Annotated in this window: 50 protein-coding genes (1 of these 50 running past the window's edge); 23 read left to right on the forward strand and 27 right to left on the reverse strand. The window is 70.9% G+C overall.

The genetic code is table 11. From position 1 onward, the window contains the following. Nucleotides 1-172 precede the first annotated feature (172 nt). From VFF97_RS15840 to VFF97_RS15850, 3 genes are all read right to left on the reverse strand, one after another. The gene (locus VFF97_RS15840) at nt 173-829 is read right to left on the reverse strand and encodes a spermidine/putrescine ABC transporter substrate-binding protein (protein ID WP_325034468.1); all 657 of its coding nucleotides are present in this window, start codon (nt 827-829) and stop codon (nt 173-175) included. Nucleotides 830-897: 68 nt separating this feature from the next. Continuing rightward, nucleotides 898-1,398, reverse strand: a complete 501-nt coding sequence (locus tag VFF97_RS15845) for a hypothetical protein (protein ID WP_325034469.1) — start codon at nt 1,396-1,398, stop codon at nt 898-900. Beyond that, nucleotides 1,398-2,414 (reverse strand): ABC transporter, encoded by a 1,017-nt coding sequence (locus tag VFF97_RS15850; protein WP_325034470.1) that lies wholly within the window; start codon nt 2,412-2,414, stop codon nt 1,398-1,400. Before VFF97_RS15850 ends, VFF97_RS15845 begins: the two co-directional genes overlap by 1 nt. Nucleotides 2,415-2,592: 178 nt before the next feature. Here VFF97_RS15850 and VFF97_RS15855 point away from each other — a divergent pair, with 178 nt between their 5' ends. Beyond that, the gene (locus VFF97_RS15855; RefSeq protein ID WP_325034471.1) at nt 2,593-3,189 is read left to right on the forward strand and encodes a hypothetical protein; all 597 of its coding nucleotides are present in this window, start codon (nt 2,593-2,595) and stop codon (nt 3,187-3,189) included. 6 nt (nt 3,190-3,195) lie between these two features. Here the strand turns inward: VFF97_RS15855 and VFF97_RS15860 are convergent, their stop codons facing one another. Beyond that, entirely contained in the window at nt 3,196-3,804 is a 609-nt protein-coding gene (locus tag VFF97_RS15860) for a hypothetical protein (RefSeq protein ID WP_325034472.1), read from the reverse strand. 228 nt (nt 3,805-4,032) lie between these two features. On the opposite strand from VFF97_RS15860, the gene VFF97_RS15865 reads away from it, so the two are divergent. From VFF97_RS15865 to VFF97_RS15875, 3 genes are read left to right on the forward strand one after another with little or no spacing between them, the layout of a single operon-like run. Continuing rightward, a complete protein-coding gene (locus VFF97_RS15865; RefSeq protein WP_325034473.1) occupies nt 4,033-4,887 on the forward strand; it encodes a hypothetical protein in 855 nt (284 codons plus the stop codon). Beyond that, on the forward strand, nt 4,884-5,303 hold the full coding sequence (locus VFF97_RS15870) for a phage holin family protein (RefSeq protein ID WP_325034474.1): 420 nt from the start codon (nt 4,884-4,886) through the stop codon (nt 5,301-5,303). Before VFF97_RS15865 ends, VFF97_RS15870 begins: the two co-directional genes overlap by 4 nt. Next, on the forward strand, nt 5,300-5,920 hold the full coding sequence (locus tag VFF97_RS15875; RefSeq protein ID WP_325034475.1) for a DUF3618 domain-containing protein: 621 nt from the start codon (nt 5,300-5,302) through the stop codon (nt 5,918-5,920). Before VFF97_RS15870 ends, VFF97_RS15875 begins: the two co-directional genes overlap by 4 nt. 86 nt (nt 5,921-6,006) lie before the next feature. On the opposite strand, the gene rpoC is transcribed toward VFF97_RS15875, so the two are convergent. Both rpoC and VFF97_RS15885 read right to left on the reverse strand, forming a co-directional pair. After that, the gene (gene rpoC, locus VFF97_RS15880; protein WP_325034476.1) at nt 6,007-9,915 is read right to left on the reverse strand and encodes a DNA-directed RNA polymerase subunit beta'; all 3,909 of its coding nucleotides are present in this window, start codon (nt 9,913-9,915) and stop codon (nt 6,007-6,009) included. Between the two features lie 65 nt (nt 9,916-9,980). After that, nucleotides 9,981-13,481, reverse strand: a complete 3,501-nt coding sequence (locus VFF97_RS15885; protein ID WP_325034477.1) for a DNA-directed RNA polymerase subunit beta — start codon at nt 13,479-13,481, stop codon at nt 9,981-9,983. A gap of 352 nt (nt 13,482-13,833) precedes the next feature. On the opposite strand from VFF97_RS15885, the gene VFF97_RS15890 reads away from it, so the two are divergent. Both VFF97_RS15890 and VFF97_RS15895 read left to right on the forward strand, forming a co-directional pair. Then, nucleotides 13,834-16,449 (forward strand): ATP-binding protein, encoded by a 2,616-nt coding sequence (locus VFF97_RS15890; RefSeq protein ID WP_325034478.1) that lies wholly within the window; start codon nt 13,834-13,836, stop codon nt 16,447-16,449. After that, a complete protein-coding gene (locus VFF97_RS15895) occupies nt 16,443-19,073 on the forward strand; it encodes a DUF4062 domain-containing protein (RefSeq protein ID WP_325034479.1) in 2,631 nt (876 codons plus the stop codon). The genes VFF97_RS15890 and VFF97_RS15895 overlap by 7 nt, the downstream gene beginning before the upstream one ends. A 91-nt stretch (nt 19,074-19,164) precedes the next feature. Here VFF97_RS15895 and VFF97_RS15900 read toward each other — a convergent pair whose 3' ends face one another. Genes VFF97_RS15900 through VFF97_RS15910 form a run of 3 tightly spaced genes read right to left on the reverse strand, consistent with a single transcriptional unit; the run spans nt 19,165 to nt 22,279 of the window. Next, complete coding sequence (locus VFF97_RS15900) at nt 19,165-20,736, reverse strand: 5-oxoprolinase/urea amidolyase family protein (RefSeq protein WP_325034480.1); 1,572 nt, start codon at nt 20,734-20,736, stop codon at nt 19,165-19,167. Then, nucleotides 20,730-21,485: a 5-oxoprolinase subunit PxpA gene (gene pxpA / locus VFF97_RS15905; RefSeq protein WP_325034481.1), complete on the reverse strand. Its 756-nt coding sequence runs from the start codon at nt 21,483-21,485 to the stop codon at nt 20,730-20,732. Before pxpA ends, VFF97_RS15900 begins: the two co-directional genes overlap by 7 nt. Further along, on the reverse strand, nt 21,482-22,279 hold the full coding sequence (locus VFF97_RS15910; protein WP_325034482.1) for an alpha/beta hydrolase: 798 nt from the start codon (nt 22,277-22,279) through the stop codon (nt 21,482-21,484). The genes pxpA and VFF97_RS15910 overlap by 4 nt, the downstream gene beginning before the upstream one ends. A gap of 47 nt (nt 22,280-22,326) precedes the next feature. Here VFF97_RS15910 and VFF97_RS15915 point away from each other — a divergent pair, with 47 nt between their 5' ends. The 3 genes from VFF97_RS15915 (at nt 22,327) to VFF97_RS15925 (ending at nt 24,452) form a co-directional block, all read left to right on the forward strand. Beyond that, entirely contained in the window at nt 22,327-23,190 is an 864-nt protein-coding gene (locus tag VFF97_RS15915; protein WP_325034483.1) for a fused MFS/spermidine synthase, read from the forward strand. 197 nt (nt 23,191-23,387) lie between these two features. Beyond that, nucleotides 23,388-23,915, forward strand: a complete 528-nt coding sequence (locus VFF97_RS15920) for a tetratricopeptide repeat protein (RefSeq protein ID WP_325034484.1) — start codon at nt 23,388-23,390, stop codon at nt 23,913-23,915. Nucleotides 23,916-23,963: 48 nt separating this feature from the next. Next, nucleotides 23,964-24,452, forward strand: coding sequence for a SprT-like domain-containing protein (locus tag VFF97_RS15925; protein ID WP_325034485.1), 489 nt, complete (start codon nt 23,964-23,966; stop codon nt 24,450-24,452). On the opposite strand, the gene VFF97_RS15930 is transcribed toward VFF97_RS15925, so the two are convergent. From VFF97_RS15930 to VFF97_RS15950, 5 genes are read right to left on the reverse strand one after another with little or no spacing between them, the layout of a single operon-like run. Beyond that, complete coding sequence (locus tag VFF97_RS15930) at nt 24,412-25,089, reverse strand: 2-phosphosulfolactate phosphatase (protein ID WP_325034486.1); 678 nt, start codon at nt 25,087-25,089, stop codon at nt 24,412-24,414. The two genes, VFF97_RS15925 and VFF97_RS15930, sit on opposite strands and share 41 nt — an antisense overlap. Before the next feature lie 39 nt (nt 25,090-25,128). Continuing rightward, the gene (locus tag VFF97_RS15935; protein WP_325034487.1) at nt 25,129-25,779 is read right to left on the reverse strand and encodes a DUF308 domain-containing protein; all 651 of its coding nucleotides are present in this window, start codon (nt 25,777-25,779) and stop codon (nt 25,129-25,131) included. After that, nucleotides 25,776-28,133 carry an arylsulfatase gene (locus VFF97_RS15940; protein ID WP_325034488.1) on the reverse strand — a complete coding sequence of 786 codons (2,358 nt, stop codon included), beginning with the start codon at nt 28,131-28,133 and terminating at the stop codon, nt 25,776-25,778. The genes VFF97_RS15935 and VFF97_RS15940 overlap by 4 nt, the downstream gene beginning before the upstream one ends. 22 nt (nt 28,134-28,155) lie before the next feature. After that, complete coding sequence (locus VFF97_RS15945) at nt 28,156-28,482, reverse strand: SHOCT domain-containing protein (RefSeq protein ID WP_325034489.1); 327 nt, start codon at nt 28,480-28,482, stop codon at nt 28,156-28,158. Between the two features lie 13 nt (nt 28,483-28,495). Further along, nucleotides 28,496-28,930: a DUF6325 family protein gene (locus tag VFF97_RS15950; protein WP_325034490.1), complete on the reverse strand. Its 435-nt coding sequence runs from the start codon at nt 28,928-28,930 to the stop codon at nt 28,496-28,498. Between the two features lie 184 nt (nt 28,931-29,114). On the opposite strand from VFF97_RS15950, the gene VFF97_RS15955 reads away from it, so the two are divergent. Then, the gene (locus VFF97_RS15955) at nt 29,115-29,435 is read left to right on the forward strand and encodes a carboxymuconolactone decarboxylase family protein (RefSeq protein WP_325034491.1); all 321 of its coding nucleotides are present in this window, start codon (nt 29,115-29,117) and stop codon (nt 29,433-29,435) included. 16 nt (nt 29,436-29,451) lie between these two features. Here VFF97_RS15955 and VFF97_RS15960 read toward each other — a convergent pair whose 3' ends face one another. Next, nucleotides 29,452-31,689, reverse strand: a complete 2,238-nt coding sequence (locus VFF97_RS15960; protein ID WP_325034492.1) for a helix-turn-helix transcriptional regulator — start codon at nt 31,687-31,689, stop codon at nt 29,452-29,454. A gap of 55 nt (nt 31,690-31,744) precedes the next feature. Continuing rightward, nucleotides 31,745-32,839 carry an AI-2E family transporter gene (locus VFF97_RS15965; protein WP_325034493.1) on the reverse strand — a complete coding sequence of 365 codons (1,095 nt, stop codon included), beginning with the start codon at nt 32,837-32,839 and terminating at the stop codon, nt 31,745-31,747. A 61-nt stretch (nt 32,840-32,900) separates the two neighbouring features. On the opposite strand from VFF97_RS15965, the gene VFF97_RS15970 reads away from it, so the two are divergent. Beyond that, on the forward strand, nt 32,901-33,437 hold the full coding sequence (locus VFF97_RS15970) for a hypothetical protein (RefSeq protein WP_325034494.1): 537 nt from the start codon (nt 32,901-32,903) through the stop codon (nt 33,435-33,437). Between the two features lie 47 nt (nt 33,438-33,484). Here VFF97_RS15970 and VFF97_RS15975 read toward each other — a convergent pair whose 3' ends face one another. From VFF97_RS15975 to VFF97_RS15990, 4 genes are all read right to left on the reverse strand, one after another. Continuing rightward, nucleotides 33,485-34,921 carry an ABC transporter permease gene (locus VFF97_RS15975; RefSeq protein ID WP_325034525.1) on the reverse strand — a complete coding sequence of 479 codons (1,437 nt, stop codon included), beginning with the start codon at nt 34,919-34,921 and terminating at the stop codon, nt 33,485-33,487. Between the two features lie 29 nt (nt 34,922-34,950). Then, nucleotides 34,951-35,748, reverse strand: a complete 798-nt coding sequence (locus VFF97_RS15980; RefSeq protein ID WP_325034495.1) for an ABC transporter ATP-binding protein — start codon at nt 35,746-35,748, stop codon at nt 34,951-34,953. Between the two features lie 120 nt (nt 35,749-35,868). After that, nucleotides 35,869-36,522 carry a response regulator transcription factor gene (locus tag VFF97_RS15985; protein ID WP_325034496.1) on the reverse strand — a complete coding sequence of 218 codons (654 nt, stop codon included), beginning with the start codon at nt 36,520-36,522 and terminating at the stop codon, nt 35,869-35,871. Next, nucleotides 36,519-37,694: a sensor histidine kinase gene (locus VFF97_RS15990; RefSeq protein WP_414684279.1), complete on the reverse strand. Its 1,176-nt coding sequence runs from the start codon at nt 37,692-37,694 to the stop codon at nt 36,519-36,521. The genes VFF97_RS15985 and VFF97_RS15990 overlap by 4 nt, the downstream gene beginning before the upstream one ends. 128 nt (nt 37,695-37,822) lie before the next feature. On the opposite strand from VFF97_RS15990, the gene VFF97_RS15995 reads away from it, so the two are divergent. From VFF97_RS15995 to VFF97_RS16030, 8 genes are all read left to right on the forward strand, one after another. Further along, nucleotides 37,823-38,671 (forward strand): nitrilase-related carbon-nitrogen hydrolase, encoded by an 849-nt coding sequence (locus VFF97_RS15995; protein WP_325034498.1) that lies wholly within the window; start codon nt 37,823-37,825, stop codon nt 38,669-38,671. A gap of 194 nt (nt 38,672-38,865) precedes the next feature. Continuing rightward, complete coding sequence (gene hydA / locus VFF97_RS16000; protein WP_325034499.1) at nt 38,866-40,302, forward strand: dihydropyrimidinase; 1,437 nt, start codon at nt 38,866-38,868, stop codon at nt 40,300-40,302. A 40-nt stretch (nt 40,303-40,342) separates the two neighbouring features. Further along, nucleotides 40,343-41,377, forward strand: coding sequence for a TIGR03842 family LLM class F420-dependent oxidoreductase (locus tag VFF97_RS16005; protein WP_325034500.1), 1,035 nt, complete (start codon nt 40,343-40,345; stop codon nt 41,375-41,377). Nucleotides 41,378-41,446: 69 nt separating this feature from the next. Further along, entirely contained in the window at nt 41,447-42,781 is a 1,335-nt protein-coding gene (locus tag VFF97_RS16010) for an aspartate aminotransferase family protein (protein ID WP_325034501.1), read from the forward strand. A gap of 33 nt (nt 42,782-42,814) precedes the next feature. Further along, the gene (locus tag VFF97_RS16015; RefSeq protein ID WP_325034502.1) at nt 42,815-44,347 is read left to right on the forward strand and encodes a CoA-acylating methylmalonate-semialdehyde dehydrogenase; all 1,533 of its coding nucleotides are present in this window, start codon (nt 42,815-42,817) and stop codon (nt 44,345-44,347) included. A 132-nt stretch (nt 44,348-44,479) separates the two neighbouring features. After that, complete coding sequence (locus VFF97_RS16020) at nt 44,480-44,944, forward strand: DUF6069 family protein (protein WP_325034503.1); 465 nt, start codon at nt 44,480-44,482, stop codon at nt 44,942-44,944. Beyond that, nucleotides 44,941-46,059 carry a sensor histidine kinase gene (locus VFF97_RS16025; protein ID WP_325034504.1) on the forward strand — a complete coding sequence of 373 codons (1,119 nt, stop codon included), beginning with the start codon at nt 44,941-44,943 and terminating at the stop codon, nt 46,057-46,059. The genes VFF97_RS16020 and VFF97_RS16025 overlap by 4 nt, the downstream gene beginning before the upstream one ends. Next, entirely contained in the window at nt 46,056-46,658 is a 603-nt protein-coding gene (locus tag VFF97_RS16030; RefSeq protein ID WP_325034505.1) for a response regulator transcription factor, read from the forward strand. Before VFF97_RS16025 ends, VFF97_RS16030 begins: the two co-directional genes overlap by 4 nt. Before the next feature lie 65 nt (nt 46,659-46,723). On the opposite strand, the gene VFF97_RS16035 is transcribed toward VFF97_RS16030, so the two are convergent. Together VFF97_RS16035 and VFF97_RS16040 are read right to left on the reverse strand one after the other, a co-directional pair. Beyond that, on the reverse strand, nt 46,724-47,710 hold the full coding sequence (locus tag VFF97_RS16035) for a diacylglycerol/lipid kinase family protein (protein ID WP_325034506.1): 987 nt from the start codon (nt 47,708-47,710) through the stop codon (nt 46,724-46,726). A gap of 20 nt (nt 47,711-47,730) precedes the next feature. After that, the gene (locus VFF97_RS16040; RefSeq protein ID WP_325034507.1) at nt 47,731-48,177 is read right to left on the reverse strand and encodes an Lrp/AsnC family transcriptional regulator; all 447 of its coding nucleotides are present in this window, start codon (nt 48,175-48,177) and stop codon (nt 47,731-47,733) included. Nucleotides 48,178-48,254: 77 nt separating this feature from the next. On the opposite strand from VFF97_RS16040, the gene VFF97_RS16045 reads away from it, so the two are divergent. Both VFF97_RS16045 and VFF97_RS16050 read left to right on the forward strand, forming a co-directional pair. Next, complete coding sequence (locus VFF97_RS16045; RefSeq protein ID WP_325034508.1) at nt 48,255-49,673, forward strand: DUF6421 family protein; 1,419 nt, start codon at nt 48,255-48,257, stop codon at nt 49,671-49,673. Further along, entirely contained in the window at nt 49,666-50,337 is a 672-nt protein-coding gene (locus VFF97_RS16050; RefSeq protein WP_325034509.1) for an SDR family oxidoreductase, read from the forward strand. The genes VFF97_RS16045 and VFF97_RS16050 overlap by 8 nt, the downstream gene beginning before the upstream one ends. 12 nt (nt 50,338-50,349) lie before the next feature. On the opposite strand, the gene VFF97_RS16055 is transcribed toward VFF97_RS16050, so the two are convergent. Both VFF97_RS16055 and VFF97_RS16060 read right to left on the reverse strand, forming a co-directional pair. Continuing rightward, nucleotides 50,350-51,468, reverse strand: coding sequence for a kelch repeat-containing protein (locus tag VFF97_RS16055; RefSeq protein ID WP_325034510.1), 1,119 nt, complete (start codon nt 51,466-51,468; stop codon nt 50,350-50,352). 9 nt (nt 51,469-51,477) lie between these two features. After that, on the reverse strand, nt 51,478-53,046 hold the full coding sequence (locus VFF97_RS16060; protein WP_414684280.1) for an MFS transporter: 1,569 nt from the start codon (nt 53,044-53,046) through the stop codon (nt 51,478-51,480). Nucleotides 53,047-53,115: 69 nt separating this feature from the next. Between VFF97_RS16060 and VFF97_RS16065 the strand changes: the two genes are divergently transcribed. After that, nucleotides 53,116-54,189, forward strand: a complete 1,074-nt coding sequence (locus VFF97_RS16065) for a low specificity L-threonine aldolase (RefSeq protein WP_325034511.1) — start codon at nt 53,116-53,118, stop codon at nt 54,187-54,189. Nucleotides 54,190-54,257: 68 nt separating this feature from the next. On the opposite strand, the gene VFF97_RS16070 is transcribed toward VFF97_RS16065, so the two are convergent. Together VFF97_RS16070 and VFF97_RS16075 are read right to left on the reverse strand one after the other, a co-directional pair. Continuing rightward, nucleotides 54,258-55,973: a DivIVA domain-containing protein gene (locus VFF97_RS16070; RefSeq protein ID WP_325034512.1), complete on the reverse strand. Its 1,716-nt coding sequence runs from the start codon at nt 55,971-55,973 to the stop codon at nt 54,258-54,260. 271 nt (nt 55,974-56,244) lie between these two features. After that, entirely contained in the window at nt 56,245-56,832 is a 588-nt protein-coding gene (locus VFF97_RS16075) for an NUDIX hydrolase family protein (RefSeq protein ID WP_325034513.1), read from the reverse strand. Between the two features lie 82 nt (nt 56,833-56,914). Here VFF97_RS16075 and VFF97_RS16080 point away from each other — a divergent pair, with 82 nt between their 5' ends. Beyond that, the gene (locus VFF97_RS16080; RefSeq protein ID WP_325034514.1) at nt 56,915-57,607 is read left to right on the forward strand and encodes an alpha/beta hydrolase; all 693 of its coding nucleotides are present in this window, start codon (nt 56,915-56,917) and stop codon (nt 57,605-57,607) included. 2 nt (nt 57,608-57,609) lie between these two features. On the opposite strand, the gene VFF97_RS16085 is transcribed toward VFF97_RS16080, so the two are convergent. Next, nucleotides 57,610-57,671, reverse strand: the end of a protein-coding gene (locus VFF97_RS16085; protein WP_325034515.1) for a 1-phosphofructokinase family hexose kinase. It continues 892 nt past the right edge of the window; the window shows 62 of its 954 coding nt (coding positions 893-954); the start codon falls outside the window, past its right edge; it ends in the stop codon at nt 57,610-57,612.

Consider the following 57,671-nt stretch of genomic DNA (forward strand, 5'->3'; position numbering starts at 1 on the left):
GCGGCGCTGAGGGGAGTCTGGTCGCCACGATCCTCCCTGCTGGACGGAGCCGAGGGTCCCCAACGCCCCTCGTTCGCGCATCCGCTTCGGCCCCGTCATGCTAACAAAGGCCCATGAGAGAGCCGCCTTTATCCACAGCCCTCCCCCGGTCCGGATGCGGCTTCGTCGGGTTCTAGTCCTGCGACCCGTCGAGCGGGTCGAACGGCACGTCGAGCGACTGGGTCAGCTCCTGCAGCATCGCCTCGATCTGCGGCTCGACGTACTGGGCGATCGCGGCTTGGATCCGCAGGCGGTGATGCAGCAGGATCGCGCACACCTCGCGGCCGATCATGTTCGCGTAGTCGTCGGCGAGCCCGACCTCCTGGCGCATGGCGGCCTTGGCCTCTTCGCTGAGCGGCGGCAGGGCCGGCACGTCGGCATCCGCCTCTTCGGCGAGTCCCGCGATCGTGAAGAGGAACGGCGCCCCGGGAACAGGGTCGGGGTCGAGCGGCAGCCCCTCGAACTCGGGGTCGAGACCCTCCGTGGGACGGTAGCTGCGGGCGCGGTTGCGCGCGGCCTGCTGGTCGAGCTCTGCCTGGAGCATCGGGAGGTTGCGTGCCGTGTACTCGGCGACCGCCTGATCGACGATCGTCTTGATGCGCGTCGAGAGCCCGTGCTGCACGCCGTGCGGCACATCGGTGCCGAGCCCGGCGGCCGACAGCACGGGAGACCCGAAGCAGCGCCGACACGGCGCCACGCGACCGCGGTGCGTCGCGGGCTCCCAGCGCGGCAGCCACTTGAGCCAGGCGTCGACAGCCTGGCTCACGCGGGTCTCGAGCGACCGCTCCATCCTCCTACGGTAGCCCGACCGCGCCGGATCGCGCGCACGAAGATTCCGAGGTCACTCGGCGTTTCCCCTCATTCGCCCTCGTCGTCCTCCCACGGCCAGCGCGGTCGGTGCGCGCGGGTGCGCGTGAGGGCGACGCCGCCCCACGCCGAGACCGCCGCGGCAGCGAGCACGACGACGCCGAACCAGCTCGTGGCGATGCGCCCGGCGACCGACCCCGCGACCGCGAGGTCTGCGCCCGCGAACAGGCAGCCGAACCACGCGCCCGCGACGTAGGCCAGCGCCGTCGCGAGCGCGATCCACGCGGCGCTCCAGTACGACGGAGGAACGGCGCGCAGGGCGAGGGCGAGCCCGGCGGCGAAGACGATCGTCGCGAGCCCGGTGCTCGCGATGGCCGGCCACGGGCCGAGACCGGATGCCGCGACCACGTCCTCATCGAGGATGAGCGTCGCGATGCCGAGGCCCGCGATCTCGAGCGCGATGAACGCGACCGTCGCGAACGCGAGCGCGTACGGCTTGCGAACGGGGCCGCCCTGCGGCGGAGGCTGCGGCGGGCCCTGTTCGCCGTCCATCACTGACGGACGATCGTCGGACCCGCCTCCAGCGTGCGCTCGTACTCGTACATCGCGGCGTCGTTGAGCTCCGTCACGCGCTTGCCGCGCGCGGCGGCCCACGCGCCGAACCAGATCGTGAGCTCACGGCCGAAGACGAAGGCGGCGATCGCGAGCGGCGCGAGCAGCTGACCCTCGACGAGCTGGGCCCCTTCGGTCGCCGTCAGCATCCAGAACGGCGCCTGGAAGAGCTGCCCGAGCAGGTGCCCGCCGTAGGCCGCGAAGCCCACGAGGATGCCCCAGATGACCCAGGCACCCCAACGTCCGCGGTTGATGATCGCCCCGAGCAGCCAGAACGCGATGAAGAACACGACGACGGGCACCCACATCGCCCACGTGCCGAGCGCCTCGAGCGCGGTCTCGCCCACGTTCTCGATCGTCACGTCGCCCGCGAGGGCGCCGAACCCGAGCCACGCCGCGAGGTACAGCACGGCGAACGCGAGCGCGGCGAGCAGGCCGATCGCGCCGGCGGCGGCGCGGTTTCCGCGCGCGCGCGGCGGCTCGGGCGCCTGCACGAAGATCGGCTGCGGCGACACAGCCGCGGCACCGGCGGCGGCACCGGTCGTCTCGACGGGCTCGCTCGAGGTCACGACGGGAGAGTCCGCCGAGCGCGTGTACTCGTCGTAGGCGGTGGTGGGGGCATCGTGCATCGTGGTGTCTCCGGCATCGGCGGTCGTCGTGTCGTAGGCAGTCGTGGCGTCCGCATCCGCGGCGGCCGACCCGGTCACCGGCTCCTGCTCGACGACCACGGGCTCCTGCTCGACCACCACCGGCTCCTGCTCCACGACGGCGGGCTCGTGCTCGGCCACCACGGGCTCGGCGTCCGTCGTCGAAGGCTCAGCGGGCGTGGGCTCCCCCACCGCGTCGCGTCCGGCGGCGTCGGCCTCGGCCAGGCTCTCGTTCGCGCTGCCGACGACGCCATCGACGTCACGCGGCTCCTCGGCGGGCTCGCCGGGGCGGTTCGTGGGGTCACTCATGCGGGATCGACTCCTCACGCGGGGCGGTTCCCCGCAGGGCGAGGGTAGCGCCCCGCATCCGCGCGACCACGGAGGCGTGCCGAGAACACGCGGCGTTTCGCGGCCGACTGCTCGCGCCGTTCGCGGATCGCCCGGGCGGCGCGCGTTCCCCGGTCGATGCCGCGGCTATCGTGACCGCATGTCGCATCGACGTGGCCCGGCGGCGGTGGCCGCGGCATCCGTCCTCCTCGCCCTCGTGCTGGCCGGCTGCGTGCCCGACGACGCGGCCGGACCGACCCCATCCGCCGACGGAAGCGAGACGTCGTCGCCGTCGGCCACCGGGTCCCCCGAGCCGACACCCACCTCGACTGCGGACGCGATCCCCGAGATCCCCGACGACTGCCGCGCCGTCCTGAGCTCCTCTGTGCTCGATCAGCTCGAGGGCGTGCCGCTCAACGACGAGGCGTTCGGGCCGTCGGGACCGCAGCCGGACGGAAGCCTCACCTGCGTGTGGGGCGACCCCGGTGCCGACACGACGCGTCTCGTCACGACGATCCGGTACATGTCGCGCGGACCCGCGCTCGATCTGCTCAACGAACTCGCCGACGACGAGGACTTCACGTGCTACACGCCCGACCTCGGCACGCGCTGCGAGAAGACGTGGCAGAACGAGCAGTACCCCGTGACCGACGGCCGCACGCTGTTCTGGCGAGACGACATCCTCATCGACACGCGGTACTCGAACCTCGCCCCGTCCGGCTACACCGACTCGATCATCGCCGCGCTCTGGGGCTGACGCGGATCACTCCCACACGTGCGCGGCCAGCCGGTCGGCGAACCCGGGCGGATGCCACCCGCGTTCGGCGATCGACAACCACACTCCGTCGCGCAGCACCTGCTGCACGAGGTCGTCGCCCGACGGCTGCCTGCAGATGAGGGTGCCACCCACGACGGTGCGGCACAGAAACCCCTCGGCGCGCAGCGCCGCCTCGGCGACGGGCGCCGTCTCGTCCGGAACGCGCGCAAGCGACGCGACGAGCTGGCGTCCGTCGTCACCGCGCCACACGCACGTCACGAGCACCGTCGGGGTGAGCGCCTCGACGAGCGTCGGCGGCATCGTGTCGGGGACGGCGATCGACTGCGCGAGGAGCGCGTCACGAGACCACACGAGCTCGATCCACAGGTCGTCCGGAAACAGATCGCGGCAGTCGGGGCGCTCCGCCATCGCGATGGGCGGCGGCGCTTCGCCCGGGTCCTTCGGCGTCGTCGCGGCCCGCAGCACTTCGCCCGCCCACGCGACGCTCACCGGGACCATCGGCATCGCGAAGTAGGCGAGCGCGACGACGACCGCGGCACACAGCAACCCAGCCGGCACCGCGATCCACAGATTCCGACCGCCGGTCCGTGCCATGGATCCCTCCGAGACCTCCACGGTAAGGCGCGATGACGGATGCCGCGGCACGGCGCGCAGGAGTCGCCCGGGCTCGCCCGGCCGGGCCGCAGGATACCTTGCGGCTCGCGCAGAAGCGACCCCCTCTTCACCATCGGCTCCCGTGGGAGACGGTTGTCGGCCACGGCGGAGCCGACGGAGCCGACCTGCTCCCGGGACCCCCATCCGCCGAAGAGAGTGGAGGACCAGATGTCTGCATACGAAGCGGGCTCATCGACCGGAGCGGATTCCAGGAAGGAAGAGCTCAAGGAGCGGGCCGCCCAAGCCGTCGGAGAGGTCGACGCGGGCGCGAAGCACGTCGCCGGTGTCGCGGGAGACGAGCTCGGCAACGTCGCACACAAAGCCACCTCGGCCGCGCGGGGCTTCTTCGACGAGACGCGGCACCAGCTCACCGAGCAGGCGTCCCACCAGCAGCGGCGCGCCGCGGGCTCGCTGCGCACGACAGGCGACCAGCTCGTCGGAATGGCGCAGTCCGCCGAGGCGGACGGCGTCGCGACGGGCATCGTCCGCACCGTCGGACAGAAGACGCGCGACGCGGCGTCGTGGCTGGACCGGCGCGAGCCGGCCGACCTCGTCCACGAGGTGCGCGGCTTCGCGCGACGCCACACCGGCGCGTTCCTGCTCATCGCCGTGGGCGTGGGCGTCGTCGCCGGGCGGCTCACGCGCGCGCTCATGTCGAACGGCAACGGGTCGACGGACGGCTCGTCTCGGCGGTCCACGGGCGCCGGGGGCGGCGGATCGGCCGGCTATCCCATGGCGACGGGCGCGGCCGGAGGCGCGGCCGGCGCAGGCTCGACCGGGGCGGCCGGTCGCGTCGGCACGAGCGAGGCGGGCTGGTCCGCGGGGCCGTCGGGCGCGGTGGCCGTCGGCGCGACCACGCCGGACACGACGGACTCGAACGGCGAGACGCCGATCGCCGATGCTCTCGCAGCCGAGACCGACGTGGCGCCGATGACCGACGCGGGCGCGCAGCCGCAGGGACTCATGACCGAAGGCGAGTCCACTCAGGACGCGTGGTCGCCGAGCGGTGAGGCGCGACGATGACCGACATGCCCACGCCATCCCAGGAGAAGGCGGCGAACACGTCGCTCGGAGAGCTCGTCGGCGAGGTCACGCGCGACATGTCCGTGCTGATGCGCCAGGAGCTCGAGCTCGCAAAGGCCGAGCTCGCCGAATCGGCGAAACGCGCGGGAATCGGCTCCGGCCTCATGGCGGCGGCAGCCTACGGAGCGGCGATGACGCTCCTGTTCCTGTCGCTCGCGCTGTGGGCGGCGCTGGCCGAAGTGATCGACGACGGGTGGGCGGCCGTCATCGTCGCCGTCATCTGGGCGGCGATCGCCGCCGTGCTGTACGCGGTCGGCATGAGCCGGCTGCGCTCGGTGCGCGGCGCCCCGCGCACCGTCGAGACGGTCAAAGAGATCCCGGACGCGCTCAAGAGGAACGAGGAGAACAGATCATGAGCACCCCCAGCACTTCCACCAACCCCGACCAGCTCCGCGCCGACATCGAGGTGACCCGAGAAGAACTCGGACGCGACGTCGACGCCTTGGCGGACAAGGTCATGCCGGGCAAGATCGTCGAACGCCAGAAGTCGCGCATGCGGCGCGCGTTCGAAGACGTCAAGCACCGCGTCATGGGCGTGGCCGAGGACGTCGGCCAGGCGACATCCGATGCCGCAGGAAGCGCGGCGGAGGGCGTGCGCGAACTGCCCAAGCGCGCCGCCGGCGCGGCGCAGGGGGCGCCCATCGCGGTGGGCCTCGTCGCGCTCGGCCTCGGCTGGCTCGCGGCGTCGCTCGCTCCGCCGTCCGACGCGGAGCGCCGCATGGCCCGCTCGCTGCGCGAATCCGCACAGCCGATCGTCGACTCGGCGACGGATGCCGCGAAGCAGGTCGCATCGGAGCTCAAGGAGCCTGCGCGCGACGCCTTCGAGCAGGTGAGATCCGAAGCCGTCGACGCCGCCGAGCATGTCAAGGAGGAGGCGCGCGACACGACCGAACAGGTCAAGGAGAACGTCGCCCCGTCCGCCGGAGAGCACGACCAGGGCGGTGGGTACGCCGAGAACCAGCAGCGGTTCTGAGGCCGCGGCCGCGGCATCCGTGCCGTGGAAAAGAGGAAGGCCCCCGGCATCGCGCCGGGGGCCTTCCTCTGTCAGACGTTCGCGGGTCAGTTGTAGTTGCCCGAGAAGTCGTCCGTCGAGAAGCTGTCGAAGTCGACGTAGCTCAGGTCGGCGTCGCTGAACGCGCCGTCCGAGGCGAAGATGCGGTTGGGGTACCGCTCGCTCTTGGCCTCCTCCGTCGCCTCCACGATGACGTTGCGATACTTCGCAAGTCCCGTGCCGGCGGGGATGAGCTTTCCGATGATGACGTTCTCCTTGAGGCCGACGAGCGGGTCGCTCTTGCCCTCCATGGCCGCCTGCGTGAGGACGCGGGTGGTCTCCTGGAAGGACGCGGCCGACAGCCACGACTCCGTCGCGAGCGACGCCTTCGTGATGCCCATCAGCTCCGGACGACCCGACGCGGGGCGCTTGCCCTCCGCCACGGCCTCGCGGTTGATCTGCTGGTAGCGCTTGAAGTCCACCAGCTCACCGGGAAGCAGGCTCGTGTCGCCGTGGTCGACGACCGTGACCTTGCGCAGCATCTGGCGCACGATGACCTCGATGTGCTTGTCGTGGATCGGCACGCCCTGCGAGCGGTACACGCCCTGCACGCCGTTCACGAGGTACTTCTGCACCTCGCGGGCGCCCTGCACGCGCATGACCTCCTTGGGGTCGAGCGTGCCGACCTGCAGCGGCTGGCCGACCGTGACGTGCTGGCCGTCCTCGACCAGCAGCGTCGCGCGCTTGAGCACCGGGTAGACGTGCGGCTCGTCGCCGTTGTCGGGCGTCAGGATGACCTTCTTCGAGCGGTCCGTCTCCTCGATCGTGATGCGGCCGTCGGCCTCGGCGATCGGGGACGCACCCTTCGGGGTGCGGGCCTCGAAGAGCTCCTGCACACGCGGCAGACCCTGCGTGATGTCGTCCGCCGACGCCGAACCACCGGTGTGGAACGTACGCATCGTCAGCTGCGTGCCGGGCTCGCCGATCGACTGGGCCGCGATGATGCCCACGGCCTCGCCGATGTCGACCATCTTGCCGGTCGCGAGCGAACGGCCGTAGCAGCGGGCGCAGACGCCGACAGCCGAGTCGCAGGTCAGCACCGAACGGACCTTGATGGTCTCGATGCCGGCCTCGACGAGGCGGTCGATGAGCTGGTCGCCGACGTCCTGGCCGGCCTCCGCGAGCACCGTGCCCTGGGCGTCGACCACGTCGGCGGCGAGCGTGCGCGCGAACACCGAGTTCTCGACGTTCGGGTCCTTCACGAGCGTGCCGTCGAACGACGGAGCGGCGATCGGCAGCTCGAGGCCCTTGGTCGTGCCGCAGTCGTCCTCGCGAATGATGACATCCTGCGAGACGTCGACCAGACGACGCGTGAGGTAACCCGAGTCGGCCGTACGGAGGGCCGTGTCGGCCAGACCCTTACGGGCACCGTGCGTCGCGATGAAGTACTCCGCCACCGACAGACCCTCGCGGTACGAGGAGATGATCGGACGCGGGATGATCTCACCCTTCGGGTTGTTCACGAGACCGCGCATACCCGCGATGTTGCGGATCTGCAGCCAGTTGCCTCGAGCACCCGACGACACCATGCGGTTGATGGTGTTGTCGGCCGGGAAGTTCTCGCGCATCGCCTTCTGGACCTCGTCGGTCGCCTCGGTCCAGATCTTGATGAGCTCCTGACGACGCTCGGCGTCGGTCGTGAGACCCTTCTCGAACTGAGCCTGGACCTTCGCAGCCTGCTTCTCGTACTGCGCGACGATCTCCTGCTTGTTCGGCGGCGTGAGGATGTCGCTGAGCGCGACCGTCACACCCGAACGCGTGGCCCAGTAGAAGCCGGCGTCCTTGATGCGGTCGAGCGTCGCGGCGACCTCCACCTTCGGGTACTCCTCGGCGAGCTTGTTCACGATCTGCGACAGCTTGCCCTTGTCGGCCTGCTCGCGCACGAACGGGTAGCCCTTGGGGAGCGTGTCGTTGAAGATCGCCTGACCGAGGGACGCGTCCACGAGCCCGTGCCCCTTCTTCACGACGGTCCCGTCACCGTCCAGGACGTCCCCGTAACCCTCGGGGGCCTCGCCCTCGAGGAACGTGAGACCCGGGATGCGGATGCGGACCTTGGCCTGCAGGTCGAGGGTGCCCTCGTCGCGAGCCAGGATCGCCTCGGCGACCGAGCCGAACACGCGGCCCTCGCCGACAGCGCCCTCCTTGATCGTCGTCAGGTGGTGCAGACCGATGATCATGTCCTGCGAGGGCAGGGTCACGGGGCGACCGTCCGACGGCTTGAGGATGTTGTTCGACGCCAGCATCAGGATGCGGGCCTCGGCCTGCGCCTCGACCGACAGCGGCAGGTGCACGGCCATCTGGTCACCGTCGAAGTCCGCGTTGAACGCGGCGCACACGAGCGGGTGCAACTGGATGGCCTTGCCCTCGACGAGCTGCGGCTCGAAGGCCTGGATGCCGAGGCGGTGCAGCGTGGGCGCACGGTTGAGGAGCACGGGGCGCTCGCGGATGATCTCCTCGAGCACGTCCCACACCTCGGGGCGCGTGCGCTCGACGGCGCGCTTGGCCGCCTTGATGTTCTGCGAGTGACCGAGGTCGATCAGGCGCTTGATGACGAACGGCTTGAACAGCTCGAGCGCCATCTGCTTCGGCAGACCGCACTGGTGCAGCTTGAGCTGCGGACCCACGACGATGACCGAACGGCCCGAGTAGTCCACGCGCTTGCCGAGCAGGTTCTGACGGAACCGGCCCTGCTTGCCCTTGAGCATGTCGGACAGCGACTTGAGCGCGCGGTTGCCGGTGCCCGTGACGGGGCGCCCGCGGCGGCCGTTGTCGAACAGCGCGTCGACCGCCTCCTGCAGCATCCGCTTCTCGTTGTTGACGATGATCTCGGGCGCACCGAGGTCGATCAGGCGACGGAGGCGGTTGTTGCGGTTGATCACGCGGCGGTACAGGTCGTTCAGGTCGCTCGTGGCGAAGCGGCCACCGTCGAGCTGGACCATCGGACGCAGCTCCGGCGGGATCACCGGCACGACGTCGAGGACCATCGCGGCCGGGCTCATGCCCGTCGCGAGGAACGAGTTGACGACCTTGAGGCGCTTGATCGCGCGGATCTTGCGCTGGCCCTTGCCCTCGGCGATCTGCTGGTGCAGGCTCTCGGCCTCGCCCTGCAGGTCGAACGACTCGAGGCGGCGCTTGATCGCCTCGGCGCCCATGTACGCCTCGAAGTACTGGCCGAAGCGGTCCTGCAGCTCGTGGAAGATCTCGTCCTCGCCCTTGAGCTGGCCGACCTCGAGCGTGCGGAAGTCCTCCCACACGCGCTCGAGCTTGGCGATCTGCTCGTCCGCGCTCTTGCGGTACTGCGCCATGTCCTTCTCGGCGGCGTCCTTGGCCTTCTTCTTCTGATCGGCCTTGGCGCCCTCCTCCTCGAGCGCGGCGAGCTCCTCCTCCAGCTTCTGGAGGCGGTTCGCGATCTTGGCGTCACGGCGGTCGCCGAGCGTCTTGATCTCGAGGCGGATGTTGCTCTCCTGCGTCGCGAGGTCGCGGTGGCGCGCCTCCTCGTCGACGGAGATCACCATGTAGGCGGCGAAGTAGATGACCTTCTCGAGGTCCTTCGGCGCCATGTCGAGCAGGTACCCGAGGCGCGACGGGACGCCCTTGAAGTACCAGATGTGGGTGACGGGCGCGGCGAGCTCGATGTGGCCCATGCGCTCGCGGCGGACGGAGGACTTGGTGACCTCCACGCCGCAGCGCTCGCACACGATGCCCTTGAAGCGGACGCGCTTGTACTTGCCGCACGCACACTCCCAGTCACGGGAGGGTCCGAAGATCTGCTCGCCGAAGAGGCCGTCCTTCTCCGGCTTGAGCGTGCGGTAGTTGATGGTCTCGGGCTTCTTGACCTCACCATACGACCAGCGACGGATGTCGTCGGCGGTGGCCAGGCCGATGCGAAGCTCATCGAAAGTTGTTGCGTCGAGCACTGATTCTCCTGTGTCGGAATTCTTGGGACTCGGTCCCTGAGCTAGTCGAAGGGTCCTGGCCTGGTTCAGATCTCGTCGATCGACGAGGACTCGAACCGGGTGGAGATGTTGATGCCGAGCTCTTCGGCCGCACGGAAGGCGTCGTCGTCGGTGTCGCGGAGGTTGACCGCCGTACCGTCGGCCGAGAGGACCTCGACGTTCAGGCAGAGCGACTGCATCTCCTTCATGAGCACCTTGAACGACTCGGGGATGCCGGGCTCCTGGATGTTCTCGCCCTTGACGATGGCCTCGTACACCTTGACGCGGCCGAGGATGTCGTCGGACTTGATCGTGAGGAGCTCCTGCAGCGCGTATGCCGCGCCGTACGCCTCGAGGGCCCACACCTCCATCTCACCGAAGCGCTGACCGCCGAACTGCGCCTTACCACCCAGCGGCTGCTGCGTGATCATCGAGTACGGGCCGGTCGAACGCGCGTGGATCTTGTCGTCCACGAGGTGGTGCAGCTTCAGGATGTACATGTAGCCGACCGAGATCGGAGCCGGGAACGGTTCGCCCGAGCGACCGTCGAACAGGACCGTCTTGCCGGACGAGTCGATGAGGCGCTCGCCGTCGCGGGTCGGGTTCGTCGAGTCGAGCAGACCGACGATCTCGTCCTCGGACGCGCCGTCGAACACCGGGGTCGCGACCTTCGTGCCGGGGGCGGCCTCGCGGGCGGCCTCGGGCAGACGCATGGCCCACTCGGGCTCGCCCTCGATCTTCCAGCCCTGCTTCGCGATCCACCCGAGGTGGGTCTCGAGCACCTGGCCGAAGTTCATGCGGCCCGGGATGCCCAGCGGGTTCAGGATCACGTCGACCGGCGTGCCGTCCGCGAGGAACGGCATGTCCTCGACGGGGAGGATCTTCGCGATGACGCCCTTGTTGCCGTGGCGGCCCGCGAGCTTGTCGCCCTCGGTGATCTTGCGCTTCTGGGCGATGTAGACCACGACGCGGCGGTTGACGCCCGAGCCGAGCTCGTCGTCGCCCTCCTCGGCGTTGAACTCCTTGACCGCGATGATCGTGCCGGCCTCACCGTGCGGGACCTTCAGCGACGTGTCGCGCACCTCGCGGCTCTTCTCGTTGAAGATCGCACGGAGCAGGCGCTCCTCGGCCGAGAGCTCGGTCTCGCCCTTCGGCGTGACCTTGCCGACGAGGATGTCGCCGGGGCGCACCTCGGCGCCGATGCGGATGATGCCGCGCTCGTCGAGGTCCTTCAGCAGGTCGGGGCTCACGTTCGGCAGGTCGCGCGTGATCTCCTCCTTGCCGAGCTTCGTGTCGCGGGCGTCCACCTCGTACTCCTCGATGTGGATCGAGGAGAGGGTGTCGTCCTTCACGAGGTTCTGGCTGAGGATGATCGCGTCCTCGAAGTTGTGGCCCTCCCACGTCATGAACGCGACGAGGAGGTTCTTGCCGAGCGCGAGCTCGCCGTTCTCCGTCGCCGGGCCGTCGGCGATGACCTCGCCGGCCTCGACGCGGTCGCCCGCCGAGACGACGACGCGCTGGTTGTACGACGTGCCCTGGTTGGAGCGGTCGAACTTGCGCAGGTAGTAGTCCTGCGTGCCGCCCTCGTCGAGCTGGACCGTCACGACGTCGGCCGAGACCTCGACCACGACGCCCGGACGCTCCGCGATGACGACGTCACCCGCGTCGATGGCGGCGTAGCCCTCCATGCCGGTGCCCACGAGCGGGGCCTCCGAGCGCAGGAGCGGCACGGCCTGACGCTGCATGTTCGCGCCCATGAGCGCGCGGTTCGCGTCGTCGTGCTCGAGGAACGGGATGAGCGAGGTCGCCACCGACACCATCTGGCGCGGCGAGACGTCCATGTAGCCGATCTCCTCGGCCGGGAACAGGTCGACCTCGCCGCCCTTCTTGCGGGCGAGCACGCGGTCGTCGGCGAAGTGACCGTCCGCCTTCAGGCGCGCGTTGGCCTGGGCGACGATGTAGTCGTCCTCCTCCGACGCGGTGAGGTAGTCGATCTGGTCGGTGACCTTGCCGCCCACGACCTTGCGGTACGGCGTCTCGATGAAGCCGAACGCGTTGATTCGCGCGAACGACGCGAGCGAGCCGATGAGGCCGATGTTCGGGCCTTCCGGCGTCTCGATCGGGCACATGCGGCCGTAGTGCGACGGGTGGACGTCGCGGACCTCGACGCCGGCGCGCTCACGCGACAGACCGCCGGGACCCAGCGCCGACAGGCGGCGCTTGTGGGTCAGGCCCGCGAGCGGGTTGTTCTGGTCCATGAACTGCGACAGCTGCGACGTGCCGAAGAACTCCTTGATCGCGGCCACGACGGGGCGCACGTTGATCAGGGTCTGCGGCGTGATCGCCTCGATGTCCTGCGTGGTCATGCGCTCGCGGACGACGCGCTCCATGCGCGACAGACCCGTGCGGACCTGGTTCTGGATGAGCTCGCCGACCGCGCGGATGCGGCGGTTGCCGAAGTTGTCGATGTCGTCGACGTCGAGGCGGATCTCGGTGAGCTTGCCGTTGCGGTAGCCCTCGAAGGTCTCGTCGCCGCGGTGCAGGCGGACGAGGTACTTGATGGTCGCGACGATGTCCTCGACCGTCAGCACCGACTCCGTCAGGTCGGCGCTCAGGCCGAGCTTCTGGTTGATCTTGTAGCGACCCACCTTGGCGAGGTCGTAGCGCTTCGGGTTGAAGTAGAAATTGTCCAGCAGCGCACGCGCGGCCTCGGCGGCGACCTGCTCGCCCGGACGCAGCTTGCGGTAGATGTCGCGAAGCGCGTCCTCCTTGGTGAGGATCGTGTCCTTGGAGAGCGTCTCCTCGATCGACTCGAAGCCCGCGAACTCCTCCAGGATCTGCTCGCTGGAAAGGCCCAGCGCCTTGAGGAAGACGGTCACGGACTGCTTGCGCTTGCGGTCGATGCGGACGCCGACCTGGTCGCGCTTGTCGACCTCGAACTCGAGCCACGCGCCGCGGCTCGGGATGATGCGCGCCGAGACGATGTCCTTGTCGGACGTCTTGTCTGGCGTCTTGTCGAAGTACACGCCCGGCGAGCGCACGAGCTGCGAGACGACGACGCGCTCGGTGCCGTTGATGATGAAGGTGCCCTTGTCGGTCTGGAGCGGGAAGTCGCCCATGAAGACCGTCTGGGTCTTGATCTCACCGGTCTGGTGGTTCATGAACTCGGCCTCGACGTACAGGGGCGCGGCGTAGGTCTTGCCACGCTCCTTGCACTCCTCGATGGAGTACTTCTCGGGCTCGAGGTAGGGGTTGGTGAACGAGAGCTGCATCGTCTCGCTCAGGTCTTCGATCGGCGAGATCTCCTCGAAGATCTCCTCGAGACCGGAGACCTCGGGCACGTCGGTGCGACCGGCGGCCTTGGCCTCGGCGACGCGCGCCTTCCATGCCTCGTTGCCGACGAGCCAGTCGAAGGACTCGGTCTGCAGGGCGAGCAGGTCAGGGACCGTCAGCGTGTCGGAGATCTTGGCGAACGAGAGGCGGGATGCTCCGCGGCCGTTCTTGGGGGTGGTGGTGGTGGGGTTGGATGCGTTGCGCGCAGCAGCCAAGGGGATTACCTCCGTGGGCCCGGACGAGGGCTCGTTTCCTTGTCGTGAGTGGAGTGCTCCGGTCCCCGAAGCCCGCGCGCCGCACTCCTGCGCGGGAACAGCGTTCACGCAGGGGGCGCACAGGCACAGCCGACCACCATATGAGGGCAGGGGGAATCCAAGAGCGCAACTACCCACTATACGCGGCTCCGCGCGTCGTGTCCACTCACATTCTTGAAAAGTTCCGGATGCTGCGGTATAAGCGGCGGGACGGCATCCGCATTCCCATCGATCGGCATCCGCGTGCCCGGGAAACGGCGACGCATTCGCGCGAATGATGGCGCCGCGGGCCCGTCGGGGGGATGATGTGCACATGACTGGGGTGGAGCACCCCGTGATCCGCACGCCCGATCAGCGGATCCGGGTGTTCGTTAGTTCTACGTTGCGTGAGCTCGCGGAGGAGCGACGCGCAGTGCGCGAGGCGGTCGAGCGGATGCGCCTGGCGCCGGTGATGTTCGAGCTGGGGGCGCGGCCGCATCCGCCGCGCAGTCTGTACCGCTCGTATCTCGAGCAGAGCGACGTGTTCGTCGGGATCTACGGGGCGAGCTACGGCTGGGTGGCGCCGGGAGAAGAGGTGTCGGGGCTCGAGGACGAGTACAACCTCGCGCCGCGCTCGATGCCGAAGCTCATCTACGTCAAGGACGTGCCGGACCGGGACGAGAAGCTCGCGGAACTCATCGCGCGCATCCAGGCCGACGACACCGCCGCGTACCTGCACTTCGAGACGGCGGAGGAGCTCGGCGAGCGGGTCGCGGCGGACCTCGCGACGCTCCTCGCCGAACGGTTCGACGAGTCGAGGGCGGATGCCGCGGCATCCGCCGAACCGGATCTCGCCGCGCGCGTGCCCGCGCCCTACACGACGACGATCGGGCGCGACGGCGAGCTCGCCGAGCTGCGGGCCCTCCTCGCCGGCGGTGAGCACCGCGTGGTGAGCCTCATCGGTCCCGGCGGCATCGGCAAGAGCCGGCTCGCGATCGTGGCGGCGCACGCGAATGCCGACCTCTTCCCCGACGGCGTCTACTTCGTGCCGCTGGAGGGGGTGCTCGAACCGGGACTCCTGCTGCCCACGATCGCGTACGTGCTCGGCATCCGCGACACCGGCGCCGACTCGCTCGAAGAGCGCATCGCGCAGTCCCTCGACGACCGCCGCGTGCTCATCGTGCTCGACAACTTCGAGCAGATCGTCGACGAGGCACCCGTGCTCGTGCGGCTCTACACGCTCGCGCCGAACGCGTGCTTCCTCGTGACGAGCCGCACGATCCTGCGCATCCGCGGTGAGCGCGTCTTCGACGTCGACACGCTGGGGCTCCCACCGGCGGATGCGCCGGCCACGCTCGCACAGGCGCGGTCGTCGGCCGCGTGCGTGCTGTTCGCCGAGCGCGCGGCGGCGGTGAAGCCGGATTTCGAGCTCACCGAGGCCAACGCGTCGGACGTCATCGAGATCTGCCGGCGACTGGACGGGCTGCCGCTGGCGATCGAGCTCGCCGCCGCGAAGGTGCGGCTGTTGCCGCCCGCCGACATCGCGACGCGCCTCGGGCGCGCGCTCCCCCTCCTGTCGGCGCCCGTGCGCGACCTGCCCGACCGGCACCGCACGATGCGCGCCACGATCGACTGGAGCGTCGGGCTGCTCGCCGAGGACCAGCGCGAGATGCTCGAGGACCTCGGGGTGTTCGGCGCGCGCTTCACGCTCGACGCGGTCGAGGCCGTCGGAGCATCCAGGCCGTGGGGCGACCACGCGATCGAGACGCTCGCCGCGCTCATCGACGCGAGCCTCGTGCGCCAGATGGACCAGGACGGCCGATCCGTGTTCTCCCTCCTGGCGATCGTGCGCGAGTACGCGCTGGAGGCGCTCGAGAAGCGGGGCGACGCCGACGAGCTGAAGATCGCGCACGCCGAGCACTACCTCGGCCTCGTGAAGCGCGTCGCGCCGAGGCTGCGCGGCCCGGGGCAGGTCGACGCGGTCACCGAACTCGGCCTCGAGGTGCCGAACCTCCGCGCGGCGGCGCGACACCTCGTGCAGACCGGACGCCTCGAGGAGGCGGCCGACTTCGCGTGGTCGCTCATCGTCTACTGGTGGATCTCGGGCTACTTCGCCGACGTGCGGGTGTGGATGCTGGAGCTCCTTGCATCAGGACGGCCGATGTCGGATCGGGCGCGCGCGATCGCGGCCTTCTTCACGACGTGGGCCGAGATGTGGCAGCAGCCGTCCGTCGAGGTCGTCTCGACGCTCGGCGAGAGCGCGCGGCTGTTCGCCGAGAGCGGCGACGACCACGCGGCCGCGATGGTGCAGACCGCCCGCGCGACGACGCGACTGCAGTTCCCCGATCTGGATCCGGAGGTCGCGCGCGCCGAGCTCGACGACGCCGTCGTGCGGCTGCAGAGGTTCGGCGACCGCTGGTCGGAGTCGCTCGCCGAAGTCGCGCTCGGCCAGCTCGGCGTCGTGTGCCAGGACATCGCTGCGGCGACCGGGCACTTCGACCGCGCGGTGCAGATCGCCGACGAAGCGGATGACGCGTTCACGCGCATCGTCGCCGGGAACAACCGCGCCCGGTTCCGCTTCCTCATCGGGATGCGCGATGAGTGCGAGGAGGAGTTCCTCCTCACGTTGCGGCTGTCGATCCTGCTGCGCTTCGTCGACGGCGCGACGTACGGCATCGAGGGCATGTGCGCGCTCGCGGCGGCGCGAGGAGAGGCCTGGCGCGCGGGAGCGCTCGCGGGGGCCGCCGCGACGATCCGCCAGACGACCGGCATCTTCGACATCGAGGAGTTCGCGGTGCACCGTCAGCCGCTCGCGGCCATCCGCGCCGCCGACCCGGACGCGGTCGCGGCCGGCGAGCGCGCGGGGCGCGACATGAGCCTCGCCGAGGCGATCGCGCTCGCGCTCCCCGACGCCGATGCCGAGACCCGGCGATCGGCGGCCGCGTGGTGACCGGCGCGCGCGAGCATCCGCGCATCCGCACGCCCGATCAGAAGATCCGGGTCTTCGTGAGCTCGACGCTGCGCGAGCTCGCCGACGAGCGACGCGCGGCGCGCGCGGCGATCGAACGGATGCGGCTCGCGCCGGTCATGTTCGAGCTCGGGGCGCGGCCGCATCCGCCTCGCAGCCTGTACCGCTCCTATCTCGCACAGAGCGACATCTTCATCGGCATCTACGGCGACAGCTACGGCTGGGTCGCACCCGAGGAGACGGTGTCGGGGCTCGAGGACGAGTACAACCTCGCCCCGAAGAACATGCCGAAGCTCATCTATGTGCGTGCGTCGGAGGGCCGCGACGCGCGGCTCGAAGGGCTGATCGCCCGCATCCGCGAGGACGACACGGCCGCGTACCTGCCGTTCCGCAACGCCGCGGAACTCGAGGACCAGATCGCGAACGACCTCGCGACCCTCCTCGCCGAGCGCTTCGACGAGTCCCGCGCCGAGCCGGAGCATCCGGCGCCGGATGCCTCGTCGCTCGCGTCGCGCGTGCCGGTGCCGTACACGACGACGATCGGGCGCGAGCGCGACATCGCCGAGGTGAGGGAGCTGGTCGCGCGCGGCACCGACCGCGTCGTGAGCCTCATCGGTCCGGGCGGCATCGGCAAGAGCCGGCTCGCGATCGAGGTCGCCCGCGCGACCGAGGACCTCTTCCCCGACGGCACGTACTTCGTGCCGCTGGAGGGGGTGCTCGAGTCGGCGCTGCTGCTGCCGACGATCGGGTACATCCTCGGCATCCGCGACAACGGCGAGGCGTCGCTCGAGGAGCGCATCTCGCGCGCGCTCGACGGCCGCAAGGTGCTGCTCGTGCTCGACAACTTCGAGCAGATCATCGACGCCGCGCCCGTGCTCGTGCGGCTGTTCACGGTCGCGCCGCTCGCGAGCTTCCTCGTGACGAGCCGCACGATCCTGCGCATCCGCGGCGAGCGCGTGTACGAGGTGCAGGGTCTGCGCACGCCCGACGAGGGGCGGTCGGCGAGCCTCGATCCGTCGACCCGCACGAGCGCGGTGTCGCTGTTCGTGGACCGCGCGCAGGCCGTGAAGCCCGGGTTCGAGATCACGCCGGACAACGCGGCGGACGTCGCCGACATCTGCCGGCGCCTCGAAGGGCTGCCGCTGGCGATCGAGCTCGCGGCGGCGAAGATGCGCCTGCTGACGCCGCACGGCATCGCGGAGCGCCTGGAACAGCGACTCCCCCTCCTCACGGCGGGCGTGAGGGACATGCCCGAGCGGCACCAGACGATGCGCGCGACGATCGAGTGGAGCGTGAGCCTGCTGCCCGACCGCGACCGGGAGCTGCTCGAGGACCTCGGCGTCTTCGCGCGGGTGTTCTCGCTCGAGGCGGTCGAGGCGCTCGGCGCGGGACGGTCATGGGACGGCGATGCGATCGACGGCATCGCGTCGCTCGTCGACGCATCGCTCGTGAAGCAGACCGAGGTCGGCGGGCGGTCTGCGCTGTCGTTGCTCGCGATCGTGCGGGAGTACGCGATCGGACGCCTCAAGGAACGCGGCGAGGCCGGCCGCATGCGCGCGGCACACGCGGACTACTACAGCGCGTTCGTCAAGCGCGTCGCGCCGGGACTGCGCGGCGCAGGGCAGGCGGATGCCGTCTCCCGCCTCGGGCTCGAGCTTCCGAACCTGCGCGCGGCGGTGCGCCACCTCGTCTACACCGACCGGCTCGACGACGCCGGCGACTTCGCGTGGTGCCTGCTCATCTACTGGTGGATCGCCGGGTTCTTCGGCGAGGTGCGCGTGTGGATGCTCGAGCTCCTCGACAAGCCGCAGCCCATCTCGCAGCACACGCGGGCCGTCGCGTGGTTCTTCGCCCTGTGGGGCGAGATGTGGCAGCGCCCGAGCGAGCAGGTCGTGGCGGGGCTCGGCGAATGCGTGCGCCTTTTCACCGAGGCGGGCGACGCGGATGCCGCGGCCATGGCCCTCGCGGCGCGCGGCACAGCACGCGTGCAGCTGTCCGACATCGACGTCGAGCGGGCCGAGGCCGAGCTGCTCGAGGCGGTGCAGCGGCTGCATGAGCTCGGCAACGGCTGGGCGGAGGCGATCTCCGAGGTCTCGCTCGGGCGTCTGTGCTGGAGGCGCGGCGCGATCGACGAAGCACTCGCGCACTTCGATCGCGCGAGCGAGGTCGCGCGTGCGGGCGGCGACCTGTTCACGACGTCGGTCGCGGGCAACCTGCGCGCGCGGCTGAACTTCGTGCGGGGCGAGATCGACCTCGCCGAGCCGGAGTTCCTCGAGACGCTCCTGCTGTCGCTGCGGCTGCACTACGACGAGGGCGTCGCGTACGGGCTCGAGGGCGTGTGCGCGGTCGCGGCCGCGCGCGGCGACGCGTGGCGCGCGGCGGCCCTCGCGGTGGCGGCGAGCTCGGTGCGGCACCGGATCGGCGTGTTCGACGTGGAGGCGTTCACGGTGCACACGCCGCACCTCGAGATCCTGCGGGGCCGCGATCCGGATGCGGTCGCGCGCGGCGAGGCTGCGGGCGAGGAGATGTCGCTCGCCGAGGCGGTGCTGCTCGCGCTCCCCGACGAGGAGCACCACGAGGTCGACGAGATCCTGCGCCACTGGTGAACTCGGCGCGACTGCCGCCGAGATTGCGGGAATCACCGGCGGATGCCGCGGAGCGCCGCCGTTCGTGCGATCTCGACCCCGGTCGGCGGGCTCAGGCGGGCGGCCTCGCGTGGCGGAAGCGCAGCCGCGTGCCGGGCCTCGCCTGCGCGAGGAGGTCGAGCGCGGCATCCGTCGCGACCGCGATCACCGGGTAGCCGCCGGTGACCGGACCGTCCGCGAGGAGGATCGTCGGGCGGCCGCTCGGCGGCACCTGGAGCGCGCCGGGCACCATGCCCTCGCTCGGCAGTTCGCCGTCGCGCCTTCTCGGCAGTTCGGGGCCGTCGAGCCGCATGCCGACCCGGTCGGCGGCGTTCGTCACGGTCCAGGTCTCGTCGAACAGCAGACGGAGGGCGGACGGCGCGAACCAGTCGGCGCGGGGTCCGGGCGCGAGCTCGATCTCGAGCTCGTCGTCGTGCGGAGCTCCCCACGGCGCCGGCGGCGCGACGGGGATCCGCCCCGCGACGTCGTCGCCCACGGCGATCGTCGACCCGGCGGCGAGCGGCGCCGGGCCGATGCCCGCGAGGCGATCGGTCGCGCGGGCGCCGAGCATGACCGGCACGTCCACTCCCCCGCGCACCGCGATGTAGCCCCGTGCGCCGTGCGCGAACCAGTCGAGCTGAAGCTCCTCGCCCGCGCGCCACGCGTGCGCCGTGTACGGGTCGACCGCGTGGCCGCCGAGCCGCACGGGCCCCCACGCGCCGGTGACGGCGACCCACACATCGCGCTCCGCGACGGCGCGGAACCCGCCCATCGTCACCTCGACGCCCGCCGCGTCGTCGCGGTTGCCCACGAGCCGGTTCGCGACGCCGAGCGCCGTGCGGTCGAGCGCGCCCGACCGGGAGACGCCGAGCGACGCGGCCCCCTCGCGTCCGCGGTCCTGGATCGTCGCGAGCAGGCCCGGTTCGATGACGCGGATGCCGCCGCCCGCGTCATCCGTCGAGACCGGCGCAGCCGACGACGCCGCCGCCGCGGACACCCGCTCGACCGGACGGAACCGCACGTGTGCACCCGGCGGCAGCAGCGCGGGAGATGCGGCATCCGGGGCCCACAGCGGCGCGGACGTCGTGCCGATGAGCCGCCAGCCGCCGGGTGTCTCTCGCGGATACGCGCCCGAGAACGCCCCCGCGAGGCCCACCGCTCCGGCCGGCACGCGCGTGCGGGGCGAGGCGAGGCGAGGGACGTCGAACGTCCAGTCGCGGCTCACGAGGTAGGCGAAACCGGGCGCGAAGCCCGTGAACGCGACGGTCCATTCGGCCGCGGTGTGCCGGCGCACGAGCTCGTCGGCGCTCACGCCGAGCAGGTGCGCCGTCTCGGCGAGGTCCTCGCCGTCGTACGCGACGTCGAGCTCGACGAGCGATCCGGATGCCGCGACCGGGGCTGCGGCATCCGTCTTCGCGCCCGCGACCCACGCCTGCGCCGCACCCAGCGTCAGCACCGCCGGGTCGACGCGCACGAGCACCGTACGAGCACCGGGCACGAGGTCGACGACGCCGTCGGGCCGCGACGCCTCGAGCCGGTCGCGCAGCTCGAGCACCTCGTCGAGCGAGCCCACCTCGACAAGGAGCGCGCGGTCGCCCATCGGCAGGATCCGCACGCCGGATGCCTCGCGGTCGAGTGTCACCACGGTGCACGCACCTCGACTCCGGCTCCGTCGAGCGCAGCCCGCACCGCGCGCGCCATCGCGACCGAGCCGGGCGAATCGCCGTGCACGCAGAGAGACGCCGCGCCGACCGCGACGACCGCCCCGTCCACGGACTCCACGATCTGCTCACGGGCGAGGAGCACCGCGCGCTCGGCGACGGCCTCGGGATCGGTGAGCAGCGCCCCGGGCTCGCTGCGCGGCACGAGGGTGCCGTCTGCGCGGTAGCCGCGGTCGAGGAACGCCTCCTGCACGAACGGCAGCCCGCGCTCGGCCGCCGTCGCCGCGCCCGCGCCCGCGAGCCCGAGGAGCGGAATCGCCCGCCCGAGCCGCTCCGACAGAGCCGCCACCGCGTCGGCGACCGCCTCCGCCTGCTCACGGTCGGCGACGATGCGGTTGTAGAGCGCGCCGTGCGGCTTGACGTACCGGATGTCGGCTCCCGCCGCTCGAAGCGCCTCGAGCTGGTCCGCGATCGCGAGGGTGAGCGCTTCGCGCCCGATGTCGATGCCCATACGCCCGAAGCCCGCACGATCGGGGTACGAGGGGTGCGCGCCCACCGCGACGCCGAGCCGCACCGCGCGGGCGGCCGAGACGCGCATCGTCTCCTCGTCGCCCGCATGCCCGCCGCACGCGATGCTCGCGCTCGAGATGACCGCGAACATGGCCTCGTCGTCGGCGGTCGGAATACCGCCGACCGTCTCGCCGAGGTCGGCGTTGAGGTCGATCGACGTCACTCCTCCACGGTATCGCCGCGCGGCGTGCCGGCGTCCGGCGGGCGCCCGCTCGTGCCCGCCGCGTGCGCGGCGATGAGCGAGGCTGCCGGCTGCGCGGTGCGGATCATCGCCTCGTGACCGCGGTCGGGCACCTCGCGCAGCACACCCCGGGGAACGAGCCGCGCCACCTCGCGGGCCCACTCGCGCGGGCTCACCTTGTCGACCTCACCCCGGATCACGAGCGTGTCGGCGTCGAGCTGCGGCAGCACGTCCTCGATGCGGTGGTCGACCATGCGGCGAAGCGTCTTCGCGTACCAGACCGGTCCTGCCTTCACATAGTGGATCGCACCGAGCGCGAGCACCTTCGGGCTCTCGATCGCGATGTCCTGCAGCAGCCGCAGACCCTGGAGGAGCGCACTCCGCTCGGCCGGATTGACCGTCGGCGAGACGAGCACGGCGCGACCGCGAAGATGCGGATGCCGCACGAGCGTCTCCGCCACGACCTGCGCTCCCATGGAATGACCGACGAGCACCCCGTCGCGTACGCCGAGATCGTCGAGCAGAGCGGCGACGAGACCTCCGCACGCGGGCATGTCGAGCGGCCGGCGAGGCTTCGGCGAGTCGCCGAAGCCCGGGAGGTCGAGCGCGACGACCTCGCCTTCACGACTGAGCTCCTCGACGAGGTCGCCGAACACACCACGGCCCATCCCGATGCCATGCACGAGCACGAACACCGGCCCACCGGAACGGCCGGAGCGCGTGTAGACGACGACGTCGTCGCCTCGCTCGAATGTGTGCACGGGAAGGTCGGCCATCCCAGCACGCTAGACCAGGCGCCGGAGCCCCCGGGTAGCGTTGACATATGGCGCGGGCTCGGGTCGAGGCATCCGGACCATCGGCGCGCCTGTCGGACGGATCGATCGCGAGCATCGTCCGATCGGGCTTCACGAACGGGTGGGAGCTGGAGGTCGCCGGCACACCGCAGTCCCACGTCGACCTCGACGATCCGACGCATCTGCACTTCGAGTACGTCGCGCGCATGGGCGCGGTGATCGACAGGCTGCGGATGCCCGGACAGCCGCTCACCGCCGTCCACCTGGGCGCCGGCGCCCTCACGATCCCGCGATACATCGAGGCGACGCGCCCGGGCTCGCGGCAGCAGGTCATCGAGCTCGAGCCCGAGCTCGTGAACCTCGTGCGCGAGCACCTGCCGTTCCCGCGCGGCGCCTCGATCCGCGTGCGCATCGGCGACGCGCGCGAGGGCCTCTCGCGGCTTCCCGCGGGCCTCGTCGGCAACGTCGACCTGCTCGTGTCGGACGTCTACTCGGGATCGCAGACACCCGCGCACCTCACGACGATCGAGTTCTACACGGCCGCGATGCGGCTGCTCGCGCCGGACGGCGTGCTGCTCGTCAATGTCGCCGACGGCAAGGGCCTCGCCTTCGCGCGACGACAGGTCGCGACCGTGCGCGCGGTCCTGCCCGAGGTCATCGTCCTGGCCGAGGTGCAGACGCTCAAGGGGCGCCGGTTCGGCAATCTCGTGATCGCCGCGTCGCCCGTGCCGCTCCCGACCGAGTGGCTCCCGCGGCTCATGGCCGCGGGTCCCCACCCGGCCAAGGTCGCGCAGGGTGCCGAGCTCGACGAGTTCGTGCGCGGAGCGCGGGTCGCGACGGATGCCGACGCGACGCCGTCGCCGCGGCCCGCGGCATCCGTCTTCGAACGCTGAAACCACGCCCGACGCTCCCGGCGCTTCGTGGCGATTCGCCAGAAAGTCGCCCGCCCGAGCGACCTTTTCGGCGACTCGCCAAGAAGCGAGACCTCGACGAAGGCGAAGGAACTCCTCGGCACGGCGTGGCACGCCGCCGACCCCGCTGGACGCGGGGCACACTGGAGTGGCGAACGACGAGCGGAAGGGAGTCGACGGTGAGCTACATCCACGGGTACGACCCCGACACGCTGCGCGAGAAGATCGATCCGCACCAGTGCAAGGAGCGACTGGAGGAGATCGGCGAGCAGCGCAGCCTGCCGGCACTGCTCGAGCGGGTGTGGCTGCTGAAGGTGCTCGGCCGGCTCGAGGACGCCCTGGTCATCTCGGAGCAGTCGGTGCGCGTCGCGCGCATGGCCGGCACGCGCAAGGACCTGCTGCGCGCCCGGATCCTCCACGCGAGCGTGCAGCAGTACCGCGGCGCGTTCGCCGCCGCCGAGCAGGAGCTCACGACGTGCGCCGAAGAAGCCGAGGGCCAGGGCTGGTCGGCGATCGCGGCGTTCGCGTACCAGCATCGCGGCAAGACGCATTACGACGCCGGCGACTTCGACCAGGCGCGCGACGACTTCAAGCGCGCACTGTTCCTGCGCCAGGAGTCCGGCGCCCCCGACGACCAGCTCGAATCCACGCTTCTCGCCATCGACGCGGCCGACCGGCGTCGCGCCGACGCGGCGCTCGCGGGATGACGCCGCGGTACACGGCGAGTGTCGTAGGTACGTTCTAATCTCGCCGCCATGTCGGAACTCCATCGAGTGCGCCACTGGGCCGAGGCGCTCATCGCCCTGCACCTCGACGACACGTGGTCGTTCGCGTTCGACAACGCCAAGCGCCGGGCGGGGCTGTGCGACTACACACGCAAGCGCATCAGCGTCTCGCGCTACCTCGCGGCGCGCTACGACGACGACGCGAACCACCAGACGCTCCTTCACGAGATCGCGCACGCGCTCGCGGGTCCGACCGCGGGGCACGGCCCAACCTGGAAGCGCATCGCACGCGAGATCGGCTACGTGGGCGGAACGACCCACCACGGCGAGACGGCGACCGAGCTCGCCCCGTGGGTGGGGGTGTGCCCCGCCGGCCACATCGCCCACCGCCACCGCCGCCCGACGCGGGCGACCTCATGCGCGCAGTGCGCCCCGCGCTACGACGAGCGCTTCGCGTTCACGTGGACGCGGCGCGAGATCACGCCTGCCGCGCGGCTCGCGGCGCTGACTCCGCGCTGACGTCCCACGCTCGGAACACCCCGTCGACGAGCACCGGCGCCGTCGCATCCGCATCGATCTCCGCCGCGGCGAGCACCTCGTCGCGTGCATCGCGCTCGAGCAGCTCCTGACCCGAGCCGCTCGCGGTGAGAAGGTGACGCACGGCGCCGCGGAGTCCGCGGAACGCCTCGCACGCGGCGGCCGCCTCGGACGACGTGTGATCGATGCCGAGCGCCGCGAGCGCGTCGACGACGGCTCCCGCCCCCAGCTGATCCTCGACCGCGAAGCGCACCGGCGCACCCCGCTCGCGGCCGGTCAGCTCCCCCGCCGCGATGACCGCGACGCTCGTGCGGGCGGCCCGTGCGGTCTGTTCGGCGAACACGGCGGATGCCACGGCCGACGCATCGCGCAGGCATCCGAGCATGACCGTCGCGCCGGCCTCGGCAGCCGCGGCCGCGATCGCGGCGCCGTTGATCGACACCGCGTGCGCGGATGCGTCGAGCGGCACCGACCGGCCGGCGGCGACCTCGCGCGAGACGGTCGACGAGAAACGCAGCACGTCGACCACCACGACGATGTCGGAGTGCGCCAGACGGCGCACTCCGTCGACGCCCCACTCGAGGCGCACCTGATAGCGGGACTGGTCGAACGGGGGCACCCACTCAGCCTACGGGCCGACGACCGTGCCCCTCGCCGGTCACACGAGGATCGGGAAGGTCACGAGGATCACCACCCCGGCCGCGGCGACGACGATCCCGAGACCCAGCAGGAACCACCCGCTCCAGTGCATCCGCGTGCGCTCCGACACCGCCACGAAGAACAGCACGAGCGCGAACAGCACCGTGAGCAGCGCGTAGTCGTCGCCCCGCTGGTTGCTCTCGAGAGCCTTGGCGAACAGGGCGTCGGCGCGATCCGACGCCTCCTCGGCCTCGGCCCTCCCTTCGGGCACGTACGACGGCTCGGCGAACGGCGACCGCGGCGACTCGCCGCCCGCCTGCCAGTCCTCGAACGCGACGGCGAACTCGGGCGTGAACCGCGCCTCGACGTACTCGGCGAACGCGGTGTCGCCGGTCGCCCGCGCCTGGACCCACAGCTCGTAGATCGACAGATCGACGGCCTGGTTGTCGCGGGCGGTGCTCGCCGCGTCGGCTGCCGCGATACGGGCGGCGGATGCCTGGCTGAACTCGATCGACATCATGCCGCCCCACTTCGAGGCCTCGAAGCCGCACCACGCGGTGAGGATCGCGGTGACCGACAGCACGACGACGGCGAGCACCTCGCGCACCCTCTCCGAACGCTCCCGCCCGTCGCGTGCGGACGGGGCGTCGTCGGAGGGTTCGTCGGTCACTTCGAGTCGGGCTCCGGTGGCGCGGCGTACGCGACGTGCACGCGATCGATGCGTCCGTCGAACGCGAAGGGCATGCGGTCGGCGTACGCACGCGAGACGGCACCGCCGTACGCGCGCCCGATGTCGAGGCAGTCGTTCGCCGAGAACAGCAGCGGCGCGCTCACGGGCACCTGGCCCGAGGCGACCTCGGCGCCGTCGACCCGCAGCACGACGTGCAGCGGACCGCCGGGGCGAGGCTCGACGTAATCCGTCTCGATCTCGATCGTGCGGTCACCGGCGGCGAGCGGTTCCGGGGACGCGATGAGCGTGCGCTGGACGAGGAAGAGGTTGTACTCGTACGTGAGCACACCGTCCATCACGAAGCACGTCAGCCCGCCGCCGGCGCCCCCGAGCTTGTAGAGCACGCCGTTGGCGCGATCGCCGACGTTCGCCTCGATCGTGACGAGGTTCGGCCGGTTGCCGAGCGCCGGGGCGCAGAACTCGGGCACGCGGGTGGTGTCGCCCGACATCTGCCACTCGTGGTACGGCGGCGAGATGCGGAACTCGGGGTGGTACACCGGCACCCACAGTCCCGCGCCGACCGGCAGCACCTTGTTCTTGGCCGCCTCGATCGCGAACAGCTCCTTGAGGGCGGCGAGCTTCCCGGGATGCTGGTCGGCGACGTCGCGCGCCTGGCTCCAGTCCTCGTCGAGGTTGTACAGCTCCCAGCGGTCCTCGTCGGGGGTCCACGTCTTGATCCCCGGGGGCGCGCCGGGCACCCACGGCAGGCGCGGACCGGTGGTGGACGCCATCCAGCCGTCCTCGTAGATGGCGCGACTCGCCATGACTTCGAAGTACTGCACGCGGTGCCGACCCTCGGCGGCCTTGTCGTCGATCGAGTACGCGAAGCTCGTGCCGTCGATGGGGTCCTGGTGGATGCCGTTGACCTCTTCGGGCGCCGAGATGCCGAGGATCTCGTACAGCGTCGGGGCGACGTCGATGACGTGGTGGAACTGGGTGCGAGGCGCGGGATCGTGATCGATGCGTCCGGGCCACCGGATGAACATCGGGTTGCGCGTGCCGCCGAGGTGCGACGCCATGAGCTTCATGCCCTGGTACGGCGCCGAACCCGCCCACGCCCATGCGGCGTGGTACTGGTTGTCGGTGGCCGGCGTGCCCAGCGCATCCAGACCGCCCAGCTCGTCGAGCGCCGCGATGTGCTGGTCGATCGTGGTGGGGATCATGTTCTGCGCGAGCAGCTCGCTGATCGTGCCGTTCTGCCCCTCGCCCGACGACCCGTTGTCTCCCCAGATGTAGATGACGATCGTGTTGTCGCGGTAGCCGAGGCGCTCCAGCTCGTCGACGACGCGTCCGGCCTGCACGTCGGCGTGCTCGCCGAATCCCGCGCACACCTCCATGAGCCGCGCCTGGAACGGCTTCTGGTGGTCGGGGATGTCGTCCCAGCCCTGCAGCGACTCCGGCCGCGGTGTCAACTCGGCGTCCTCCGGCACCCATCCGGCGGCCTTCGCGCCCGCGAGGGCCTCCTCGCGGTAGACGTCCCACCCGCTGTCGAACATGCCCCTGTACTTGTCGGACCATTCCTTGTGCACGTGGTGCGGGCCGTGGATGGCCCCCGTCGCCCAGTACATGAAGAACGGCTTGTCGGGGCTGAGGGCCTTGTGATCGCGCAGCCACGCGATCGCGTCGTCGGCGATGTCCTCGCTGAGGTGGTAGCCCTCTTCGGGCGTCTTCGGCGGCAGCACGCTGGTGGTGTTGCGCACGAGGTTGGGCTCGTACTGCGACGCCTCTCCGGCGAGGAAGCCGTAGAAGTACTCGAAGCCGTTGCCGGTCGGCCAGTTGTCGTACGGGCCGGCCTTGGTGGTCTCCTCGGCGGGGGTGTTGTGCCACTTCCCCCATGCCGCGGTGGCGTACCCGTAGTTGCGCAGCACCTCGGCGATCGTCGCGCTGCTCTTCGGGATGTGGCCCGAGTAGCCGTCCCAGTCGTTCGCGAGCTCGGCGATCTGCCCGGCGCCCACACGATGGTGGTTGCGCCCGGTCAGCAGCGACGCGCGCGTGGGCGAGCACATCGACGTGGTGTGGAAGCGGTTGTACCCGATCCCCTCCGAACGGATCCGCTCGAGCGTCGGAGTGTTCACCTTGCCGCCCAGCGGCGCCGGCAGCGCGGGACCGGCGTCGTCGATCAGCACGATGAGGACGTTCGGCGCGCCCTCGCCGAGGTGCCGCTCGGGCGGCAGCGGCGAGTACGTCGACTCCGCGAGCGTGCGGCCCGCATAGCTGCCGGAGGGCTTGGGCGGGAAGGGGAGCGTCCGCGCCGGAGGCAGCGGGGTGCCGATGACACTGTTCTTGTCGTTCACGTCGTCTCCTCGCACGGCTCGCTCACGCGAGCAGCTTCGCTTTGGCCGCTTCGAACTCCGCGTCGCTGAGGATGCCCTGAGCTTTCAGATCCGCGAGGCGCTGGAGCTCGCCGACCATGTCGGTCGCAGGTGCGGCGGGTACGGGCGGTGGGGTGGGCGCCGCCTGCGCGGGCGGTGGAGCGGATGCCATCATGGCGGCGGCCTCCTGCTGCACCTCGTACTGGTGCTCGGCGTCCCTCTCCTCCGCCCGCTCGTACTGGCGGCGGGCGACGTGCCCGCTCACCGCGGTCGCGGTGCCTGCGATGACGGCGGTCCGCGCGGCCATGCCGAGCAGGCCCGGGCGCCCCATTCTGCGAAGCATGTCAGCTCACTCCCTCTGCTCCGGCCGCCGCCAGGGCGACCTCGTTGACGACGGGCGCCGGGATGCGGACCGAGTCGACCACGTATCCGCCCGCCTGCATCACGCGCGAGGCGAGCTTCGTCGCGTACAGCAGCTCCACGACGAGGAGCACGGCCGATGTCCCGGGCGCGAGCAGCTCCCCCAGCTCGGTGACGTCCTCATGCGAAGCGAGACCGTTGGCGACGAGGTCGACCGCGCCCTGCCGGATGCCGCTCTCATCGACCTCCCGGTAGGTGACCTCGCCCGCGGGGGAACGCGAGACGTGCACCAGGTCGATCACGCGGATCGTGCCGGCCTCGGCGAGCTCGGCGAGGGCGTCGAACACGCCGGGATCCGGCTCGTCGCCCTCGAACGCGGCGAGTATCAGTTCCACGGGTCCGTACTCGAGGTCGTCCATGCTTCCATCACCTCTTCGCGTCGGGCTTGCGCCGGATTCGCGGGTCGCCGGTGGGCATCCCATTCCGCGAGGTTAGGAGCGGCCTTTTCGGCAGGCATCACGCAGATCGCATGAACGGGATCCGGGCCCGGGGGGATTGACTTGTCGCCAGGTGACCAACCCCTGAATCGCGGGAGCGTGGACCGTGGACTACCTCGACCACCTGCGCCGGATCAGCATCGACGGAGACGAGCGACCGGGCGAACATCCCGATGCGAACGTCGATCTGGATGCCAAGACGCGATCCCTCGTTCGGATCGGAGCGCTCGTCGCGGTGTCGGCGTCCGCCGCGTCGATGCGCAGGGAGGTCGATGACGCCGTGAGCTCAGGCGCACAGCCCGCCGAGATCGCGGGCGTCCTCGACGCGATCATGCCCCACGTCGGGCGGCCGCGCGTGGTGAAGGCCGCACCGAAGGTTCTCCTCGCGCTCGGAGTCGAACTCGACCTTCTCGCCGACGACTCGTAGTGCGGCGAGGAGCCCGTCAGCCGCCGAGCAGACCCGTCTCGATCGCGCGCTCGACCGCGGCGCCGCGAGTGGTCACCCCGAGCTTGCGATAGATCGATCCGACCTCCGAGCTGACGGTGTTGCGCGAGATGAACAGACGCTGTCCGATCTCGGCGATCGTGAGGTGCGTCTGGAGGTACGGCAGCAGGCGCAGCTCGGCGGGCGTGAGCGGGATGCTCGCCCGGCTCATGACGGCGTCATCGAGCCGCGACCGGAAGCGCGCGATCTCGTCCGCCAGGGTCCCCACGTCCGGGCAGCGGGCGAGGAGGTCATCGATCTCGCGGAGCATGTGCCGCGCCGCTGTGCGGTCCCCCATGCCCACGAGGACGCCGGCGATCTGCAGGCGCGTGCGCATCGCGAGGTACGGCAGGACGTGCGTACAGTGCACCCGCGCGCGCAGCGCGCGCACGAGGAACCGGTCGGTCGCCGCCGCATCGCCGCGCCGCTGGGCGAGCCGAGCGCTCACGGCGAGCGCGAGGGCCGTCGTCGGGTAGCCCTCCATATGGTTGTCGTCCACCGCACGCACGGCGACATGCGCGTGGGCGTCCGCAGCGGCCCAGTCGCCGTCGTCCATCGAGAGGATCGCCAACTCCGCTTCGCTGAGCAGGACCGAGTCCGCGTTGCCCGCCTGCGCGCCGCTCGCCGACGCCTCCACGAAGGCATCGCGCGCGTCCTCCCGGTCCCCCGCGAGCAGCAGTCCCGAACCCAGCAGGTGCAGGGCCTGATCACGCCACGGGCTCCACGCGGGCTCGTAGGCGGCCGCGAGCCGCGCGTCCGCGAGCACGCTCTCCCACCCGTGCGCGCACATCGCCGCCCTCACCATGGCGCGAGAGGACTCGAACGCGGCCCGATCCTCTTCGGGGGCGCCCTCGAGATCGAATCGCTCGAGGGCTGCCGCCCACCGCTCCGACGCCGGCGACTTGCCCTGCAGGATCGCCGCCCACGCCGCGATGACGGCGAGCGCGGGCGAGGCCTCGATGACCGCGTCGCCGAGCCCGTCGAGCCATCTCTCGACGGCGGCGACCCCGCCGCGCTGGTAGGTGGGGAGGGCGAGTTCCGCGACGAGTTCGCCGGCACGCTCCACCTCGCCCGCCGCGAGGAGGTGCTCGACCGCAGGATCGAGCATCTTCTCGCCCTCGAGCCAATCCGCCGCGCGCACGTGGAGACTGCTGACGATGCCGTGCTCCCGGTGGCGGAGATCGGCGAGGAGGAACTCCCGGAAGAGCGCGTGATAGCGGAACCAGAGCTCGCGCCGGTCGAGCGGGATCAAGAAGAGGTTGAGCGCTTCGATCCGCCGCAGCAGCTCACCCGAGTCGTCCCTGCCGAGCATCGCGTCGCACAGCTCGGCCGACAGCTCGTCGAGCACCGCGGTGCGCCGCAGGAAGTCCTGCAGCTCGGATGGGAGCCCTGCGAGGCACTCGTGGTACAGGTATTCCGCGACGAAGCGCTCGTCGCCGCCGACGGCGAGGACGTCGGCGCCCGCCTTGACCGCGAGCGCGTAGAGGACGAGTCCGGTCGGCCAACCCTCGCACCGCTCGACCACGACGGGGATGTGGTCGGCGGCGACCTCGACCCCGTGCTCGGCGAAGATCGCGCGTGCCGCGTCGACATCCAACCGCAGCTCGTCGGCTCCGATCTCGAGTGTGGGGACGTCGATGCGCAGGCGGGCGAAGTACGGCTGCTCCGCCCTGCTCGCGAGCACGACCTGTGATCCGCTCGGAACGCCCGCGAGGATCACTTCGAGCACGTCGTGGCACTCGTCCGATGCCGCCGTGTGGATGTCGTCGATGATGAGCAGGAAGGGGTCGGGCGCGCGAGAGAGGGCGGCCGCGAGCATGGGCGCGGAGCGACCGAGGACGGTCGTCGCGAGTCCGCGCATCTCGGAGACGACGATCCCCGCGGACGGCGAGAACTCCGCGGATGCCGTCGCGAGCAGCGTCAGGAGGGCGGCCGGGTCGTCGTCGAAACGGTCGATCGTCGCCCACGCGATCGTCCGGTCGTCGATGGCCGCCCACTCCGACAGGAGCGTGGACTTGCCGAAGCCGGCCGGAGCGGTGACCCCGACGACACGGGCGTCGCTCGTGCGGGCGCGCTCGATGAGCGCGCGACGACTGACGGCACCCCTTCGGACCGGCCTGATCGCGAGCTTTCCTTCGAGGAGGGTCCCGCTGAGGCTTCTCGACTCTCGATCCGCCTCTCGGGTGGGCTCGGCCACGTCTGCATCCTAGGGCGGCTCCGAACGCCCCTCAACGGTCTCGCGGCGCCCGGGATCACGCGGGCGAGGGCGGCACCGTCTTGCGATCCTGCCTCGGCACGACGACCTCCCTGATGATCAGCAGGATCGACGCCATGACCGGCAGCGCGACGAGCACGCCGAGGATGCCCATCAGGGTGCCACCCACCATCGCACCGATCAGCACGAGGGCGGCGGGAATCGCGATCGCGCGGTTCATGATGCGGGGGCTGAGGACGTATGACTCGAGCTGGATGTAGACGAGGTACGCGATCGCGAAGATGAGGGCCTGCGTCGGACTCGAGAACAGCGCCACGAGCGTCCCCAGCACGAGGAAGATCACCGACCCGAAGAGCGGCACGAGCGTGATGACGAACGCGATCGCGGCCATGAGCGCCGGGAACGGCAAGCCGATCGCGAGGTGCAGGAGGAACACCGCGCCGGCGTTGAGCGCCGAGAGGATCACGGATCCGATGAGGGAGGCGCCGACGGACCTCGTGATGCGCTCGGTGAAGTCCGCGATCCGCTCGCGCCGGTGGGCGGGGGCGAGAGCGTAGAACGCCTTCTTGATCGCGGGAAGCGACGCGAGGAAGTACAACGTGAGCGCCGTGACGACGAACGCCGCCGAGAGGAAGCTCGCAAGGCCGACGCCGACGGCGAGGATGCCGCCGCCCAGCGCCAGCACGGTGTCGGGGTCCCCGAAGAACACCGTGAGCTGCTCCACGGCCGAGTCGACGCCCGCGCGCGCGTGATCGCCGAGCGCGAGGTACCAGTCCGCCTGCTGGACGGACTGCACCCGGTCGGGGATCGCCGCCACGAGCGCGACGACCTGCCCGATGACGGGCGGCAGCACGAAGATCGCGACGGCCGCGACGAGGAGCGCGAAGATGCCGAACACGATCGCGATGCCGCCGGCACGCGGCACGCGATGTCGTTCCAGCCGCACCACGATCGGGTCGAGGGCGACCGCGACGAACATCGCGAGCACGATGTAGACGAGGATCGTCGAGATCGAGCCGAGCGCGACGCCGAGCACGATGGCGCCCAGCACGCCCAGCGCTCCGATGAATCCGAGGGCGGCCGGATGCTCCAGCGCCGTCCGCACCCGTCGCGTGTTCGCTTCACTGGTCATGCCTGACGGTATTCCGGCGCGACCCGCCCGGACATCACGCGATCTGCGCGAGACTGGACGCGTGCGCGTACTGCAGAAGCTCGTGATCGACATCGACGCGGATGCCGCGTGGCGGGCCCTGCACTCGCCGCGCGCCGTGGCCGAGCTCTACGGTCCGCTCATGATGCTCGAGCCGCTCGCCCCCGACGGCCTGCCCACGAGCTGGGAGCCCGGCGGCGAGGTCGGCGTCCAGCTGCGCCTCGGCGGGATCGTCCCGATGGGCAGGCAGCTCATCCACGTGAGCGACCGCGTCGTCGCCGATCCGGCACCGGGATCGGGCGGCGGCCCCGTGCGGATCTTCCGCGACAGCGGCATCCCGGTGTCGGGGCCTCTCGCGGCGCTCGACGTGTGGGACCACCAGATCGCCGTGTCCCCCGCGCCCGGAGACCCCTCGAAGACCCTGTGGCGCGATCGGCTCGTCATCGGAGGACCGACCGCTCCCCTGCTGTGGCCCGTGCTGTGGACCATGTGGGAGTGGCGCGCGGCGCGACTGCGCGCGCTCGCGCCGTCCTGGGCGCACGACTTCGCGTCCGACGAGACGCCCGATCAGCCCGAATAGACGGATGCCCCGGCCGAAGCCCGAGGCCGGGGCATCCGTCTCACCCGTCACTCCGCGAGCGCCTCGACCGGCGCGACGCGGGTCGCGAGCCGCGTGGGAACGACCGCGGCCACGAGGGTGAGCACGATCGTCCCGACGACGATCGCGAGGACCGGCCACAGCGGTACGGCCGGAGCCACGAAATTGGCGATGCGCGGGGCATCCGGGTCGACCGGAACCGAGCCGAGCAGCGACTGCGCACCGGCCCAGCCGTAGGCGATCCCGAGCACGAGCCCCGTCACGAGGGCGGTGACCGTGAGGTGGGCCGCTTCGAGCAGCACGACGCGGCGGACCTGGCCGTTCGAGAGCCCGAGCGCGCGCAGCAGGCCGAGCTCACGGCGGCGCTGCACGATGCCGAGCGTCAGGAGGTTGACGAGGCCGACCGCGGCGATGACCGCCGATACCGCGACGATCGCCATCATGACGGCGGCGAACGAGTCGATGATCGTGGTCATCTCGGCGGGCAGCTCGCCGCCTGCGGACTTCGTGAGGACCGCCTTCACGGACTCGAGCGCCACCGCGAACATCGTCACGAGGGTCACACCCATCACGACGCCGATCGCCATGCGGCTCGAGCGCTCGGGGTAGCGCAGCGCGTTCTCGGCCGCGAGGCGCGCGACCGCGGTGCGGCCGAAGGCGCGACCCACGAGCCGCAGCGCGGGCGGCATCACGAGTGTCGCACCGAGCGCGATGCCGGTGAACGACAGGATCCCGCCTGCGAACGCGATGAGGATGCCGAAGATCGACACGAGGCCCGCCGCGATGCCGAGAGCGAGCAGCCCGCCGCCGATGATCACGAGCACGAGCGCGGTGACGTTGCGTCCGCTGCGCTTCGCGATGCGTTCGTGCGGCGCCTCGACCGACCCTCCGAGCGCCTGGAGAGGAGTCACCGTGAGCACACGGCGCGAGCCGGCCCATGCTGCGGCCCACGTCGTGAGGGCGACGACCGCCGCGGGCACGAGCAGCACCGCCTGGACGACGTTGTACTCGACACCCGACAGCCCGAGGAGCTGCGTCATGAGCGCGACCCCGGCCGCCGACAGCGCGGTGCCGGCCACGAGTCCCGCGAACGCGCCGATGATCCCCACGACGAGCCCCTGGCGCGCGATCTCCGCTCGCTGCGAGCGCGCCGACGCGCCGATGAGGCGCAGGAGCGCGATGCGACGCGTGCGACCCGCGACGACGGTCGAGAACGTGTTCGCCGTCACGATCGACGCGACGTACACCGCGACCGCGACCAGCAGCACCGCGAGCATCGCGATGACGGCCGCGAGCGTGCCGCTGCCGCCGATGTACGGGTCCGCCTGCAGCATCGCGCCGATGAAGCCGGTCGCCGAGATGAGCACGACGCCGAACGCCGTGGAGATCGCCGACACGAGGATGCTCGCGCCCATGCCGCGGTCGCGCAGCCACGAGTGCGATCCGGATGCGGCGGCCCGCGGCATCCGCTGCGTGATGTCGGCCGTGACGGCGGTCACGCGCCCACCTCCTCTGCCACGGGCGCTGAACCGGCGGTGCCGAGCTCGGACGCGAGCATGTACGCCGAGATCTCCTCGGCGGTCTGACGCGGCTTGTCGGCGACGATGCGCCCGTCGCCGAGGAACAGCACGCGATCGGCGTGCGCCGCCGCGATCGGGTCGTGCGTGACCATCGCGATCGACTGGCCGTGCTCGCGGCTCGCCTGGGCGAGGAGCGCGAGCACCTCACGACCCGAGCGCGAGTCGAGGTTGCCGGTCGGCTCGTCGGCGAACACGAGGTCGGGCGCGGTCGCGAGGGCGCGCGCGATCGCGACGCGCTGCTGCTGGCCGCCGCTCAACTCGTGCGGACGGTGGTTCAGCCGCGGACGCAGTCCGAGCGAGTCGATGAGCCCGTCGATGCGCGCGCGCTCGAGCGCCGACGGCGTGCGGCCGTCGAGGTCGAACGGCAGCAGGATGTTGCCGAGCGCGTCGAGCGTCGGCACGAGGTTGAACGACTGGAACACGAACCCGACGCGCCGACGGCGGAGGATCGTGAGCTCGAGGTCGGACAGGCCCGTGATGTCGGTGTCGCCGATCCACGCGCGACCGCTCGTCGGGGCGTCGAGGCCCGCCATGAGGTGCATGAGGGTCGACTTTCCCGAACCGGAAGGACCCATGATGGCGGTGAACTCGCCACGACGGATGCCGACGCTCACGTCGTCCAGAGCGCGCACCGCGCCCTCGCCCGAGCCGTAGGTCTTGGTGACGTTCTGCACCCGGGCGGCGAGGCCCAGGTCTGTCGAGGTGATGTGCATGTCTGCGACGCTACGGATGCCCGCGGGGCCGCCGCGTCGACCCGGAGAGGCATCCGCATACATCGCAAGGATGATTCGCGGGTGCTCCCTGTCGCTGAGCGAGCGCAGCGAGACGAAGCGCTACGCGAGCCCGTGCTCGTACGCGAACACGACGAGCTGCACTCGGTCGCGCAGACCGAGCTTGGTGAGGATGCGGCTGATGTGCGTCTTCACCGTCGCTTCCGACAGGAACTCGCGCGCCGCGATCTCGGCATTCGACAGACCCCGCGCGGCGAGCGCGAAGATCTCGCGCTCGCGCTCGGTGAGGTCGGTGTACTCGCGCGGCGGCGCGCTCTGCGCGGGCGCCGAGAAGTGCGCGAAGAGGTCGCGTGTGGCCGACGCGGCGATGACCGCCGACCCCGAGTGCACGGTGCGGATCGCGGCGAGCAGGAACTCCGGCTCGGCGTCCTTGAGCAGGAACCCGCTCGCACCCTCGCGGATCGCGCGCGCCGCCGCCTCGTCGAGGTCAAACGTCGTGAGCATGACGATGCGCGGCGGGTCGGCGTCGCGCAGCAGCTCGGCGGTCGCCGCGAGCCCGTCCATGACCGGCATCCGGATGTCCATCAGCACGACGTCTGGACGCGTCGCCCGCACGACCGTGAGCGCCTCGCGTCCGTCGAACGCCTCGCCCACGATCTCGAGGTCGGGCTGCGAGTCGACGAGCATGCGGATGCCGGCGCGGAACAGCGCCTGGTCGTCGACCAGCACGACCCGGATCGTGCCCTCGGCGCTCATGTCGCACCCCCGATCGGCAGCCGCGCGCGCACGACGAAGGCACCGGCCTCCTCGCCCGCGTCGAGGCTCCCGCCGACGAGCTGCGCGCGCTCCCGCATGCCGATGAGACCGTGGCGCCCACCGGGCGGCGCATCAGCCGGGACGGTCGCCAGGAGCAGGTTGCGCACGTGGAGGTCGACACGATCCGGATGCCACGACAGCAGCACATCGACGGGACCCGTGCCGTGGCGGAGCGCGTTCGTGAGCGCCTCCTGCAGGATGCGGTACACCGCGAGCTGGAGCGCCGCGGGCGGGGTGCCCAGTGGTGCAGGGTCGACATCGACGCGCAGCTCGAGGCCCGCCGCGCGCACCTGCGCGTAGAGCTCCTCGAGGTCGGCGAGCGTCGGCTGCGGTCCGTCCGCCTGGGAGTGACGCAGCTGCGTGAGCAGCAGTCGCACGTCGGCGAGGGCCGACCGCGCGGTGGTGGAGATCGTGCCGAGGGCGGCGGTCGCGGCATCCGGATCGGCCTTCGCGGCGTACCGCGCGCCGTCGGCCTGCGCGATCACGACCGCGAGCGAATGCGCGACGACGTCGTGCATGTCGCGCGCGATGCGCACGCGCTCCTGCTCGGCGATCGCATCGGCCTCGGCGCGCTGCTGCGCGAGCCGGTTCTCGCGCGCGCGCATCGCGGTGCGCACGAGGGCGCCCGCGGTCCACGAGAGCATGAGCGCGAAGGTCGCGGCGATGTACACGGCGATCGCGACGCTGATCGTCTCCCAGCTGAAGCCGCCGCTGCCAGGACCCGCGTAGAGGTACAGGGTCGCCACGAGCGCACCGCCCAGCGCCGACGCGAGCCCGAGCCAGAACACGCGCTCGGAGCCGTACGCCGCCGCCGCGTACAGCACGGCGAAGACCGCGAAGTCCACGAAGCTCGGGGCGCCGCCGGATGCCATCTGCACGATCGCGGCCGCCCACGCGACGCCGAGCGCGAGCGCGGGCGACAGACGCCGGATCGCGAGGGCCGCGGCGAACAGGATGACCACGATGCCGCCCAGGACGAGCGACACCACACCACCCGGCACGCCCGAGCTGCGCAGCGTCGAGATCTCGAACGGCAACGCGAGCGACAGGAAGACCAGCGCGACCGCGATGTCGACGATGAGCTGGTACGTCTTCAGCGGGCGGAGCACCATCTCACGGTACGTGACACCGGATGTCGCGGCATCCGTCTCGAGATGTATCCCGCGCGGCGTCGGGTGCACCTCTTGTCCCGCGACGACGCAGGCTCTACGGTCCCACACAAGCGGAGAGAGGAAACACGATGACGACGGTACGTGCGGCGATCTCGCAGACGACCTGGACGGGCGACAAGGACTCGATGCTCGACAAGCACGAGGGATTCGCCCGCGATGCGGCGGCCCAGGGCGCCGCGGTCGTGTGCTTCCAGGAGCTGTTCTACGGTCCCTACTTCGGCATCACGCAGGACAAGAAGTACTACCGCTTCGCGGAACCCGCCGACGGGCCGATCGTGCAGCGGTTCGCGGCCGTCGCGAAGGAGCTCGGCGTCGTCATGGTGCTGCCGATCTACGAAGAGGCCCAGACGGGCGTGTACTACAACACCTCGGTGCTCGTGGACGCCGATGGCACGATCCTCGGGAAGTACCGCAAGAACCACCTGCCCAATCTCGAGAAGTTCTGGGAGAAGTTCTACTTCCGGCCCGGCAATCTCGGGTACCCCGTGTTCGACACCGCTGTCGGCAAGGTCGGCATGTACATCTGCTACGACCGGCATTTCCCCGAGGGGTGGCGCGAGCTCGGGCTCAACGGGGCGCACATCGTCTTCAACCCGAACGCGACCAAGCCCGGGCTCTCGAACCGCCTGTGGGAGATCGAGGGGCCCGCCGCCGCGGTCGCGAACGGCTACTTCGTGCTTCAGCCGAACCGCGTCGGCCGCGAGGACAACGAATACGGCGAGGATGCCGTCACCTTCTACGGCACGAGCCAGGTGATCGACCCGCGCGGTGACTTCGTCGGCGAGCGCGGCTCGAGCGAGCACGAGGAGCTCCTCGTCAGGGATCTGGACCTCGACATGGTCCAGGAGATGCGCGATGACTGGCAGTTCTATCGCGACCGCCGCCCGGACACCTACGGCGACATCGTCGCCCCATGACGGCAGTGTCTGGAGTGCGCTGCGCGATGCGGTGTCCGCCGACGCATTCCCCCGCTGGCCTTCGGTCGGCTCCCGCCAAACCCGATGCCAGCGTCGGCGGACACCGCATCGCTCCGCTCGCGAGGCAGGCGGCGGACACATAGACGGCAGGCAAGGCGGCAGTCACTCATTCGGGGATATGGGAGGGAAGAGGAATGGCAACCACACTCATCCGAGGAGGCACCGTCGTCTCCGCCACAGGCCGCGCCGAAGCGGACGTGCTCATCGACGGCGCGACGATCGCGGCCGTCCTCGCGCCGGGCTCGCAATTGCTGGGTACGGATGTCGCGGCATCCGTCGACACCGTCATCGACGCGACCGGCAAATACGTGATCCCGGGCGGAATCGACGCGCACACGCACATGGAGCTGCCGTTCGGCGGCACGAACGCGTCGGACACGTTCGAGACCGGGACGCGGGCGGCCGCGTGGGGCGGCACGACCACGATCATCGACTTCGCGGTGCAACGCTACGGCGAGCGCGTCGAGGACGGTCTGGCCGCGTGGCACGAGAAGGCGCGCGGCAACTGCGCGATCGACTACGGCTTCCACCAGATCATCGGCGGGGTCGACGACGACTCGCTGCGCGCGATGGACTCCCTCATCGACGAGGGAGTCACGAGCTTCAAGCTGTTCATGGCGTATCCGGGCGTCTTCTACTCGGATGACGCGCAGGTGCTCCAGGCGATGCAGAAGTCGGCCGAGACCGGCTTGCTCACGATGATGCACGCCGAGAACGGGCCCGCGATCGACGTGCTCGCCGCGCAGCTCGCCGAGGCGGGCAAGAAGGCGCCGTACTACCACGGCATCGCACGCGCGTGGCAGATGGAGGAGGAGGCCACGCACCGGTCGATCATGCTCGCGAACCTGACGGGCGCGCCGCTGTACGTCGTGCACGTATCGGCGAAGCAGGCGGTCGAGCAGCTCGCGTGGGCGCGCGACCAGGGGCAGAACGTGTTCGGCGAGACGTGTCCGCAGTACCTGTACCTGTCGCTCGAAGAGCAGCTCGGTGCGTTCAGCGACGAATGGGGCCAGTTCGAGGGTGCGAAGTGGGTGTGCTCTACCCCGTTGCGCAGCCGCGCCGAGGGTCACCAGGACCACATGTGGCAGGCGCTGCGCACGAACGACCTGCAGATGGTCTCGACCGACCATTGCCCGTTCTGCATGAAGGACCAGAAGGAGCTCGGCAAGGACGACTTCCGCGCGATCCCGAACGGCATCGGCGGCGTCGAGCACCGCATGGACCTCATGTACCAGGGCGTCGTGACGGGGAAGATCACGCTCGAGCGCTGGGTCGAGCTCACCTCGACGACGCCGGCCCGCATGTTCGGCCTGTACGGAAGGAAGGGCGTCATCCAGCCGGGGGCCGATGCCGACGTCGTCGTGTACGACCCGAACGGGCACACCTCGATCGGGTACGGCAAGACGCACCACATGAACATGGACCACTCCGCGTGGGAGGGCTTCGAGATCGACGGGCACGTCGACACGGTGATCTCGCGCGGCAAGGTCATCGTCGACGGCGGCGAATATGTGGGGCGCGCCGGCGACGGGCAGTTCCTCAAGCGCGGCCTGGGCCAGTACCTGACGTGAAGAGCCGGTCGCCCAGCGCCCGAAGGGAAGGAGTTCGCTGATGGACTTCGGAGTCGTCCTGCAGACCAACCCGCCTGCGGCGCGCACGGTGCAGCTCGCCAAGCTCGCCGAGGCGCACGGGTTCTCGCACGTGTGGACGTTCGACTCGCACCTGCTGTGGGAGGAGCCGTACGTCATCCACTCGGCGATCCTCGCCGAGACGAACCGCGTCACGGTGGGGCCGTTCGTGACGAACCCCGCGACGCGGGACTGGACGGTGACGGCATCCGTGTTCGCCACCCTCAACGAGATGTACGGCAACCGCACGATCTGCGGCATCGGCCGCGGGGACTCGGCCGTGCGTGTCACGAACGGCAAGCCGACCTCCATGGCGGAGCTGCGCGAGTCGATCCACGTGATCCGCGAGCTGGCGAACTCGCGGCCTGTCGAGTACAACGGCGCGACGCTGCAGTTCCCGTGGAGTCACGGCTCGAAGCTCGACGTGTGGGTCGCGGCGTATGGGCCGATGGCGCTCAAGCTGGCCGGCGAGGTGGGCGACGGCTACATCCTGCAGCTTGCCGACGTCGACATCGCCGCGTGGATGATCAAGACGGTGAAGGAGGCCGCGGCGAACGCGGGTCGCGACCCCGACTCGCTCGCCTTCTGCGTCGCCGCCCCGATGTACGTCGGCGCCGACCTCGCCCACCAGCGCGAGCAGTGCCGCTGGTTCGGTGGAATGGTCGGCAACCACGTCGCCGACATCGTCGCGAAGTACGGTGCCACGACAGGCTCGGCAACCGGGAACGCCGTCCCCCAGGCTCTGACGTCCTACATCGAGGGCCGCAAAGGCTACGACTACAACACGCACGGGCGCGCCGAGAACGACCACGTCGACTTCGTGCCCGACGAGATCGTCGACCGCTTCTGCATCCTCGGCACAGCGGACGAGCACATCGAGAAGCTCAAAGCCCTGTCGGAGCTCGGCGTCACGCAGTTCGCCGGCTACCTGCAGCACGACAACAAGGAGGAGACGCTGCGGGTCTACGGCGAGACGGTGATCCCGGCGCTCACCGAGCACGTGCGGGCCAAGAGGTAGCGCCGGGCTGCTCGATCAACCGGTGAAAACGGCCTCGACAGGTGCGAGGACCGGCGGGAGGATCGAGACATGAGCACCGAAACCGACACCGCCGTCGACCTGGATGCCGAGGCCCGCCGCATCGACCGCGAGCACGTGTTCCATTCGTGGTCCGCGCAGGCGCATCTCGACCTGCCCGTCATCGCGGGCGGCCGGGGCACGACGGTGTGGGATCACGCGGGCAACCGGATGCTCGACTTCGCGAGCCAGCTCGTCAACGTGAACATCGGGCACCAGCATCCGGCCGTCGTGAAAGCCATTCAGGAGCAGGCGGCCCGGCTCGCGACGATCGGCCCCGCCACATCGAACCTCACGCGCGGGCGTGCGGCGGAGCGCATCCTCGCGAAGGCGCCCGAAGGCTTCGAGAAGGTCTTCTTCACGAACGGCGGGGCGGATGCCGTCGAGAACGCCATCCGCATGGCGCGGCTGCACACCGGCCGCGACACGGTGCTGTCGACGTACCGCTCGTACCACGGCAACACGGGTGCCGCGATCGTCGCGACGGGCGATTGGCGACGGATGCCGAACCAGTACGCACGCGGACACGTGCACTTCTTCGGGCCCTACCTCTACCGCTCGGAGTTCTGGGCCACGACGCCCGAGGAGGAGTCGGAGCGCGCACTCCACCACCTCGAGCGGGTCATCCAATCCGAGGGGCCGCAGACGATCGCCGCGCTGCTGCTCGAATCGGTACCGGGCACGGCGGGGATCCTCGTGCCGCCGCCCGGGTACCTCGCGGGCGTGCGGGCGCTCGCCGACAAGTACGACATCGTGCTCATCCTCGACGAGGTGATGGCGGGCTTCGGGCGCACCGGCCGGTGGTTCGCGTTCCAGGGGTACGACGTCGTCCCCGACCTCATCACGTTCGCGAAGGGCGTCAACTCCGGCTACGTGCCGGTGGGCGGCGTCATCATCTCGGAGCCCATCGCGAAGACATTCGACGAGCGCGTGTTCCCGGGCGGGCTCACCTACTCGGGGCATCCGCTCGCCGCAGCCTCGATCATCGGTGCGCTCGACGCGATGGAGAGCGAGGGCATCGTCGACAACGCGCGCCGCGTCGGCGCCGAGGCGATCGGCCCCGGCTTGCGCGAGCTGCAGGCGAAGCATCCGCTGATCGGCGAGGTTCGCGGCGAAGGAGTGTTCTGGGCGATGGAGTTCGTGCGCGACCGTGAGACGCGCGAACCGGTCGGCGCCGACGTCATCGGACGTCTCAAGAAGGAGCTCGTCGCGAGGGGTCTGCTGCCCTTCGCCGCCGAGAACCGCATCCACGTCGTCCCGCCCTGCGTCGTGACCCCCGAAGAGGTCGCTCAGGCGATGTCGATCTACGATGAGGCTCTGGGCGTCGTCGAAGCGGACGAGCTCTGAAGTCCCCACGAGGGCAGTTTCAAGGAGGAGACCATGACCGACACCACGACTCTGGAGCGGACCGCCGAGTCCGCGACCACGATCCTCGACCACTGGGTCGGCGGGTCCGCCTGGACCGGCGAGTCCGAGCGCACGGGGCCCGTGTTCAACCCCGCGCAGGGCCGTGTCCAGAAGGAGGTGCGCCTCGCCTCGGCCGCCGATGTCGACGCGGCGGTCGCCGTCGCCTCCGGCGCGTGGACCCAGTGGCGCGACACCTCGATCGCGAAGCGCCAGGCGGTCATGTTCCAGTTCCGCGAGCTGCTCAACGCCCGCAAGGACGAGCTCGCCGAGATCCTCACGGCGGAGCACGGCAAGGTGCTCTCCGACGCGCTCGGCGAGATCGCGCGCGGCATGGAGGTCGTCGAGTTCGCGTGCGGCCTCGGCCACCTCACGAAGGGCGCGTACTCCGAGAACGTCTCGACGGGCATCGACGTCTACACGCTGCGCCAGCCGCTCGGGGTCGTGGGCATCATCAGCCCCTTCAACTTCCCGGCCATGGTGCCGCTGTGGTTCTTCTCGATCGCGCTCGCTGCGGGCAACGCCGTCGTGCTGAAGCCCTCCGAGAAGGACCCGACGGCGGCGAACTGGATGGCCGCGCTCCTCAAGGAGGCCGGACTCCCCGACGGCGTGCTCAACGTCGTGCACGGTGACAAGGAGGCCGTGGACCGCCTCCTCGAGCACCCGGACGTGCGCGCGATCTCGTTCGTGGGCTCGACCCCGATCGCGAAGTACGTGTACGAGAACGCGACACGCAACGGCAAGCGCGTGCAGGCGCTCGGCGGCGCGAAGAACCACATGCTCGTGCTGCCGGACGCCGACCTCGATCTCGCCGCCGACGCGGCCGTCAACGCGGGCTTCGGCTCGGCCGGCGAGCGCTGCATGGCCATCTCGGTCGTCCTCGCGGTCGACACGATCGCCGACGAGCTGGTCGAGAAGATCTCGCAGCGCATGGCCACGCTCAAGATCGGCGACGGCATGCGCTCGTGCGACATGGGTCCGCTCATCACCGGCCAGCACCGCGACAAGGTCGCCTCGTACATCGACGTGGCGAAGCAGGACGGCGCATCCGTCGTCGTCGACGGCCGCGGCGTCGAGGTAGACGGCGATCCCGACGGCTTCTGGCTCGGCCCGACCCTCATCGACAAGGTGCCCATGGAGTCGTCCGTCTACAAGGACGAGATCTTCGGCCCGGTGTTGTCGGTCGTTCGCGTCGAGGGCTACGAGGACGGCCTCGACATCGTCAACTCGAGCCCGTACGGCAACGGCACCGCGATCTTCACGAACGACGGCGGCGCCGCACGGCGCTTCCAGCGGGAGGCGACAGTGGGCATGATCGGCATCAACGTGCCGATCCCCGTGCCGGTCGCGTACCACTCGTTCGGCGGCTGGAAGGCCTCGCTCTTCGGCGACGCGAAGGCGTACGGACCCCACGGCTTCGAGTTCTTCACGGCCGAGAAGGCGGTCACCTCGCGCTGGCTCGACCCGTCGCACGGCGGCCTGAACCTGGGCTTCCCGCAGCACGACTGACGGCGAGAACGACAACACCGGATGCCGCGCCCGCGCGGCCTGCGTCGGGCGCGGCATCCGGGACATTCGTCCTGCCCGATCGGGTACCGACGGCTCTGCCGGCCTGCGCGGGCCGTCCGTAGCGTCGAGCGCATGTTCACTCGTCGCCGAATCATCCGTCTCCTGACCATCCCCGCCGCGGCGCTCGCGGCCCTCGTCGTGTGGCTCATCGAGGTGCCGGTGCTGGGAATCGAGCTCGAAGCCGTGACCGGCGCGGGCTCCCCCATCACGGTCGGCGCCGTCGTGGCGGCGGTCATCGCGGGCGTCGCGGCCATCCCCGCGTGGCTCGTGCTCGCGGCGTTCGAGAAGTGGACGCGGCATCCGGTGCGCTGGTTCGCGATCACCGCCGCCGTGTTCCTCGTCGTCTCGCTCGCAGGCCCCCTCGGCGGCACGTCGCCGGGCGCCGTCGTAGGCCTCGCGGCGCTGCACATCGTCACCGCGGTCACGATCACGAGCGTGCTGCTGGCCTCGCGGGCGGCGGGCGCCGTAGACGCCGCGGGCGAATCCGCCGCCGCGACTCCGCCCGAGCGCGCGGTAGCCTACGGCGACGGGAGGTGATCGCGATCGGCGCAGGCGCGGACGACTTCCGGCTGCGGGCCTTCCGCTGGATGGGGCGCCACCGCTGGGGATGGATCGTCTCGATCTGGACGCCCGTGCTCATGATCGGGCCGCTCATCGCGACGGTCCAGGATCCGTCCCCCGTGGGCATCATCGCGCTCGTCGTCATCCCCGCACTGTTCGCGGGCTTCGTGTGGCTCGCGATCGAGACGCCGGCCTGGACGCTGCGCGTCATCCGCCCCGTGACCCTCACCGCCCTCGTCGGCGCGTGCGCGGCGGTGGTGCTGACGGAAGGCGACGGCTGGATCTCGGCGTGGGGCTTCACGGGCGTGGCCGCCGCGATCGGCTTCCCCGCCCTCGGCAGCGCCATCACGCTCGTCGCCGCGGCGATCGTCGCGGGCGTGACGACCGCGCTGGCGGCGTCGCACGCGATCGTCGCGGCGAGCGCAACGGTGCTGTTCACCGGCGTGGGCGCGTTCGTCATCCAGCAGCTCGCCGTGAGCAACGCCGAGCTCGAACGCACACGGCGGCTGCTCGCCCGCGCCGCCGTCGAGGAGGAGCGCCTGCGCTTCGCGAGGGACCTGCACGACGTGGCCGGACACACCCTGTCGGTCATCGTCGTCAAGGCCGAGACGGCGAGGCGGCTGGCGCCGACGGATCCGGATGCCGCGGCCGAGCACGCCGCGGACATCGAGCGTCTCGGGCGGGACGCACTGCGCGAGCTGCGCACGGCCGTCGCGGGCTACCGGCGTTCGTCGCTCGACGCCGAGCTGGAGAGGGCGCGCGCGTCACTGGCCTCGCGGGGCGTCGGCCTCGCCGTGCGCAAGGACGCGGGCAACCTCGACGCCGAGATCGACGCGCTGTTCGGGTCGATCGTGCTCGAGGCGTCGACGAACCTCGTGCGCCACGCGCAGCGCGCGACGGTGTGCCGCGTGACCGTGGTGGCGGAGCCGTCTCGAGCATCGATCGAAGTTGCGGACGACGGCGCGGCACCGGCGACGGTGCGGGAGGGCACGGGGCTCACGGGCCTCCGCGAACGCGTGCGGCGTCTCGGCGGTGAGCTCGTCGTCGAGGCGAACGGCGGCTTCCGCGTGCGGGCGGAGGTGCCCGCGTGAGGGTGCTCATCGCCGAGGACCAGGCTCTGCTGCGGACCGCTCTCGCGACCCTCCTCGAGCTGGAGGGCGACATCGAGATCGTCGCGCAGGTCGAGCGGGGCGACGACATCGTTCCGACGGCGGAGCGCACGCAACCGGACATGGCACTCCTCGACATCGAGCTGCCCGGCCGCAGCGGGCTCGACGTCATCCCCGACCTGCGTCGCGCGGTGCCCAACGCCCATGTCGTCGTGCTCACGACGTTCGCGCGGCCGGGCTACCTTCAGCGCGCGCTCCAGCTCGGCGCGCGGGGCTTCCTCCTCAAGGACGCCCCCGCGACGCACCTCGCGGCGCAGTTGCGCTCCGTCGCGGCGGGATCGATCGTCGTGGACCCCGACTTCGCGACGACCGCGTTGCGCGCCGAGCCGAACCCGCTCACCGAGCGCGAACGCGAAGTGCTGCGCGCGTGCGAGGGCGGGGCGTCGATCGCGTCCATCGCGGCGCTGCTGCACCTGTCGCGCAGCACCGTGCGCAATCACCTCTCCGCGGCGATCGGCAAGACCGGCACGGCGAACCGGATCGAGGCCGCCGTGCTGGCGCGCGAGCGGGGGTGGCTGTAGCCGACCGGTCTCGTCGCTGCGCTCGCGCCACCGGTCGCTGAGCGAGCGCAGCGAGACGACGCGTCTCAACCCGCCGACGCGTCGCCGTCCTCCCGCGCGTACACGGTCACGGCCCGTGGAACGATGACGCATCGCAGCCGGAAGCCGCCCTCCGCCCGCTCCTCCAGCTCCCCGTCGTGCACGTAGACGGACGGGCGCCCGGGCTCGGTGCGGACGGTCATGTCGAACTCCGGCACGACGAGCCGCTCGACGTCCGAACGCGGCGGCATGAGCTTCAGCGAATGCAGGACCGCGGCGGTGCGCTTGCCGAACGCGAGCGACGCGATGGCCCGCATCCGGGTTCCCCGAGCATGGTGGATGCGCACGTCGAGGGTCGGGTCGTCCAGGTCCTCGCGCTGCATCGTCGCGACGCGCTTCGGATCGCTGCGGCCCACGCCGATGAACACCGACCACACACGCGCGCGCCGGCCGTCGCGCACGATCGCGAGCGGCTCCGCGCTGCGCAGCGCGATCCACGCCGCCACGATTCCGCCGAGCCACTTGCCCAGGCGCGCGCGGCGGCGATCGCGCTCGTCGATGAGCTCGGGATACGCGCCGATCGAGACGGCGTTCAGCGCGAGGATCGGCGGCTCGTCGTCGGCGGTGACCTCGACCGCGCTGACCTCGACGGTCGATCCCCCTTCGAGCGCGTCGATCGCGGTCGCGACGTCGACGATCCCCGCGGAGCGCGCGAAGTGGTTGAACGTGCCGCCGGGCATGACGAGGAGCGGCCGATCGTGCTTGCGTGCGAGCTCGGCCATGCGCGACACGGATCCGTCGCCGCCGTACACGCCGAGGACGGCGGGTGGGGCATCCGCTCTCATCGCCGCATCGACGATGTCCGCCAGGTCGTCGCCTTCGCCGAGCTCGCGCACGTCCGCCTCGGGGAGCCGCTCGGCGATGAGCTCCGCGGGGTCGATGCGGAGCACCGCCGTGCCGGATCGGGGGTTGCGCACGATCAGCACCCCGCGGCCGCGAGCGACGACGGACGGCTCCGGAACGGCAGCGGCCATGAGGCGAGGCTACCCGCCCGTCATGCGGGGAGGATCGGCCGGTTCTCGAAGAAGGTCTGCAGGACGACGGTCGTGCGCGTGTTGACGGAGGCGGCCTGCCGGATCTCGCGGATGAGTCCCTCGAGATGCCGTGGCGTCGCGACCCGCACGAACAGGATGTAGCTCGCGTCGCCCGCGATCGAGTGGCACGCCTCGATCTCGGGAAGGTGCTCGAGCAGCTCGGGCGCGTTGTCGGGCTGGCCGGGGTCGAGCGGCGTGATCTCGATGAACGCCGACAGCGGCTTGCCGACCGCTTCGGCATCGACGACCGCGCGGTATCCCGCGATGACGCCGTTGCTCTCGAGCCGCTTCAGTCGCGCTTGCACAGCCGACACCGACAGGCCGACACGCTCGGAGAGCTGGGCCAGCGTCGCACGCGCGTCGCGCGACACCTCGGTGATGATCGCCAGATCGACAGGGTCGTCCACGCATGGAAGAATACCGGTTGAGTTCATCACTCGCCGGAATTCTTACGTCAACGAGTCCTCAGGATCGGAGGTTCCCAGTGTCAACGACGGCGCACCACGCGAAGTCCATCATCGGAGAGCCCGAGGTCGTCGAGGACGCGGCGGGCGTCGAGAACTCCGCCGCGTGGCTGCGCCTCAAAGACGCGGCCACCGCGCTGCAGGCGATTCAGGCACAGGACGGCTCCGTCCCGAACGAAGCGGACCACGCCGAGGCGCGCACGTGCGTCGAGACGATCGTCGCGGCGATCCGCGAGCTCTCCCCGCGCTTCCCGCACGACGCCGAGTACCTCGCCGCGTCGATGCACGACTTCGAGCGCTGGGCCGACAGCGGTTTCGGGGTGCCCGATTTCTACGACTCGCTCGTTGCTTTCCAGCCTCAGCAGCACCGGGTCGACGGCATCCGTCATCTCGTCGTCTTCCCGATGTACACCCAGAACGGTTCCCGCAACCGGTATGTCGAGGCCGTCCTCGTCGAGGTGATCTGGCCCGACTTCATCGCCGAGCTCGAGGCGGGCGACTACGGCAACAAGCTGTTCGTGTCGCTGCGGCTCATCGACTTCACGCCGGGCTACGACACGAACTCGGCCGTGCTGTTCCCCGAGACGGTCGCGATGCGCGAGATCCCCACGTTCACGTGGGGCGCGATCTTCCAAGACCGCGAGGCCGCCCGCTACCGGCGCGTCGTCCGCGCGGCGGCCGAGATCACGAAACTGGAGCTGCCCGCCGAGGCGGCCCGCATGCTCGAGGACCAGACGCTCGCCGAGAAGACGTTCGTGATGTGGGACATCATCCACGACCGCACGCACATGCGCGGCGATCTGCCGTTCGACCCGTTCATGATCAAGCAGCGGATGCCGTACTTCCTGTACTCGCTCGAGGAGTTGCGCTGCGATCTGACGGCGTTCCGCGAGTGCGTCGCGATCGAGAAGCGGCTTTCGGCCCGTGACGACCTCACGCCGACGGAGACCGAGATGCTCGAGCACGCGAGGCTCGTGCAGTACGCGGTCATCTTCGACCGCATCTTCCGCTTCGCCATCACCGGCTCGCGTGTGCGCAACTACGACGGTCTCGGGGGTCAGCTGCTGTTCGCGTGGCTGCACCAGCGCCGCGTGCTGCACTGGACCGATACGGCGCTCGCCTTCGACTGGGACGAGGTCCCCGCGGCCGTCGTGGCCCTCGGCGACGAGATCGACGAGCTCTACTGGCGTTCGATCGACCGCCCCAAGACGGCGCACTGGCTCGCGGCGTACGACCTGGTGCGGTCGGTGCTCGAGCCGAACCCCGCGTCGCAGTGGGCGCGCGGGCTTCCCGACGAGATCCTCGCCGGACCACCGAAGGGCTACACCGACGCCGTGCTCGACGACGAGTTCCCCCTGTCGATGTTCTACGAGGCTCTCGAGAAGAAGATGCGCCCCGTGATCGAGTCGACGTCGGGCATCCGGGGAACCGATGCCTGACACGGGGCGGCTGGTGCTCATCGCCGGGGCGACGAGCGCCAGCGGCCTTGCGGCCGCCCGCGCCCTGGCTGGGGCGGGTGCGCGGGCGGTCGCGGTCGGCCGCGATCCCGAGAAGCTCGACCGGCTCGCCGAGGCGGTTCCGGGCGTGCGCACAGAGGTGTGCGATCTCACGGATGCCGCGGCCGTCCAGTCCCTCGCCGAGCGGGTGCACGAGACCGAGGGTCGCATCGACGGACTGTTCCACCTCGTCGGCGGCTGGCGCGGGGGCGGAGGCCTCTCGGGGCAGACGGAGGATGATTACCGCTTCCTCGAGGGGTCGTTCACGGCGCTGCGGCATGTGACCCGCACGTTCGACGACGACCTGCGGGCGTCCGCCGCAGGACGCCTCGCGATCGTGTCGTCGACCGCGGTCACCCGGCCGCTCGCCGGCGGCGCGAACTACGCGGCGGTCAAGGCCGCGAGCGAGGCGTGGACGCGCGCGGTCGCGCACGGGTTCGCGAAGGCGGCGCGCGACGCGGACGAGCCGCTGCGCGCCGCGGCCGTGATCTTCCGTGTGAAGGCCCTCGATGGGCTCGAAGACACCGTCGCGGATGCGTTCGTGAGGCTGTGGGACGCGGATGCGGCGTCCATCAACGACACGGTCATCACGCTCCCCGCAGACTGAAGCACAGCACACTCACCTGGGGAGTTGCGCGAGGTCGATCGCGAGGCCCACGCGCGTGAGGTCGATCGACTCGTCGTATCCACCCAGCACGACGAGCACCCCGCCGGTCACGCCGAGCGTCGAGAACGACGCGACCGTGTGCTGTGCGGCGTCGACGAGCGTGCTGGCGCCCGATGCGACGTCGATCAGCTCGACGCCCGGCGCTCCGCCCGCGACTGCCACGCGGCCGTCGGGGAGAACCGCCGCTCCGAGCTTGTAGCGCCCGACCGTGAGCTGCGGTCCGGGGCGGAAGGTCTGCGACTCGGCGTCGAAGATCTCGGTCGAGGGCAGCAGCTCGCGGTCGTCGCTGGTGCCGCCGACGATGAGCACGTCACCTGAGGCGAGCGGGACGGTCGCGTGCTTGAACCGGGCCTCGAGGAGCGGACCCACCTCGGTGACGGTCCCGTCCGGGCACACCGTGACGGCCGAGTCGGTCGGCACGCCCGACTCCCTCTCTCCCCCGGCGAGGAGGGCGCACCCGTCCGGAAGCGACGCGGCACCGACCCCCGCCACGGGCATCGGGAGCTCCGGCCCGGGACGGAACGTCGCCGTCAGCGGGTCGAAGATCTCCGTCGTCGCGGTGAAGCCGCCCGTCCTCGCCCAGCCCCCGGCGATGAGGACGGTGCCGTCGCCCAGCAGGGCCGCGCCGTGCGATCCGCGGCCCGTCGTGAGCGCGGCGACCTCCGCCCACCGCGCTGTCTCGGGGTCGTAGATCTCGACCGTGTCGAGCGCCGGTGTGCCCTCCGCGGCGAACCCGCCCGCGACGACCACCCGACCGTCCGCCAGCAGGGTCGCACTGTGGGCGTCGCGCACGTAGTTGAGCGACGTCGTCGGCCGGGCATCCCGCCCCTCGATGATCCAGCTGTCACGCGTCGCCGTGCCGCAGCCGTCGGTGACGCACCCGCCCACCACGAGCAGACTGCCGTCGAGCAGCGGCGTCATGGTGTGCGCCGCCCGCGCCGCGAGCTCCGCGGGGATGCCCGCGGGCGACTCCACGACTCGCGGTCCCGGGTCGGACGCGGATTCGGCGGTGCACCCCGTGAGCACGGCGGCGGCCGCCGCCATGAGGACGGCCGCCCTCGACGGCCTCATGGGGCCAGGCTACGCGCGCCGCTGACCGTCGACCACGCCTCCGATGACGTCCTTCGTCGAGGGCGGACCCACGTCGATCGGCCCGGCGGGCGCGCCGTTGGGCGAGGCATCCGCTTCAGCCGTTGCGGCGGTCGGCCGGCCCTCATCGCCGTCATCGCCGTCGGACGGTGCATCCGTCTCTGCCTCGGCGCCGTTGTCGCCCTCCGTCTCGGCCTCGGCGACGCCCTGCTGGTACTCCTCGGAGAGGATGCGGTACGAGGGCGTGAGGAACGCGAGGAACCCGACGACCACGAGGATGAGCCCCGCGAACAGGAAGATGAGGGCGATGCCGCGGGCCTCGCCTTCGCCGAGCAGCCAGCCCCACGTCGCGCGACCGCTGTCGGACTCCATGTACGGGATGATGAGGAACTCCGCGATCGGTGCGATGAGGAACGCCGTGATGGGCGCCGTGGCGGACTCGATCGCGGCCGCGAAGCCGAACACCCGGCCCTGTCGGCGGAAGGGGACGACCTTCTGGATGACCGTCTGCTCGGCCGCCTCGGCGGCCGGGATGATCGCCATGTAGACGTAGATGCCCACGATGTACAGCCACGACCACTCGCGGATCGTGAAGAGCGCGCCGAGCACGCCCATCGTGATGACGACCAGCAGCAGCGTGCGGATCGGGTTCTTGCCCAGGCCCCACTTCGCGACGACGAGTCCGCCCACGATGAAGCCCGTCGCCGTGATGCCGAGGACGACGCCCCACCACTGCACCGTGAACAGCGTCAGACCGTACGGGTCCATGAGGGCGATGTACGCGCCGCCGATGAAGTTGTTGAAGGTCGAGAACAGGATCAGTGCGAACAGACCCTTCACGGCCCGGACCGCACGGATGCTGCCGCGGAAGTCGAAGGCCTTGGCGCGGTTCTCGTTGGGATCGGGCTGGTCTTCGGGGATGCGGAACGTCAGCAGGTGCAGGAAGGCGATCGCCGTGGCGACCAGCGCGATGACGAGCGTTCCGCCCATTCCGAGAAAGCCGACGGAGAGCCCCGAGAACACGCTCGTCACGACGAACGCGACGCCCTGGACGGTGCCGACCATGCCGTTCGCGTTGGCGTGGCGTTCGACGGGCACGAGGAGCGTCACCGTCGTCGACAGCGCGATGTTGCGCAGGTTCTCGATGACCGCGCCGAACAGGATGATGCCCGTGAACAGCCAGAACCACGGACCGGTGATGTCGACGAGCACCGACTCGGGTTGGGCGAGGTACAGCGCGCCGGCGACGAGGAACGACGCGAGCGTGACGAGGCTCGAGAAGATCATGACGCGCTGCTTGCGGTGGCGGTCGACGAGCGTGCCGAACACCATCGAGAACACCGCGACGAGCAGCATGTAGGTGCCGCCGACGATGCCGGTGGCGAGCACCGACTTCGTCTCGAGGTACACCCAGAACGTCAGAGCGAACCAGAGGAAGCTGGTCGTGACGTTCGCGGCGGCGGTGTTGACGAGCACCTGGAAGAAGGTGCGCATGCCGTTGGGCGGCGGCACGATCGTGCGCTGCGCACCCGTGGAGAGGCCGGGGGTGTCAGATGACATGGCGACGAACCTACGCCGCACCTCCGACACAGAAAACCCCGAGCCCGGCGTCGACTAGATTGGGAACCCGTGACTCCGATCCACGACGCGAGCATCCGCGGCTTCGCATCCGACAACTACTCCGGCATCCATCCCGAGGTGCTCGCGGCGATCGCCGCCGCGAACGACGGGCACCAGGTGGCGTACGGCGAAGACGTCTACACCGAGCGCCTGCAGGAGGTGTTCGCGCACCACTTCGGCGAGGGGGTCGAGGCGTTCCCGGTCTTCAACGGCACGGGCGCGAACGTCACCGGGCTGCAGTCGATGCTCCCCCGCTGGGGCGCGGTCGTGGCGGCATCGACGGCGCACATCAACGTCGACGAGGGCGGTGCGCCCGAGCGGGTCGCGGGCATCAAGATCCTCAACGTCCCGACCGACGACGGCAAGCTCACCCCGGAGCTCATCGACCGCGAGGCGTGGGGCTGGGGCGACGAGCACCGCGCGCAGCCGCTCGTCGTCTCGATCACGCAGTCGACCGAGCTCGGCACGCTCTACACGCCCGACGAGATCCGCGCGATCGCCGACCACATCCACCCGCTCGGCATGCACCTGCACGTCGACGGCGCGCGCATCGCGAACGCGGCGGCGTCGCTCGACCTCCCGCTGCGCGCGTTCACACGCGATGTCGGCGTCGACGTCCTGAGCTTCGGCGGCACCAAGAACGGCGCGATGGGCGCCGAGGCGGTCGTCGTGCTGAACCCCGAGGCATCCGCGGGTCTCACGTACCTGCGCAAGCTCAACATGCAGCTCTCGTCGAAGATGCGCTTCGTGTCGGCGCAGCTCATCGCGCTGCTCGAGGGCGACCTGTGGCTGCGCAACGCACGCCACTCGAACGCGATGGCGCAGCGCCTGCGCGCCGGCATCGAGGCCGGCCTCGCGAACGGATCGATCCGCGGTGTCGGCTTCACGCAGGAGACGCAGGCGAACGGCGTGTTCGCGACGCTGCCCGACGGCGTGGCCGACAGGCTGCGCGAGTCGTTCCGGTTCTACGACTGGGACGCCGCGCGCAACGAGGTCCGCTGGATGTGCTCGTTCGACACGACCGAGGACGACATCGACGCGTTCCTCGCCGCGATCGCGCGCGAGACCGCGTCGGCGGCCTGAGGCCATAAGACGACGGATGCCGCGGCCCTCGGGGCGCGCGGCATCCGTTTCGTCCGTTCGAGCGGTGGTCAGGCCGCCGTCTCGTCGCGGTCGCCTTCGTGGGCGTCGCCGGCGTCGTGGTGGTCGTCGTGCTGCTCGCCCTCGGCGTGCTCGCCCTCGGCGTGCACGAGCTGCGCCACCTCGGTCGTCTCGCCTTCGGCCCGATCCTCGGAGTCTTCGGAGCCGTGCTCCTCCGCGTCGGCCTCGCCGGCCGGCTGCTCCTCCGTCGCCGCCTCCTGCGGCGCGTCGCCGGCGGGGCTACCACCCTGAGCGTCGTCCTCCGGCGCGTCCTGGTGTTCCTCGACCGACACCTCGTCGGCGGTCGGCTCCGACTCGCTCGACCCCTCGGCCGGCTCGACGTCGCCGAAGGCGGCGAGGTCGGCGTCGCCGATCGGCATGTCGGGGCGGATGAGTTCCTTGACCTCGGCCATGAAGCTCATGAGCTGGTGCTGCTGCCAGCGGAGCTGGCGCGTGCGGTCCTCGGCGTCGCGCAGCACGGCCTGCGAGTGCGCCGTGACGGTCTCGATGATGCGCTCCGCCTTGGCGCGTGCACGGTCGAGCACCTCACGGGCGCGCAGGTTCGCGTCGGCCTCGAGCTGCTGCGCCTGCGCGCGCATGAGGCGGTCGAAGTCGTCCGCCTTCGCGGCGACGCGCTGGGCGTGCTCGAGCGACGCGGCGACCTGCTCGTTCGCGTCCTGCGTGATGCGCTCGGCGTGGGCGACGGCCTGGTTGTGGAGCATGAGGAACTCCTGCTGCGCGTCGTCCTGGCGCCGCGTGAGCGACTCCTCGAACTCGAGGGCGCGCATCCGGAGCTCACGCACGGCCTCTTCGGCCTCGGCGCGCATCTGCGACGTCTCGCGCGCGACCATCGAGCGCAGCGCGGCCGCGCCCTTCTCGGCCTCGCTGCGGATCGCCGCGGCCTCCTGCTCGGCCTGCGACACCTTCTCGGCCGCGTGCGCCGCCTCGCGCTCGAGGCGCGCCTGGTGCGCCATGAGCTCGGTCTCGATGCGCAGGCGTGCCTGCTGCGCGTCGCTCTCGGCCTGCGCGCGGATGCCGTCAGCCTCGGCCTGCATCTCGCGACGGCGGTTGACGACCTCCTCGCGCGCGGCTTCGAGCAGACGGTCGGCCTGGACGCTCGCGTTGCGGATGATCTGGCTCGCCTGCTCCTCGGCGACGCGCAGGATCTCTTCGAACTGCGGACGGTCGGTGCCCTGACCGTGCTCGACGAGCTCCTCGGTGAGCGTCGCGATGCGCTGCTCGGCCTTCGCGGCGCGGGCGTTCGCGGCGGTGAGCTCGGCCTCGAGGCGCTGGATCGTCTCGCGTGTCTCGTTCGTCGCGCTTGCGACCTCGGTCTGCAGGCGCTGCTCGGCCTTCGCCGCCCGCGCGTTCGCGGCGGTGAGGGCGGCCTTCATCTTCTCGAGGGCGTCGCGTGCGCGGCCCTCTGCCTCTTCGAGACGCGCCTCGTACTCGGCCTCGAGCTGCTCGACGGCCTCGCGGCTCTGCGAGTTCGCCGCCTCGGTCACGCGGCGGTAGCGTTCCTCGAGGAACGCGATCTCGTCGCCTCCGGCGCGAAGACGCGCCGTGAGGCGGGCGATCGCGGCGTCGACCTCGTCCTTGTCGTAGCCTCGGAACACCGTCGTGAAAGACGTTCCCGTGGCGGGCACGGTGTCACCGCCGATGAGCTCGTCGAACGGGCTCGTCTCGTCGCCGCCGGCCTCGAGGCCCGGCACCTGCTGATCCGACATGTGACTCTCGCTTCTGTTCTGCTGCTGTGGGGGGATGAGCGGCGCGCGCCGAGCACGGACGCGCCCACCGCTCGTGGCGCCCAGTGGGTGACGGTGGCCGCGAGCGCGGCGGGAGGCGTCGCGTGGACGTGCGACGACACCGGGTTTCGGCGCGGTGTGCGCCTCGGGTTTGTGGGGAATCATACCCGTCGCGGCGATGCGGTCCAGACCCCATGGGGAAGGATGACGCCCACCCTCGCCGCGCGGGGGTTGCGGCATCCGCCTCTTCTCGTCAGCGGAGCGCGCCGACGCTCGCGAGAGCGAGCCTCACCAACGTGCCCCGGCCGCCCTCCATCTCGGCGGCGAGCGCGTCGGACGACGCCTCTTCGGGGGTCAGCCACGTGACCTCGAGGGCGTCCTGGCGCGGCTCGCACGTGCCCGTGACGGGCACCACGAACGCGAGCGACACGGCGTGCTGACGGTCGTCGTGGAAGGGGCTCACACCGGGCAGCGGGAAGTACTCCGCGACCGTGAACGGCACCGGCTGCGGAGGCAGCAGCGGGAAGGCCATCGGGCCGAGATCGTTCTCCAGATGGCGGAACAGGGCGTCGCGGATCGTCTCGCCGTAGCGGACGCGCCCCGACACGATCGTGCGCACGATCTCGCCGACGGGCGTCGCCCGCAGGAGGATGCCGACCTCGACGACCTGCCCCATGCCGTCCGTGCGCACGGGGACGGCCTCGACGTACAGCATCGGAAGCCGCCGGCGCGCCTCGGCGAGCTCGATCTCGCTCAGCCACGCCGGGTTCGAGACGTTCCCCTTGGGCGGTCCGAACGGGTCGTCGCCCGCGGGTTCGGGGTCGGGGGTTCGCACGGCCATGTCTCCTGTATACCCCTTCGCCCCTCGCCCCGCCCGACGCGCGTGCGGTCGCCGTGTCGACGCGCGGTGGCAGGATGAGGGCATGCCGGAGTCGCTCATCCTCGACGCAGACGCCGCGCTGTGGTCGGTCGAGCCCGCCGACGTCGCGGGCCGGCATCTGCTCCTGCTCCTCCATGGCTACGGGGCCGACGAGCACGACCTCTACGGCCTGCGCGAATACCTCCCCGAAACGCTCGCCGTCGTGAGCCTCGCCGCACCTCTCACCCCGCCGTGGCCCATGCCGGGGCGGTCGTGGTACCCGATCGACGGACTCGACGGGCGCGACCCATCGCACGTGACGGCCGCGGCGCAGGCGGTGATCGAGTGGGTCGACGCGCATGCGCCGGGTGCGGCATCCGTCGGTCTCCTCGGCTTCTCGCAAGGAGGCGCGGTGTCCCTTCAGGCGCTGCGCCTCGACCCTCGGCGCTTCGCGTACGCGCTGAACCTCAGCGGCTACGCGACGCCCGGCGACCTGCCCCGCGACGCCGAGCTCGCCGAGGTGAAGCCGCCCGTGTTCTGGGGTCGAGGCACGCACGACGACGTGATCCCGGCGGCGCTCGTCGAGCACACGACGCAGTGGCTGCCCGATCACGTCGACCTGAGCGGCCGCGTCTACCCCGGCCTGACCCACAGCGTGTCGGAGCAGGAGCTGGCCGACGTGCGCGTCTTCCTCGAGAAGAGACTGGCGGATGCGGCGACCCCGCCCGCCCCCGGAAGCCCGGGCGACGGCGGCTGACGTCACACGTCGGGCAGCTGCCCCTCGAGCTCGGCGACCGCATCGGCCGTGCACAGCCCCGTTG

This window comes from Microbacterium sp. (genome assembly GCF_035687345.1).
In the GTDB taxonomy this organism is placed as follows: domain Bacteria; phylum Actinomycetota; class Actinomycetes; order Actinomycetales; family Microbacteriaceae; genus Microbacterium.

Coding starts and splice junctions, on each gene's coding strand:
- VFF97_RS15840 (WP_325034468.1), bottom strand. CDS start 829: ATGGAGCGGTCGCTCGAGACCCGCGTGAGCCAGGCTGTCGACGCCTGG.
- VFF97_RS15845 (WP_325034469.1), bottom strand. CDS start 1,398: ATGGACGGCGAACAGGGCCCGCCGCAGCCTCCGCCGCAGGGCGGCCCC.
- VFF97_RS15850 (WP_325034470.1), bottom strand. CDS start 2,414: ATGAGTGACCCCACGAACCGCCCCGGCGAGCCCGCCGAGGAGCCGCGT.
- VFF97_RS15855 (WP_325034471.1), top strand. CDS start 2,593: ATGTCGCATCGACGTGGCCCGGCGGCGGTGGCCGCGGCATCCGTCCTC.
- VFF97_RS15860 (WP_325034472.1), bottom strand. CDS start 3,804: ATGGCACGGACCGGCGGTCGGAATCTGTGGATCGCGGTGCCGGCTGGG.
- VFF97_RS15865 (WP_325034473.1), top strand. CDS start 4,033: ATGTCTGCATACGAAGCGGGCTCATCGACCGGAGCGGATTCCAGGAAG.
- VFF97_RS15870 (WP_325034474.1), top strand. CDS start 4,884: ATGACCGACATGCCCACGCCATCCCAGGAGAAGGCGGCGAACACGTCG.
- VFF97_RS15875 (WP_325034475.1), top strand. CDS start 5,300: ATGAGCACCCCCAGCACTTCCACCAACCCCGACCAGCTCCGCGCCGAC.
- VFF97_RS15890 (WP_325034478.1), top strand. CDS start 13,834: ATGACTGGGGTGGAGCACCCCGTGATCCGCACGCCCGATCAGCGGATC.
- VFF97_RS15910 (WP_325034482.1), bottom strand. CDS start 22,279: ATGGCCGACCTTCCCGTGCACACATTCGAGCGAGGCGACGACGTCGTC.
- VFF97_RS15915 (WP_325034483.1), top strand. CDS start 22,327: ATGGCGCGGGCTCGGGTCGAGGCATCCGGACCATCGGCGCGCCTGTCG.
- VFF97_RS15925 (WP_325034485.1), top strand. CDS start 23,964: ATGTCGGAACTCCATCGAGTGCGCCACTGGGCCGAGGCGCTCATCGCC.
- VFF97_RS15945 (WP_325034489.1), bottom strand. CDS start 28,482: ATGGGGCGCCCGGGCCTGCTCGGCATGGCCGCGCGGACCGCCGTCATC.
- VFF97_RS15950 (WP_325034490.1), bottom strand. CDS start 28,930: ATGGACGACCTCGAGTACGGACCCGTGGAACTGATACTCGCCGCGTTC.
- VFF97_RS15965 (WP_325034493.1), bottom strand. CDS start 32,839: ATGACCAGTGAAGCGAACACGCGACGGGTGCGGACGGCGCTGGAGCAT.
- VFF97_RS15975 (WP_325034525.1), bottom strand. CDS start 34,921: ATGCCGCGGGCCGCCGCATCCGGATCGCACTCGTGGCTGCGCGACCGC.
- VFF97_RS15980 (WP_325034495.1), bottom strand. CDS start 35,748: ATGCACATCACCTCGACAGACCTGGGCCTCGCCGCCCGGGTGCAGAAC.
- VFF97_RS15985 (WP_325034496.1), bottom strand. CDS start 36,522: ATGAGCGCCGAGGGCACGATCCGGGTCGTGCTGGTCGACGACCAGGCG.
- VFF97_RS15990 (WP_414684279.1), bottom strand. CDS start 37,694: ATGGTGCTCCGCCCGCTGAAGACGTACCAGCTCATCGTCGACATCGCG.
- VFF97_RS15995 (WP_325034498.1), top strand. CDS start 37,823: ATGACGACGGTACGTGCGGCGATCTCGCAGACGACCTGGACGGGCGAC.
- hydA (WP_325034499.1), top strand. CDS start 38,866: ATGGCAACCACACTCATCCGAGGAGGCACCGTCGTCTCCGCCACAGGC.
- VFF97_RS16005 (WP_325034500.1), top strand. CDS start 40,343: ATGGACTTCGGAGTCGTCCTGCAGACCAACCCGCCTGCGGCGCGCACG.
- VFF97_RS16010 (WP_325034501.1), top strand. CDS start 41,447: ATGAGCACCGAAACCGACACCGCCGTCGACCTGGATGCCGAGGCCCGC.
- VFF97_RS16015 (WP_325034502.1), top strand. CDS start 42,815: ATGACCGACACCACGACTCTGGAGCGGACCGCCGAGTCCGCGACCACG.
- VFF97_RS16020 (WP_325034503.1), top strand. CDS start 44,480: ATGTTCACTCGTCGCCGAATCATCCGTCTCCTGACCATCCCCGCCGCG.
- VFF97_RS16035 (WP_325034506.1), bottom strand. CDS start 47,710: ATGGCCGCTGCCGTTCCGGAGCCGTCCGTCGTCGCTCGCGGCCGCGGG.
- VFF97_RS16050 (WP_325034509.1), top strand. CDS start 49,666: ATGCCTGACACGGGGCGGCTGGTGCTCATCGCCGGGGCGACGAGCGCC.
- VFF97_RS16055 (WP_325034510.1), bottom strand. CDS start 51,468: ATGAGGCCGTCGAGGGCGGCCGTCCTCATGGCGGCGGCCGCCGCCGTG.
- VFF97_RS16060 (WP_414684280.1), bottom strand. CDS start 53,046: ATGTCATCTGACACCCCCGGCCTCTCCACGGGTGCGCAGCGCACGATC.
- VFF97_RS16070 (WP_325034512.1), bottom strand. CDS start 55,973: ATGTCGGATCAGCAGGTGCCGGGCCTCGAGGCCGGCGGCGACGAGACG.
- VFF97_RS16075 (WP_325034513.1), bottom strand. CDS start 56,832: ATGGCCGTGCGAACCCCCGACCCCGAACCCGCGGGCGACGACCCGTTC.
- VFF97_RS16080 (WP_325034514.1), top strand. CDS start 56,915: ATGCCGGAGTCGCTCATCCTCGACGCAGACGCCGCGCTGTGGTCGGTC.